Origin of the sequence: Brachybacterium epidermidis, assembly GCF_015209585.1 — a bacterium.
GTDB classification, from domain to species: Bacteria; Actinomycetota; Actinomycetes; order Actinomycetales; family Dermabacteraceae; genus Brachybacterium; species Brachybacterium epidermidis.
This window is the reverse complement of the sequence record NZ_JADEYR010000005.1, coordinates 115,344-171,499: the sequence shown is the minus strand read 5'-3', so window position 1 is coordinate 171,499 and position 56,156 is coordinate 115,344. Positions and strand designations below refer to the sequence as shown.

Below are 56,156 nucleotides of genomic sequence, written 5' to 3'. Positions count from 1 at the left end.
TCCGCCATGAGCTCAACGACTCCCGGTTCGTCGCCGTCGAGGGTGAGGACGTGGTGGGGATGCTGACATACGAGCGCACCGGCGACAGGGTGAGCCTGCTGCACACCGTCACCGATCCGGGCCATCGCAGCGAGGGGATCGCCTCGGCCCTGGTGCGCACGGCCTTCACCGACGCGCGGGCCGCCTCGATGCGCGTGGCCGTGATCTGCCCGTTCGTCGAGAGCTGGCTGGCACGTCACCCCGAGCAGGAAGACATCGTGGTGGATGAGGGCGCCGGGCGGTGACCGCAGCTGACCGGTGGGGACACCGGCCGGGCGCTGACGCCGGCGGGCCGGAGACAACGGCCAGGCTGCCCTTCCTGGCCTGGCTCTCCAGCGTCTCCTGGCTGTCCTAGTTGTCCTCGCGGTCCAGCGATGCGGCGAGATCCTCGGCGGTGCGTCGCAGGAACCCGATCACCACGTCCCTCTCCTGAGCCGTGAGAACGGTTGCGGCCCGCATGCGGCTGGCCTGGGTGCGGCCCATCGTGTCCATCGCGGCCGCGCGGGTGGAGGGGGAGACCGTCAGGGTCTGAGCGCGACGGTCGGAGGGGTGGCGGTGGCGCACCACGTGTCCGTCCGCCTCCAGCTTCGCGATCATCTTCGCGACGGCAGCGGTGGAGATGCCCAGTCGTTCCGCCAGCACCGTGGGCGTGGCCAGGGTGCCGTCGTTCTCGGCCACCATCAGCACGTGGATCGCTCGCATCGCGGTGGCGTTGAGCTTCATGTACTGCTGCGAGGCGTCCATGATCCGACGCTCCACGTCCCGCAGCGCCCCCATCGCCCCGAACAGCTCGCCGATCTGGGCGAGCTCCCCAGGGGAGAGCGCCTCGTGGTCGAACAGCTCTCCATGGGGATCGTTCGACGTCGGTGAGTAGAGGTTCTGGTTCACGTCTCTCTCGTCGTGCAGGATGAGGGCGGCCGCCATGGGGTTGACCGGCGGGTCGAGGCGGACGCAGATGTGTCCGAATCACCCCGCAGGAATCCACAACACTGTAGACCTCTTGCGAGGTGCATGGACTACGATGAACAAGCCGCTAACTAACGACGTTAGCAATCTTCTCCCTCGTGCCGCCCGGGTCACAGGTCCCGGCAGCTGCCACCCCGCACGCAGGCGACAGCCGTGGAAGGTGCCCGATGCCCACTGACTCCCCACCCCCCACGTCCTCCCACCGCGTGGATAACGGCAGCACCCGCGGGGTCGGTGATGGCAATTCCGCCGGACAGGGCGGCGGCAGCACCCGGGGGATCGGCGATGACAAGCCCGCCGGGCACGGCGACGGCAAGCCCCGCGGGACGGGCGACGGCAAGGCCCGCGGGAAGGCACGCCTGCTGCGCGTCGTCGTGCCCGCCGTACTGGTGCTGGTGTGGCTGACCCTCGCGGGCATCGGCGGTCCCTTCTTCGGCCGCATCGGGGAGGTCTCCTCCAACGACCCCACCACCTACCTGCCCTCCAGCGCGGAGTCCACCGCCGTGCAGGAGGCCCAGGCCGGATTCTTCGAGTCCGACGAGATCCCCGCCATCGTGGTCGCGCAGAGCGCCGACGGCAGCGAGCTCACCGAGGAGCAGATCGACGAGTTCACCGAGGTCATCGAATCGGTCACCGCAGATGCGCAGGCCGTGGGCGAGGCGTCCCCGCCCATCCCCTCCGAGGACGGCCAGGCCCTGCAGGTCTTCGTGCCGATCGATGCGGACGTCGAGGCCGGCGAGACCGTCGACTCCCTCCGCGAGGGCCTCAAGGGCACCGTCGACGGGATCGACGTGTACGTCACCGGGCCCGCCGGGTTCTCGGCGGATCTCACCGAGGCCTTCGCCGGCATCGACGGCCTGCTGCTGATCGTGGCCTTCGCCGTGGTGCTGGTGATCCTGCTGATCGTGTACCGCGCGGTGATCCTGCCGCTGCTCGTGCTCACCAGTTCCCTGTTCGCCCTGTGCGTGGCGGTGCTGGTGAACTGGCTGCTGGCCGACGCCGGCCTATTCCTGCTCAACGGCCAGGTGCAGGGCATCCTTTTCATCCTGGTGATCGGGGCCGCCACCGACTACGGGCTGCTGCTGACCGCCCGCTACCGCGAGGAGCTCGAGCGCAGCCGCGACCACGTCACGGCCCTGAAGTCCGCCTGGAAGGGCGCGGTCGAGCCGATTATCGCCTCCGGCGGCACCGTGATCGCCGGCCTGCTGTGCCTGCTGCTGAGCGACCTGGAGTCCAACCGCGCCCTGGGTCCCGTGGCCTCCGTGGGCATCCTCTGTGCGATCCTGGCCGCCCTCACCCTGCTGCCCAGCCTGCTCGCGCTGTTCGGGCGAGTGGCCTACTGGCCCCGCGTCCCCCGCTACGCCGGCGAGGAGGCCCAGGGCGAGCAGGCCGACGCCCGCGCCGACCAGTCCCTGGAGCAGGTGGTCGAGGGCCACGGCGTGTACGGCCGCATCGGCAAGTACACCGTGGGCCATCCCCGCCGGATCTGGGTGGGCGTGACCCTGCTGCTGATCCTGGGCGCGGCGTTCTTCCCGACCCTGAAGGCAGAAGGCGTCGCCCAGAGCGACCTGATCCTCACCGCCTCCGACGCCCGCGACGGCCAGGAGGTGCTCTCCGAGCACTTCCCCGGCGGCTCCGGCACCCCGGCGTACATCCTGGCCCCGGAGGAGGACGCCGAGGAGGTCGCCCAGACCGCCCTGGACCTGGAGGGCGTGGAGTCCGTCTCCCTCACCGCCAACGACGACCCGGCCGGTCAGCTCTCCTTCCAGGACGGCGAGTTCGTCGGCTCCATCCCCGATCCCAACGCTCCGGTCGCCGAGCCGACGGTCTCGGAGGGCAAGGTGCTTCTCCAGGCCACCCTCACCGACGCCTACGACTCCGCCGCCGCCCAGGAGACGGTGCGCGAGCTGCGCGAGGCCTACGGAGATGACGTGCAGGTGGGCGGCAACACCGCCACCGACGTCGACACTGACGACGCCTCCATCCACGACCGCAACCTCATCATCCCGATCGTGCTGGCGGTGATCGCCCTGATCCTGATCGCCCTGATGCGCGCCATCGTGGCGGCGCTGATGCTGGTGATCACGACGGTGCTGAGCTTCGCCGCCGCGATGGGTGTGGCGGCGCTGGTGTTCAACCACGTGCTGGACCTGCCCGGCGCCGATCCGGCCGTGCCGCTGTACGGATTCGTGTTCCTGGTGGCACTGGGCATTGACTACAACATCTTCCTGATGACGCGCGTGCGGGAGGAGAGCGAGCGTCACGGCACCCGCGAGGGCATCATCCGCGGCGTCGCGCTCACCGGCGGCGTGATCACCTCGGCCGGCGTCGTGCTGGCCGCCACGTTCGCCGCGCTCGTGGTGATCCCGATCCTGTTCCTGCTGCAGCTGGCCTTCATCGTGGCCCTCGGCGTACTCGTGGACACCTTCCTGGTGCGCACCCTGCAGGTGCCCGGCATCGCCACCGAGCTGGGCCGCCACCTGTGGTGGCCCCGCAAGCTCGCGGCCGACGGGCACGGCGGCACCGCCGCCGCCCATAAGGTGGTCGAGCACGATCGGGGGGCCGAGGACGGTGCCGATGCCGCGGTCTCCAGTGCGCCCACCTCCGAGCGCGACTCCGTGCGCGATGCCGAACCAGCCACGAATCGGGACACCGAACGCCCCGTGGATCAGGACATCGAGCCCACCACGGAGGAGGAGCCTGCCCACGGTTCACCGGAGGCCATCGAGAAGGCTGCCGAGGAGCTGGGCACCGGTCACGGCCGGCGCCGTAAGGAGACCTGAGGGTCGCCCGGATCGGGCGGCGGGCCCACCGCCCGATCCAGACTCTGCACGGGCCCGGCGGGCCTGCCGGACCCGTGCGGAGAAACGTCGGGGGTGGCGTGACGGTCGACGTGCGAGCAGTTGGCGTTATGGATGCCTCATAGCACCAACTGCTCGCACGTCGACGCGGGGTGGGTCATCCGACGGGGACCGGGGCATGGCCCGGCCGGCGGGCTTGGGGCCAGCGCGCTCCGCGCATGGCCCGGCCGGCGGGCTTGGGGGCCAGCGCGCTCCGCGCATGGCCCGGCCGGCGGGCTTGGGGGCCAGCGCGCTCCGCGCATGGCCCGGCCGGCGGGCTTGGGGGCCAGCGCGCTCCGCGCATGGCCCGGCCGGCGGGCTTGGAGGTCAGCGCACTCCGCGCATAGCCCGGCCCACGGGCTTGGCGATCAGCAGCATCACCACGCCGATCGCGATCGTGATCGCGCCGAGGGCACCGAAGTAGGCGGTCTCGTTGTCGGCGGAGTAGAACTGCGCCAGCGAGCCAGACAGCGAGGTGCCCAGGGCAACCGACAGGTTGTACAGCGCCATCATCATCACCGGGAAGGCGCGCGGGGCCAGCTTGGTGGCCAGGGACAGGCCCACCGGCGACAGCGACAGCTCACCCAGGGTGGCCACCAGCATGATCATCGCGACCCACAGCACGGGAACCGCGGCCACCGAGGCCATCGGCAGGAACAGCAGGAACGCCGCACCCATGAGGATGATGCCGATCGCAAACTTGGTGGGCGTGCCCGGCTGGCGACGACCCAGCTTGGTCCACATCAGGGCGAACAGCGGCGCCAGCACGATGATGTAGAAGGGGTTGAAGGACTGCGCCCAGGAGATCGGCATCTCCCACTCGCCCAGGAACGGCAGCTGCAGGGCGCGGTCCAGGCGGGTGTCCGAGTACAGCGTGATCACGGTGAACTGCTGCTGGAACAGCGCGAAGAACGCCGCGGTGCCGATGAACAGCGGGATGAACGCGATCACGCGGGAGCGCTCGTCGGCGCTGATCTTCGGCGTGGTCAGCAGCAGGGCGAAGATGACGATGGCACCGATCACCGACAGCGCGGTCATGATGGTGGCGAGGTTCGCCGGGTTGACGACGCCGGTGAGCACCAGCACCAGGATCAGCACCAGACCGCCCAGGGCGATGCCGCCCCACAGGGGGTACTTCGAGCGGGGCAGCGGGTCGGGCACCACGTGGACACTGGCGGGCAGGCCCTTGCGGGTGAGCACGTACTGGGTCAGGCCGATGGCCATGCCGATCGCGGCCAGGCCGAAGCCGAAGTGGAAGCCCCACTCCTTCTGCAGCAGGCCGGTCAGCAGCGGGCCAAGCAGGCCGCCGATGTTGATGCCCATGTAGTAGATGGAGAAGCCGGCGTCACGGCGGGGGTCGGAGACGTCGTACAGCGACCCCACCAGGGTGGCGGCAGTGGACTTCAGGCCGCCCGAGCCCACGCCCACCAGCAGCAGGCCCGCCACCAGGCCGGGCACACCCGGGATCAGGGCCAGGGCGATGTGGCCCAGCATGATCATCACCGCGGAGCCGAACAGGGTCTTCTCCGGTCCCAGCAGCCGGTCCGAGATCAGTGCGCCCAGGATGGAGAAGATGTACACGGAGCCGCCGTAGGCACCCACGATGCCCAGGGCCACGTTCTCGTCGATCCCCAGGCCGCCGTCGGTGGCCGCGAAGTACATGTAGATCGCGAGAATGCCCTGCATGCCGTAGAAGCTGAAGCGCTCCCACATCTCGACGCTGAACAGGTTCGCCAACGGGCGGGGCTGGCCCATGAAGGTCTTGCCGGAGGGGTTGTGCTCGGCGTCGTACCCGCCTGGGGCACCCGCGACGCCGGGGGCGTTCGCGGCGCCGGGGGCGTTCGCGGCGCCAGGGCGCAGTGCGCCACCCGAGGGATCGCGAGGGTCGGGGCCGACGGGCGCGGTGGCCGATGGCTGCGGTGCGCCAGCTGGGCTGTCAGGGGAGTGCTGGTCTCGATTCACGAGGATCGATGGTCCTCCTTCGCGCATGGCCATGCAAAGCTGCGGAAGGGATTGTGGTGCATCAGTCGATCCGTGCGGTCGGCGCGCAACACCATCGAGACCATGTCTCATGGCGGGGCGCCGGCGGTGAAGACGGCCTCGAGGCCGCAGAGCAGGACGGACTCACGATGCGACACGGCGCTCCGGTGCCTGCGTCCGGGAGCCGTCGCGCACGATGGCGCACTGGTCCAGCACACCGGTGGGACGAAGCGCCTCCACGATCACCTTCGCCAGCAGCCCGCCCAGCCTTCCCGGTGGAGGGGGCCGGTGGCCCCGTCCCGGTTCCGCTCACCGGCGCCGGCTCTTCTCGGGTGCTCCCCTCGGGCGTGCGCTGCCTCCAGCGGTTCGCCCCGCGCCCCGCCCCGTGCGCCGCCCCCGTACCAGGTCCACGATCGCCCAGATCAGCAGTGCGCCCACCACGGCCAGCAGCACCCACTCCTCGGCGGCCAGTGCGATCGCGACCGTGACGGCCAGCAGGATCAGCTGCGCCACCTCGAGGGCGCGACGGGAGATGCCCAGCAGCGTCCCCGCCCAGCGGGTGCGCAGCAGACGCATCACCAGCAGGCCGACGATCAGGCCCAGGACGAGGTATCTCACGCGGTGACTCCATGACGGTGGGGGAGTTGTCCACCTTACGGCCCACGGCGGTCCCGGGGGCACGGTGGGCTTCCTACACTGGACCGGTGACATCGACTGACGCCTTCGAAGCTGGACCGGACCGCGGCCTGGAGCGCACCCCGCCCCAGGATCTCGCCGCCGAGCGCGGCGTGCTCGGCGGGATGATGCTGTCCAAGGACGCCATCGCCGATGTGGTGGAGAAGGTGCGCGGCATCGATTTCTACCGCCCCGCGCACGAGCTGATCTACGAGGCGATCGTGGACCTGTACGGCCGCGGGGAACCGGCGGATCTGGTCACCGTCTCCGACGAGCTCACCAAGCGCGGCGAGCTGCAGCGCGTGGGCGGCGGCGCCTACCTCGCTGATCTGATCGACATGGTCACCACCGCCGCCAACGCCGGCTTCTACGCCGACATCGTGGTGGAGCGCGCCACCCTGCGCCGCCTGGTGGAGGCCGGCACCCGCATCGTCCAGCTCGGCTACGCCGCCGATGGCGGAGAGATCGAGGAGGTCATCAACGAGGCCCAGGCCCAGGTGTACGCGGTCACCGAGCGCGGCCAGTCCGAGGACTTCGTGGCCCTCGGCGAGGTCATCGACGACACCCTCAACACCATCGAGGCCACCCAGAACCGCGGCGGCCAGGTCACCGGCATCCCCACCGGCTTCGCCGAGTTCGACGAGCTCACCCAGGGCCTGCACGCCGGGCAGATGATCATCTTCGCCGGGCGCCCCGCCATGGGAAAGACGACGCTCGGCATGGACGTGCTGCGCAGCGCCTCGATCCACAACGGGCAGACGGCCGTCATCTTCTCCCTGGAGATGGACAAGACCGAGATCACCATGCGTCTGCTCTCGGCGGAGTCCCAGGTGCCGATGAACCGCATGCGCGACGGCTCGATGGACGACCGCGACTGGCAGGCCATGGCCCGGGCGATGAACCGCATCACCGATGCCCCGCTGTTCATGGACGACAGCGCCAACATGTCGCTGATGGAGATCCGCGCGAAGTGCCGCCGGCTCAAGCAGAAGCACGACCTGAAACTCGTGGTCATCGACTATCTGCAGCTGATGAGCTCCGGCAAGCGCGTGGAGTCCCGCCAGCAGGAGGTCTCGGAGTTCTCCCGCGCGTTGAAGCTGCTGGCCAAGGAGCTGGAGGTGCCGGTGATCGCCATCTCGCAGCTGAACCGCGGCAACGAGCAGCGCCAGGACAAGACCCCGATGATGAGCGACCTGCGCGAGTCCGGCTCGATCGAGCAGGACGCGGACCTCATCGTGCTGATCCACCGGGAGGACTACTACGAGAAGGAGTCCCAGCGCGCCGGCGAGGCTGACCTCATCGTCGCCAAGCACCGCAACGGCGCCACGGCCACCATCCCCGTGGCCTTCCAGGGCCAGTACTCGCGCTTCAAGGACATGGCCAACATGGGCGGCTTCGGGGCCTGATCGGATCGAACTGATCGAAGGTCCTGCAGCGGTGCCCCGCACTGATCGCTGCAAGTCGCCGCGGTGGCCCGTCGGGAGGCCGCCGCGGTGCGTGTCCCGTCGCGCCGCGGCCGGGCCCCGATAATCGAAGCATGCTGCCTCCTGACGACATGCACCCCCTGTGGTTCCAGATCGGCGTCGACGGCTGGGGAGCCCTGGGCGTCGTCATCTCCACCACCGTGCTGTACCTCGTGTACACGCTGGTGATGCAGCTGCTGGGGCCGCGGCTGATGTCGGCCCCCTCGGTGCTGAGCTTCACCCTGGTGGCGCTGTTCGGGGCGATCGCGGCTCGCGCCATGCTGGGCAACTCGCCCACCCTGGTGGGGGCCTTGATCGCGATCGGCACCCTGATGGTGCTCGAGTCGCTGATGGGCCGGATCCATGAGGGCGCGTCGAAGGTGCTGCACCTGAAGGGACCGCAGCCCACGGTGGTGATGGTGAACGGTCAGGTGATCGCTGCGCACCTGAAGCGCCGCCACCTCCAGCCCGAGCACCTGATGGCCATGTTGCGCCGAGCCGGGATCCACCGCGTGGAGGACGCTGAGCTGGTGATCCTGGAGAACCGCGGCAGCCTCACCATCGTGCGGGCCGGCGAGAAGATCGATGCCGCGCTGCTGGCCGATGTGGACGGCCGCCGCCTGGTGCCCGAGGTGCTGATCGGAGACTGACGCCTGCCGGGATCGAGGACGGATTCCCTGGCCGGCCGTGTGTGCTTTCACCCCTCTACCCTTGCTCTCGCCGTTGGCCTCCCCCTGGGGCCACTCCCGTTCGCGGCCTCTCGACCCTCGTCGGACAGGATCCACCGAAAGTCGGGGGCGCGTACGGTCTGCGCGCCGGTACCTTCCCTGCATGGGGAACGGACGGAACCGCAGGGGGGCACGGACGGGGCATGATCGAGGCCGCTACGAGGCGCGAGCTGCCCGCTTGCGCCGCCGGCACCGCACCCGGTCCGTTGACCGACCCACCGCCTCCGGGTCGACCTTTCCACTGACGTACATGCGCACCGGTCCCTTCCCCGGCCGTCCCACCGTCGTGGTGATCCCCGGCGGGCCGGGTCTCGGCACCGCGACGCTGTACGGCGGGCTGCGCAGCTGGGCGCGCCGCAACAGCATCGACCTGCTGATGATCGAGCACCGTGGCGTGGGCCTGTCCCGGCGCGACGCCACCGGCGCCGACCTCACCGCGGACGACATGCGCTTGGGACTCGTGGTCGAGGACATCGCTTCCGTGCTCGACGCGGAGAACATCCAGAGCGCCGCGGTGTACGGAAGCTCCTACGGCACCTATCTCGCTCAGGCCTTCGCCGTTGAGCACCCGGACCGCGTCGCCTGCCTGCTGCTGGACTCGGCGATGCTCACAGCGCAGGACCACCTGGACGTACGAGCTGCCTCCCGGGACCGGCTGCTGCACGGATCCGGGCAGGACACCGCGCGAGCCGCAGGCAAGCTCCGGGCGCTGGTGGCCGACGGCACCGTCCAGCGATCCGAGGCCGATGTCGTGGCTCGCATCGTCTACGAATACTGCGGCCCCGTGGTGCTGGAGTGTCTGCTCGACCAGGTGCGCCGTGGCACCGGGGGCTTCGCGTGGAAGAGCATCGCCGCCCTGGAGCCCATGGACACCGGAGAGCGTCGACCGTTCCGGATGGAGTTCGACCTGGTGGGGGTGATCGCCTTCCGCGAACTGAACTACGCCCCGGAGCCCGACGGGCTGCCCTTCGATCCCGGGGCATCCTTCGCTGATCTCGCGCAACGCTTCCCGCCCTTCGAGGGCGAGCCCTACGACCTGCCGTCGACGATCCGAGGATTCACGATGCCGGTCATCCTCCTCTCCGGGGAGCGGGACCTGCGCACCCCGCGGTCGGTGGCCGAACGGATCACCGAACTCGCTCCGCACAGCCATCTGGTGCCCCTGCGCGGCGCCGGCCACAGCCTGCTGGACTCCCATCCCGCGGCCGCCCGGCGCGTACTCACCCTGGTCAGCACCGAGGGTCCCCAGGCGGTGATGGCTGCAGCAGAGGAGCTGGAGGCGCTGATCGACCGCTCCCGTGCGCTCAACCCGGCCACGCTCGTGCGCTCGCTGATGCGCCTGTCACCCCTCGTCCCGCGCCGCCGAAGTCACGAGCGATGATCGGGTGCGCTGGCCGCGCACCTGCAGGGGCGTACTTGTAGGAGTGCGGCTGGCCGCGTGTGCCCTCACCCCTCCCGCAGGTGCGCCTCCAGCTTCTCCCGGTGCCCGTCGTGCAGATCCTCGGGCAGGGTGTCCATGGCGGCCAGGCGGTGGTCCGACACCTCGATGGATTCGTGCTCGTCGCGAGAGGGCAGGTCCCGCACGGTGCCCTCGAGCAGGATCTCCACCCGCATCCGGTGGCCGGCGCTCATGTCCAGCACCCGAATGCCCTCCACCACACCGCCGCCGATCTCCTCGTGCAGCTCGCGGGTGACGCATTCGGACAGGGACTCGTTCGGCTCGAGGTAACCGGAGGGCATGCCCCACTGCTGTCCCTTCGGCCAGAACGCGTTCCGCACCAGCAGGAACTCATCGTCCTCGGTTCTCAGCAGCGCACACACCGCCACCAGGAAAGTGGGCTGGGTCAGGTGCAGCAGCCGCCACTGCACCCAGGGCATGGAGCGCCAGATGCGGGGAAGCAGGCCGCGGGCCCGTTGGACGAGCATCAGGCCACCCACACGGTGGTGAGGTTGCAGAACTCGCGGATCCCCGCCGCGGACAGCTCACGGCCGTAGCCGGAGCGCTTGATCCCCCCGAAGGGCAGTGCCGGGTTCGAGACCGTCATCCCGTTGACGAACACCCCGCCGGCCTGGACCTCCTGCACGAAGTACTCCTGCTCCTGGGCATCGGTGGTCCACACGGAGGAGGACAGGCCGAAGCTGGTCGCGTTCGCCACCCGCACCGCCTCCCGGGCATCGGCCACCTTGTACAGCGCCGCGACCGGACCGAAGGTCTCCTCGCGCGTCATACGGGCCCGTTCGGGCAGATCGGCGATCACCGTCGGCGGGTAGTAGACCCCCTCGCCGGGCAGGTCCGCGACTGCATCCGGGCCTCCCACCAGCACCGAGGCTCCCGTGGCGACGGCGTCGTCCACCAGCTCCGCGAGATCGTCCACCCCGCCCTGGCTGGCCAGCGGCCCCACGTCCACCTGTGCATCCAGCGGGTCGCCCACCCGCAGCTGTCGCACCTTCTCCGTGAAGCGCTCGGCGAACTGCTCGTACACGTCGGCGTGGATGATGAACCGCTTGGCTGCGATGCAGGACTGGCCGTTGTTCATCATCCGTGCATCCACGGCGGTGTCCACGGCCGCGTCCAGATCCGCGCTGGGCATCACGATGAACGGGTCCGAACCGCCCAGCTCCAGCACCGTCGTCTTGATCTCCTCACCGGCGGTCGCGGCGACGGCCTGACCGGCGGGCTCGGACCCGGTGAGCGTCACGGCCTTCACCCGCACATCGCGGATCACCGCATCGACCTGCTTCGACCCGATCAGCAGGGTGCGGAACACGCCGGCCGGGAAACCTCCACGCTCGAACAGCTCGTCGAGGTACAGGGCCGTCTGCGGCACGTTCGAGGCGTGCTTGAGCACCCCGGTGTTGCCCGCCATCAGCGCCGGTGCCGCGAAGCGGATCACCTGCCACACAGGGAAGTTCCACGGCATCACCGCGAGCACCAGCCCCAGCGGCCGGTACCGCGCATAGGCCCGTGAGGCGCCGACGGCCGACGGGTCCTCCAGCACCTCGTCCGCCAAGAACCCCTCGGCGTGCTCGGCGTAGAACCGCAGTGCGTTCGCGGACTTGGTGATCTCGGCGCGGGACTGCTCGATGGGCTTGCCCATCTCCACCGTGACGATGCGGGCCAGCTCGTCCACGTCGCCCTCCAGCACGTCCGCGGTGGCGCGGGCCCACTGGGCGCGCTGGGCGAAGCTGGTGGCGCGCAGCTCCTCGTGGGCGGCGTGCGCCTGGGCGATGCGGCGCTCCACCTCGGCCTCGTCGTGGGCGGTGAACGTCTTCTCGGTGTCCCCGGTGGCGGGGTTGACGGTGGCAATGGCCATGATGTGCTCCTTCGATGACGTGGATGGGTGAGTGCTCGGAGTCAGGCCTGTGGTGGCCCGGAGGTGGGTCGGGTCGCACGGTCGTGCAGGTCGATCAGGCGCTGCGCGTTCTCCTCGGAGACGAAGGAGGACCCGTTGATCGTCATGTCCCAGGTGGCCCCGCCGCGGAAGGTGACCGTCCCGCGGTGCTGGGCCCAGTACGGGGGGATCGGCTTCATGTCTCGACGGTACTAGCCGGGCGGCCGGGCCGCCCGGGCCGACCGGGCGTTCCGGGGACGTGCAGTCCTTCGCCGTACGATGAACCGATGAGATCCCTTCTGCGCCGCGTACCTGCCACCACCTCCCAGAACCTGACCCGGATCGGGCTGGGAGCGTTCATGACCTTCGCGGGGGTCTCCCACCTGACCTTCGCCCGCGACGAGTTCCGCGCCCAGGTCCCCTCCTGGCAGCCCTTCCCCGAGGACATCGTGGTGCTGGGATCCGGTGTCGTCGAGGTCGCCCTGGGAGCGTCCTTGACCGCACTGCCGCGCTATCGGCGGCTCACGGGGGTCGCGCTGGCCGCGTTCTATGTCGCGGTGTTCCCCGGCAACGTCTCGCAGTACCTGGAGGGGGTGGACGCCTTCGGATTGGACACCGCCGCCAAGCGGCTGGCCCGCCTGTTCGGCCAACCGCTGCTCATCGCGGCCGCACTGTGGGGTGCCGGGATCCCGCAGCGGCGCTCCCACGACTGAGAGGCAACGCAGCCCCGTGCTGCTTCCCAGGTCTTTCGGAAGACTGGATGCGCATGTCAGGCCGGTGCGCTAGGTTCTCCCCACCGCCACGGCGCACCCGTGCCGTGGCCGCCCCGCGGGGCACGATCCGACGAAGGGAATGCACATGAACCTCGGCGACAAGATCAAGAACAAGGCCCAGGAGGCCTCCGGCAAGACCAAGGAAGGCCTCGGCGACGCCACCGACAACCACTCCCTCGAGGCCGAGGGCCGTGGCGACCAGGCCGAGGCGAACGCCCGCCAGGCCGGCGAGAGCGTCAAGGATGCCGCCAAGAACCTGAAGGACGGCTTCTCCAAGTGATCCTTCCGCGGCCCGGCCACCGCTGATCCACCGCCGCGGTTGGAGGAGGGGTCCCGACGTCGGGCTCCCCGCCAGGACACCGCAGCGCACGCCACGGCTGGTCCGCGAGCACGCCCCGACGGCGCGCACAGCTCTTCGGAGCGGTGCGCGCCGTCGGCCCGTGTGGGACCGCGGTCCGGGCTCCAGCGCCCGATCCGGAGCCGCCGCCCACCCCGGCTTCAACGAGCCCATCACCCGTGACCAGGTGATCGAGCGCGCCAGCTCAAGCCCGCCCGAGTACCAGGCCTACCGGTACAACACCATCCTGGACTGACTCCAGGTCACTCCCGCCACCAGGTGTCGTGCACCGTGACCGGCAGGGCGCGCTTGTGGCGGGTGCGCAGGAAGATCGCCTCGAGCTTCTCGGCGGCGGCCTCGTCGATCTCACGACCCTCGAGGTAGTCGTCGATGTCCTCGTAGCGCAGCCCCAGCTCTGCTTCGTCGGTCTGGCCGGGGGTGCCGTCCAGCAGGTCCGCGGTGGGGACCTTCTCCCACAGCCTCTCCGCAGCACCGAGCTCCTGGAGCAGGCTCCGTACCTGGCGCTTGTTCAGGCCCGACAGGGGCAGCAGGTCTGCGCCGCCGTCGCCGAACTTGGTGAAGAACCCGGTGATGTTCTCGGCCGCCTGGTCGGTGCCGAGCACCAACAGGCCCAGGTCGCCGCCGATCGCGTACTGGGCGCTCATCCGCAGCCGGGCCTTGGCGTTGCCCTTGGTGAAGTCGGTGAGCTCCTCGCCCATTCCCGCGGCGTACGCCTCGGACAGGCCGTCCACCCCGCCGGACACGTTGATGGTGACCTCGCGGTCCGCGGCGATGAAGTCGAGGGCCGCCTGGGCGTCGTCCTCGTCGTGCTGGACCCCGTAGGGCAGGCGCACGCCCACGAACAGGGCTTCACCGCCCTGCTCGCGCACGCGCTCCACCGCGAGCTGCGCGAGGCGCCCCGCGGCCGTGGAGTCCACGCCCCCGGAGATACCCAGCACGTAGCCCTTCGCGCGGGTCGCCGCGAGGTAGTCCACCAGGAACTGGATGCGGGACTCGATCTCCGCGGCGGGGTCGATGGTGGGCTTCACGCCGGTCTCGTCGATGATGCGCTGCTGCAGTGGCCTCATGGCCGCGATTCTACGGCGGGGCCGCGGGGCTCGGGGTACTGACCGGTGGCGCGCAGCCCCTGACCGCCCGGCTAGTGTGGGGGGATGAGCCTGAGCACCGCCGCCCCGCCCACCGAGCGTCACGTTGCGATCGCCTTCGCCGGGGCCGACGGTTCCCTCCTCCACAGCCAGGACCCGGACCGCCCCTTCTACGCGGCCAGCACCATCAAGCTCCATGTGCTGATGGCAGTGCTGAACGCAGTCGATGCCGGGCACCTCGACCTGGACCGCACCGAGCCGGCCAGGCGCACCTTCACCGGGGTCGACGGTGCTCCGTTCACTCTGTTCGGCGACCACCTGGACCCCACGCACCCTGCCGACGGGCAGCCGATCACGGTGCGCGAGCTCGCGGTGCGGATGATCGACCGTTCCAGCAACGAGGGCACCGATCACCTCATCGAGCTCGTGGGGCTGCCGGCCGTGGCCACCGCCATCGACGAGCTGGGCCTGACCGCCACCCGCGCGGAGCGACTGATCGGCGACGCGGCCGCCATCGACCAGGGGTTAACCCTCGAGACCACCCCTGCGGACCTGGTGCGCACCGTGCGCGCCATGGTGGGCCCCTCCTCGAACCTGCAGCCCGATCACCGCGTGCTCACCCGCGAAGCGATGTCCGCCCAGCGCATCACCATCATCGCCAGCGCCCTGCGGCCCGAGGTGCCGGTGGGCTCGAAGTCCGGTTGGGTGGACGGCTACCGGCATGACGTGGCATTCATCGGCGACCCCGACGGGCCCGAGGTGCGCTACCTGGCCGTGATGACCTCGGGCATGGTCAAGGCCGAGGCCGACGAGGTGATCCGAGCGCGGGTTCGGGAACTGCTGCCGGACCTCGCCCGCTGACCACCCGCGGGCCTGCACCGCCATCCCGCCAGGAACGCTCGCTGCTGGTAGGACCCGTCCAGCGGCGCGAGGGGATTCAGCCGACGAGGTCGCCGATGATCTCGGCGCTGCGACGCGCGCCGTCCTCACCTCGGTGCTCGCCCGCGACCGCATCGGCCGCACGGCGGATCCCAGGATCCGTCAGCAGCGCCCGCAGAGCCCGATGGAACCGCACGGCGTCCCCACGCAGATCCGACGGCGCCAGGGCGATCGCATTGCCCCGCCTGGCCCATACGTCCACGTTCCACCGCTGCTCCGCACTGAGCCCCATGCCGATGAACGGCACCCCGGTGGCGCAGGCCGTCTGCACCGTCCCCTGACCGCCGTGCAGGACGGCGGCATCCACCAGCCCGCCCATCAGGTGCGCCGGCAGCAGCTCCGTGACGTGGACGTTCGCCGGCGTCGACGCGATCTGAGCGGCATCGAGGTACTGCCTGACCGGAGCGATCACCTGCACCGGAGCCCGGCCCAGGGCCCGCATCGCATCCAGCACCAGGCGAGGGTTCCCGGAGGAGCCGCAGGCCAGGTACACCAGCGGCTGATCCCCGGCTGCCAGCTCGCGCACCTGCTCCGGCACCTCCCCGTCCAGGCGCGCGAAGATCGGACCCACCCGGTGCGACCTGGGCGGCAGGGGATCCGCGCCGATCTCCTCGGCCATCGAGGTCAGCAGGGTGACGTCGGCCCCCAGCAGGTCCATCAGGGAGCGCCCTCGCACGCCGTTCCCGTGCGCCACCGAGCGGAACGACGGCGGCACCAGCGGGGCCGAGCCCATCACCCACGCCGCCGGGCCGCGCAGCACCCGGTTCGCCACGGCGCCCCAGCCCCGCTCGGGCAGCAGTGGGATGCCCCGTCCGGCCGCCAGGTGCGCCGCGCTGAACACGTACGGCACCGGGTAGAACAGCGGTACCTGCTCGGCGCGTGCGGAGATGGGGGAGGTGGGGTTGGTGCCGTGCACCACCGCCACCGCCCCCAGGTCCTGGATCGCGGCCCTCTCGATACGGACCCTCTCGGCGATGACCTGGCGGGTGAAGGGGTGGCGCAGCGCGCGACCCTGGTCGAAGGCCATCAGCTGCCGCGCCTGCTCGGGGGTGAAGGACCGGGCGCCGGGGACGCGTTCGAAGCCGGCTTGGTCCACCAGGTGGTCGAAGCCCTCGTCGTGCACCAGGAACACCGGGCACAGGCGTCCGGGCCCGGGAAGCTGGAGCTCGATCAGGGCGCGCGCCACTTCGATCATGCGCGTCACCTCGGCGAGGTTCAGACCCAGCGGGGTGAACAGCACGACGCGACGGGCAGGGGCGTGATCCTGCCGAACGGGCGAGGGAGCGGGGGCGCCTTCATTAGTGGACCACATGGTCCAAGAATAGGTGTGCGCCCCGCTGGTGTCGAGGCATTGCCTCCGGGGGATCTGGGAGAATCCGGGAACCAGCAGACCGGTGATCGAACGACGGAGGCGAGGATGGCGAGACCACCCAGGCCCATGCCTGCCCGCGGCCGCCAGGCACTGATCGCCGCAGGCGCCGATGCCTTCGTGGCAGGCGGCTACCAGCGAGCCTCGCTCAACGCGATCCTGCGCAGCGCGGGAGTGTCCAAGAGCTCCGCGTACCACCACGTGGGGGACAAGCAGGCACTGTTCGACCTGGTGGCGCGTGAGCACGTGGAGCTGCTGGCCCGCCACGTCACGCTGCCGGACCCGGCATCCCTCACGGTCGATCAGTGGTGGGAGGCGATCGATGACCTCCTGGCCCAGCTCGGTGCAGCGGCGCGCGACGAACCCAGGACCCTGGTGGCAGGGCGCCTGGTGCACCTGCGGGACGCTCCCGCCTCCCCGGCGCTGGAGGAGTTCCGGGGGCAGCTGTCGCAGTGGGGCCAGGCCATGCTCGAGCGGGGCCGAGAGGTGCGCGCCGTGGACGACTCCCTCCCGATCGCACTGCAGGCCGCCCTGGCCACCACCGTGGTGATTGAGGTGGACCGCTGGGCATTGCAGCAGGAGGCGAGCGACCAGGCGCACGCCGCTGCCGGTGGGATGCTGCGCAGGCTTCTGCTGCCCTGAGAGGGGCGCCCCGGGCCGGCATCGACCGGCCCTCAGCTCACTGCTGGATCACCCGCACCGCCCCGGCGTACTCGTCCTTGACGTCGTACCCGCTGAGCGACTCGACAGCGATCGTGCGTGGGGCATTGGGCGCGTGGATGATCAGGTCATCGCCCAGGTACAGGGCCACGTGCCGGATCTCAGGACTGCCGGGCCCCTCGGAGAAGAACACCAGGTCGCCGCGGCGCAGGTCCTCGCGCTCCACCCGGGGGAAGCCGGAGCCGTTCAGCTGCGGGCCGGCGTCGCGGGGGATCGTGATCCCGTGGTGACGGAACACCGAGTGGGTGAAACCCGAGCAGTCGAAGCCCCATGCACTCATGCCCGACCACAGGTACCGCAGTCCCAGGAAGCGCTCGCCGGTGGCGATCACCTCCTCCACCGTCGGGGTGGGGGGCACCTCACCCGGCTCCCGGACCACCACGTCGGCCTCGGGCAGGTACTGGGTACCGCCTCCGGGGACCGCCAGCTCCACCACAGCCCCCGTGTGTCCCAGCACTGGCAGCACGGTCCCGAAGGAGACCTCGATCCCGGGGGATGTCCCCTCGGCGTCCTCCATGAGACGGGAGCGGGAGGCGGTGACCGTCGCTGTCGGGGACGATGCCGCAGCCTGCGCGAAGCCCGGGTCGACACTCAGCTGGGCCAGCGGCACCCACCCCGGGTAGCCGCGGGGGTCACGCGGGGAGAGCTGATCGGTGACGACGATGCGTGCCCACTGCCCGTCGACCTCATCGACGATCACACGAGCGCCCAGCAGGGCCTGGGTCTCCAGGCGGCCGGTCAGCCAGCGCAGCGTCTCGGTCTCGTCCATGGCGGAGTTCCAGGCATCCAGGTCCACCGGTACGGTCAGCGAGGGATCATCGATCCCCGCACGGTCCAGGCCCGGCCGCACCCACACGGTGGCCACGGCGACCTGGACGAATGCTGTATCCCCGGGGCGGGGGACGGATCCCGCGGCGTGGCCCGCGCGGCTGCTGGGGTCAGGGGTGGGATTCGAAGGGTTCATCGGTCTCTCCTCAAGGACGGTGCGGGCCTACCGGGGCGGGTCCTGGTCGGGGCGCAGCAGCTCCATGCCCAGGCCGGGCCCGCCGGTCAGCGCCAGCCAGCCCTCCTGGACCTTGTAGCCGCCGGAAGGGTGGCGGGTGGTGAGCCAGTCGGGGGAGTCCAGGGCCACCATGGTGATAGCCGGGTGCGCCAGCGCCACGTGCGCGGCGCCCGTGATCGTGATGCTCGGCTCCATCATCGCCCCCACCATGCAGGTGAGGCCCGCGTGCTGGGCCACATCGGCGATGGCCATCGCCTCGGGGATTCCGCCGGTCTTGGCCAGTTTGATGTTGAGCATGTCGGCGGCGCCGAGCTCTGCGATGCGGCGGGCATCGGCGGCGGTCCACACGGACTCGTCCGCCATGATCGGAGTGCTGACGGCGCGGCGCACCTGCGCCATGCCCTCCAGGTCGGCGGCCGCGACGGGCTGCTCCACGAGGTCCACGGGGAGCCCGTCGGCCTCGAAGGCGCCGATGATCTCGATGGCCTGCTGCACGCTCCAGCCCTGGTTGGCGTCCAATCGCAGGCGGGCCCCGGGGACCGCTTCGAGCACGGCATCCAAGCGCCGACGGTCCTCCTCCACGTCCCTGCCCAGCTTGATCTTCAGCACCCGGTAGCCCTCAGCAGCGGCCGCGCGGGCGTGCTGGGCCATCACCTCCGGCTCCTCGAGGGAGACGGTCATGTCCGACTCGATGCGGGTGTGCACCGCACCACCCAGCAGTTCCACCAGGGGGCGGCCTGCGGCCTTGCCCCAGGCGTCGTGCAGAGCCACGTCCACCGCGGCGCGCGCACTGCTGGCTCTCTGGACCGATTGCGCCAGCAGGGCGCTCAGCTCGGCGATGGTGCCACGGGCCCCGGTGAGGGCGGCGGTGATCGGTCCCTCCACCGCAGTGGTGATCGAGGCCAGGTCCTCCCCGGTGACGGGCTTGGTGTCGGCCGCGGTTCCCTGCCCGATCACTCCGGCGCGCAGCTCCACCTCGATGGCCAGGTACTCCACGGCCTCGGTGCGCCGAGCGGCGGTGACGAAGGGACGCAGCAGGGGAGCGGCGTGGCGATGCATGCGCACTGCCGCCACCTCCAGCTCCAGCGCCACGGCGCTGACGGGCAAGGCGGGCTCAGGCGTGCCGCCGGGGGTGCGGGGAGCGGGGCGGCCGGTCACAGCATGCTCATCAGCTGAGCGGCACCCAGGCCGATCCACGTGCCCGCGAAGGAGCCGATCAGCGCGAACAGCACGCCCACCGGCACGAGCTGACGATTGAACGCACTGGCCACTACGGGTGCGGAAGCGATACCGCCGATGTTCGCGGTGGAGGCCACGGCCAGCGAGAACAGCTCGGTGCGGGTGAGCTTCGCGTAGATAACCATGATCACGGCGTGCACCAGCAGCACCAGGAAGCCGATCAGCAGGTACAGCGGTGCCTGGGTGAGGGCGGAGAAGTCGGAGCCGGAGGCGATCTGGCCGATCACGATGAACAGCATAAGGGTGCCCACCTCCATCGAGCCGGCCACCTTGCCCAGCGGTGTGTGCGCCACGATCAGGCCCAGCAACGACACGATGAGGATGGTCCAGGCGGTGCCGTTGACCACGTCGCCCAGCTCGGGCAGCTGACCACCGATCCAGATCGCCACGGTGGAGACGAAGATCGAGCCGAAGGCCACGATCGCCAGGGAGGTCACGGTGATCTCCCGCTTCTCCTCAGCGAGGTCGGCGCCGGCGTGGGAGTCCAGATAGGAGGTGTTGGCCTTGGTGAAGCGGTTGAAGCGATCGGAGACCGCCGCCGAGGAAAACATCGCCATCAGCCACACCGAGTACACGATGGTGTCGGTGATCAGGGCGTAGCCGAAGATGTTCTCCGGTGCCTGGAGGATGTCCTGCACCGCGACCATGTTGGCGCTGCCGCCGGTCCAGGAGGCCAGCAGGGCGCCCAGGGCCTTCCAGGACTCCTCGTGCAGGGCGCTCTGGAACACGGCGTACACCGCCACCATGCCCACGGCGAGTGAGGCGGCGGCCACGAACATGGTCAGCAGCAGCTTCGGGCCCAGCTTGATGATCTTGCGGACGTCGCAGCTGAACAGGAACAGGAAGATCATCGCCGGCAGGGCGACGTCCTTCACCGCGGCTATGGGGGCGCGGGTCTCCTCGGCGTCGCCGAACATGCCCAGGGAGTTCAGGGTGGCGCAGAGCAGGTACATCAGCACCATGCCCGGCACGAACGTGAAGAACTTCCAGCCCGTGGTGCGTTCCAGCACGATGAGCAGGCATGAGAGGCCCAGCAGGACGCCGAGCATGAGCAGGCCGTCGGTGATCAACGGTTCTCCTTCGGGAAGGGCCGACACCCCGCTGACCGGGCAAAGAGAAATCGGAAGCGCACCGGACCTGCCGCGGGGCGGCGCGGGCATCGCGGACGGCCGCCCTCCTGGGGCGCGGCGACCAGCGCGGCCGCCGACGGCGACACGCCTCGCGCCTGCCCACGAGGGCGGCGCGTCGATGCCCTGTCCGGGCGCTTCCGACGGGATCCGGTGCGGTCAGGTACCGGGCTGACGGCGAGCGACAGGGTTATGCAGTTGTACCGGCAGAGCCGTCGACCAGGTCGCGGTACTTCGCAGCGGCGCTCCGCACGGCGGCGGTCATGGCCCGCTGAGAGGACCCGTGGTACCGATCGATGATGGTCTCCACCAGCGCGTCCTCCTCCAGCAGACTCCTGCCCTCGAGCAGCCCGCGCACGAACTCCACGGTGAGAGCGAGCGCCGCGGTGCAGTCGGCGCGGAGGATGGCGTGGGTCTCAGTGTCGACCACGAGGCCCACGAAGAACAACCCGTACTGGGAGGTGATCGGATTGTTGCTCGGCGACTTCGCCTCCCCGGTCACGTAGATCGTCCTGGCCATGGGACGACAGTACGCGGTGGCGGGGCGGTTCCCGGCGACCGCAGCGTGCCGCCCGCTTCCAGATCCTGGAACGTACCCACCCGTAACCGCCGGATGGGGCAGGCGGCCGAGCAGGGCGGGCGGCCGAGCAGGGTGGGCGGCCGAGCAGGGCGGGCGGCCGAGCAGGGTGGGCGGTCGAGCAGGGCGGGCGGCTCGGTGATGTGTGCCCTCACATGTGGAGACACCGGCCGGTGGGGTGTAGAAGGGAGCGGTGACCGATACCCCTGCGCCCCGGCCTGAGCCCCCGGTACGGCTCGAGGACCCCGCCCGGCCAGAGCACATGCCCAGCGCTGAGCACCCGCCCCGGCCCGAGCACATGCCCAGGGCTGAGCGCCCGCGTCGGCTGATGCGCACGCGTCGGTCCGAGCGGCGGGGCGGCCCCGCTGCCGGAGCACCCGCCATCGGTGCCGTGCTGGCCGTGATCGCGGTGGCCACCGTGTCGCTGAACCTGCGGCCCGGTGCCACGTCCCTGGGCCCGCTGCTGGAGGACGTGGTGGCCTTCCACGGCCAAGGCGGGCTCGCCATGGGCCTGCTGACCGCGCTGCCGTGCCTGGCCTTCGGGGTGCTGGGTGCGCTGGCGGTGCCGATCTCCAAGCGGGTGGGTCTGACCGGCACCGTGGTGGCCTCCCTCGTGCTGGCGGTGGCCGGCCTGCTGCTGCGCCCCCAGGCGAGCACCTTCGTGATGTTCACGCTGCTGTCGCTGCTGGCCCTGGTGGGACCGGCGCTGGGCAACGTGATCGTCCCGGCGTGGATCAAGCAGTACGGCGGGCGCCGCACCGTGGCGCTGATGACCCTGTACTCGACCCTGCTGGGGGTGGGCGGCGCCAGCGGTTCCGCCTTCGCCGTCCCCCTGATCACGGACGAAGCACTGGGCTGGCAGGACTCCCTGCGGTTCTGGGGCCTGCTGGCCGTGGTGCCGGTGGTGGTGTGGACGATCGTGCTGGCCCGCACCGGCCACGACTTCCCTCCCGACGCCGCCCAGGGCGAGCTGCGAACCTCCGTCCTGCGCTCGCCCACCGCGGTGGCGCTCACCGCGATGTTCGGCCTGCAGTCCATGAACGCCTACACGCAGTTCGGCCTGCTGCCCCAGATCCTCACCCAGGGCGGCATGAGCGCGGCCGATGCCGGCCTCGTGACCGGATCCGTCGCGGCCTGGGGCATCCTGGGCGGGCTCGTCATGCCCACGGTGATCGAGCGCTCCCACCACCTGCCGCTGATCGCCCTGGGCATGGGCCTGCTGACCGCCGCCGGGTACATCGGACTGATCCTGGCCCCCGCCGCAGGCGCACTGCTGTGGGCGTCCGTGCTGGGCGTCGGCGGCTTCGCCTTCCCCACCGCGATCGCGCTCATCCCCGCCCGTAGCCGCGACCCGCTGGTGACCGCGAGGCTGTCCGGGATGGTGCAGCCGGTGGGGTACCTGATCGCCGCCGCCGGCTCGATCACCGCGGGAGTGGTGCTGGACGCCACCGGCTCCGCGCGCACCATGCTCACGATGATGGCCGTGACCGGACTCGCCCTGGGTGTGGTCGGCTTCCGCGCCGCCAGGCCCGCCTTCGTCGACGACGAGATGGGGTGCGCGGCGCGCTCATAGCCTTGCTCAGCGCTGCGAGCACTGATGAGGGCCGACGGCGCTGACGGCGCTGACGGCGCTGACGCCGCCGATCAGCGCCTGGCAGCCGCCGCGGCGATGTCCTCGAGGTCCTGCTCCATCGCCTTGCGGGTGGCCTTCAATCCGACCTTCGCCATCACACCCGTCAGCTTCCCCTTCAGGCCGCCGCGGGACTGCGGGACGGCGGTGAACACCATCGTCAACTGGGTCGCATCCGGCGAGCCGGAGATCGGGGAGAGGATGAACTCCGTGCGGTAGTCGGCACCGCCGGCCTCGGCCACCACGACGGTGCGGCGGGGTGCATCGGCCTCGACCACCTGCATCTCCTGGCTGCCCTCGAAGCCGAACATCTTCCGCGTCTCGATCCAGCGGGTGCCCACGCCGTAGGGACCCTGGGTCTGCAGGTCCACCGCGAGCACGTCGCGGAGGGTGTGGGGCGCGGCTTCGATGTCGGCGATCACCGCCCACACCTGCTCGGCGGTGGCGGGGATCTGGCGGCTGAGGCGGAGCTGGTGAGTGGCCATGGCTGATGGTAGTTCCGTCCGGGCGCGGCGGCGGCGGACATGGGAGGATGCAGGGCATGAGCATCGTGCGCGCGCTTAGCCATCTGTGGGCCCAGGGACCGTCCAAGCCGGCTCGCGACCTCGTGGACCGCCGCCTGGTGGAGCGCCGACGGCACCACCACGTGCCCACCACCTGGATCGACCCGGATCGCGCGGGTGGCGCGGGTGGCGCGGCCATCGTGCACCTGCACGGCGGTGCCTTCCTGCGCGGTGCGGACCAGAAGACCTGGGAGTGGCTGGAGGACGTGCGGCGACGCTCCGACGTGGCCGCCGCAATGGTGCACTACCGCGTGCCTCCGCGCCACCCCTTCCCGCACGCCTTCGACGACGCCCTCCAGGCGGTCCTGTCCCTGACCCGCAAGGCCGAGGTGCGGCCGGGCCACTGGGTGCTCTCCGGCGACGGTGCCGGCGGCGGCCTCGCGCTCGCCGTGGCCCAGGCGCTACGCGAGCACGGGGGCGCCCAGCCCGCCCTGCTGATGCTCACCACCCCCTGGCTGGACCTCACCGAGGAGCGGCTGCTGCGGCCCGAGCTGCGTGAGGCCGCCGAGCTGTACGCCGACGGCGCTGATCGCGACGACCCGCGCCTGAACCCGCTGCGCGGCCCCATGGAGGGGCTGCCGCCCGTGCACCTGAGCGTCGGCGGCAGCGACCCGCTGCTGGCCGATTCACGGAGGCTCAGTGAGAAGCTGCGCGCCGCCGGGGTGGAGCTCGAGATCCACGAGGCCGTCGAGGGCGGGCACAGCTACCCCCTGCAGCAGGTGGGCCCGGTGGCCCAGGCCGCCCGCCGCTCCCAGATCAGCGCGGTGCGCCGAGCCCTCGACCTCGAGCGGGCCATACCCCGCGCCTGAGCGCCCCGGCGCTCACCCGTCACTCCGTGGAGCGCGCGCGCGAGATCACCCGCACATCGATCCTCTCCTCGCGCGCCAAGATCCTGACCGGCACCGTCACGGACGCCGAGCTGCTGCTGAGCGGCTCCTCCGTGCTCCCGGGCGAGCTCAGCGGGATCTGAGCGCCAGCTCCCGGGTCATGCGCTCCAGGGACTCGCGCAGCACAGGGCGCGGCATCGCGGCGATCAGCCGGATGTGGTCGCGCCCCACCTCCCCGCAGGAAGCGCCGTCCGTGGGCAGCAGGCGAGCGGCCTGCTGGAGGTGTGCGGAGGCCGGGGCGGGCACCTCGAGGGCGCTCAGGTCGATCCAGCACACGTAGGTCGCCTGGGGCCTGCTCATCCGCGCGGCCGGTGCGCTCTGGGTCAGGGCATCGGCCACCATCGCGGTGCAGTCCTCGATGTACGCGGTGACCTCCTCGATCCACCCCGAGCGATCGCGGTAGGCGGCGATGGTGCCCACCATGCCCAACGGGGCGACCCGGTGCCAGCTCGGCGGCTGGATCCGCGCCCACGCCTCCCGATCCCTGTCGCTGCTCAGCACCGCCTGGGCGCACTTGAGGCCGGGGATGTTCCAGCCCTTCGACGCGGACACGGCCGTGATCGTGTGCGCGGCAGTGCGGGGGCTCAGGGAGGCGTAGGGGAGGTGGGTGTGGCCCGAGAACACCAGGGGCGCCCAGATCTCGTCGGCGAACACCCGGGCACCGGTCTGCTCGATCACCTCGGAGAGCTCCGCGAGCTCCTGGCGCGTGAAGACCCGCCCGGTGGGGTTGTGGGGGTTGCACAGCGTCACCAGCTGCGCCCCGCTGCCGGTGATGGCCGCCCGGATGGCGGGCAGGTCCATGCGGAACAGGCCCTGTTCGTCGAGCACCATGGGCACCTCGATGACCTCGCGGCCCAGGCCCCGGATGGTGTTGAAGAAGTTCATGTAGGCCGGGGTCGGGACCACCACCGGCGTGCCCGGGTCCGTGGTCAGCGCGATCGCCTTCTCGAGCACCGAGATCACGTCCGGGACGGGGTGGACGTCCTCGGGTGCCACCTCCCAGCCGTGCGCGCCGGCGAGCCGTCGGGCGGTGGCCTCCTGGAGCTCCTGGGCCAGTTCCGGGGTGGGGTAGCCGAAGCACCCCACCTGCACCGCCTGTTCCAGGGCGGCCACGATCGCCGGCGAGGTGCCGTAGTCCATCTCCGCCACGAAGGCGCCGGTGACCTCATCGGGCAGGCTCCACTTGAGCGCCCCGGTCGAGCGCAGGTGATCCACGGTGATCGCATCCAAGCTCTGAGCCAGGGGCACGGCTGTCTCCTTCGAGGGCGGGGCGCGCGGTGCGCGGCGGTGAACGGACTTCTCATCATGACAGGAAGCGCGCAGCACCGCTCCTGCGAAACCGTGATCACCGATGAAGTGCGCTCTTATGGCCTAGGACCTGCGTGTATAAGCAGAACTTTGCGACACGAACAATGCATAACCAGAAGCCCAACGACTACTACCACGTCCTGGTGCACGACCAGGAGGCGCTCACCCACCGCACGGCCCTGTACGACGAGCTGCGAACCCACCGACTGAGACATCGGATGGCCAGCTACCATGTGCCCGTGACCAGCCAGGAACCTGCCCCCGGACAGTACGTGCTGTGGCAGGGCCGCACCGCCGCTCCGGGGCGGCTGCGGGACGTGCTCGGCCCCTGCGCCCCCAGCGGCGTGCTGCGCCTGGTGGTGCAGAGGATCGCCCTGCACGACCAGGGCCGGCCCGCCGGTGAGCACGAGGTGATCTCCTCCGTGGCGGACGTCGACGGGAACCTGGTGGCGGTGCCGCTGCGTCAGGCGGTCCGCGCCGATCAGGGCCGGGCCGCCGCGCTCGACGAGGCCTTCGCGATGCTGCGACGGGACCTCGCGGAGGACGGCCTGCCCGATGTCGACGCCATCGAGGTGGTGCTGGACGCCGATGGCACCGACCGGGTGGGCATCGCCCTCGCGCTCGACGTGTCCCCGCGAGAGGTGCAGGGAGAGGACGTGCACGACGCGGTCCACGACGGCGACCACCACATCGCCCGCCACGCCCCCGCGCTCGAGGACCTGCGCGACCGCCTCGCTGAGGAGACCGTCGGCCCGCTGCAGCGCGGATGGGACGCGCTCATGGATCTGCTGCGCCGGATCCGCTGACCGGGGTCTCAGGCCTCGGCGAGTGCGGCCGGGCGCATCCCGGAGGCCGTCGCCGCGGGAAGGACGAGCCCCATCGACTCCGCCAGGGTCACGCCCAGATCGGCCCAGCCGCCCTCCACCCTCGTGCCGGGCAGGCCCGGACCGCTCCCCAGCACCGTGGTGGACGCGGTGGGATCGGCCACGGCACGCGGCCCCGCGTAGTACGGGTCATCGCCCTCGACCAGGGGGCGGTGCGTGGGGGACAGGCCGAACACGGTGCCCGGGGTCCCCTCCAGCACCGCGATCACGTCGGTCTGAGCGGTGGCCCCCACCCCGTCGTCGACCGGCCGCAGCCTCAGCCGGTAATGCGCGGCGACCTCGGCGAGGGCCTCCATCGCCGCGCGGCCGACGGAGGGACTCTCGCCGCGCCGCACGTGGAGCGCGCCGCGCGGGCCGTCGGGCCACACCAGTGCCCGGAAGCCGGCCAGCCGCGGGCCGTCGGTGCGCACCAGGCCGTGGCGCTCCAGCACGGCATTGGGGTGGACCAGCAGCTCCACGGGCACCAGGGGACGCCCCGGCACCAGCACGATCCGATCCTCCTCGGTGGCGGCGAACGCGACCACCAGGCGGTCCAGGGCCTCCACCGTGACCGCCAGGGCCCGCCTCGCGGCGGAGGAGGTGCACCCCTCGCGGCGCCGTGCCCGACCCAGCCCGGTGAGCCGGACCATCGCCAGGTCCACCCGGCCGCCGGACAGAGCCTCCTCACTCACCTGCCCCACCAGGGAGTCGGGCTCGATCTGGGACAGGTGCAGCCCGGCCTCCCGCCGGTGCCGCAGGTGCTCGGCCACCATCCGCGGGGAGCTGGTCTGCTCGGCCATGCTCCAGCGGTCGCGATAGCGGCGCAGGTCCTCCACCAGGGGCAGGCACAGGTCAACCCCGCTCCCGGCTGTGGCCGGCCACTGGAGCGCGCAGGTCACCGCCCCCCGGGACCGCGCCACCTCCAGCAGGGTGGGGATCCGCAGGTCGTCGTGGTACCACACGCCCCCCACGGCCGGCTCGGCCGGATCGAAGGCGAGCTCCATCGCCACACCGGTGTGCCCCACCGAGGCGCCGGTCATCAGGCTCACCAGGGCCGGTGAGGGCTCGGAGGGACCGCCGGTTCGGATCTCCAGAGGAACGGCGTGGCGGAGCAGGGCGTCGCGCAGCGGCGATCCCGGATCGGTGAGCGGCCCGTCGGCCAGGTCGGCGGCATCGAGCCCATCGACAGCGATCACAAGGGTGCGGCCCTGGTCCACGGTGCACCCCCCTCCTCGTCCCGCGCCGGCAGCAGCATGAACGTACGAGGACAGGATTTCCCACGTGGAATCCCGCGGTGACCGGGCGGCCACGGCCAGGTGAACAGCCGACGAAGTCCGGTCGGGGTGCGCGTCCCCGTCGCCGAACCGGGAGGCTCAGTCGCAGAACAGGACGGTCTCCCGATCGCCCTGCCGGGCATCCTCGGAGCCGCTGTCCAGTGCGGTGCGCGGTACCCGTGGGGAGGCGATCACCTGGTCCATGGTGGCGCTCTGCACGTCCTGATGCGCGCGAGCGGTGCTGATGGCCGGTACGTGACGGCCGCCGGCCTCCCCGGTGGCGCACAGGTCGAGACCGTGCAGGGTCACCTGGTGCATGCCGCGCACCGCCTCCCCCTGAGCCCCGAGGTCCACCCGCATGGCGAAGCGCTGGACGACCACCCCCACCTCGCGCGAGCTCGTGTCGATCACCGTGTGGGCGAAGGTACCGGTGGTCATCAGCTGCGGGACCGAGCCCTCCTCGGCCCGGTACCAGTTCGCGGCGATCCGCGGTGCCCCCACCGGTGCGAAGGGATCGGCCAGGGCGAAGGCGTAGAAGTGGCGGTTCCCGTCGTCCCAGGCCTCGGCGAGATCGTCCTTCCAGAAGTCCGGGGTCACCTCGTCGACCCGGGAGCGGGTCTCGGCATCGGAGAGCCCGCGAAGCTCGACGGGCTCAGGTAGACGGCGCCCAGGAAGTCCACCAGCTGCTGCCGCGTCGGGGCGACGGAGGAGTCGTCCAGGCCCGCCTCCTCCCAGCTCGCGAAGTCGGCGAGGTCGCCCTCGATCGGCAGGCCCGTGAGCGCGCCCGCCTCACGGGCGTCCCAGGCGGACTGATCGACGGTGGCCAGGGGATCTCGCGCCAGCTCGGGGTCGGTGGCCACGGGCTGGGCGCCGGGGGAGCAGGCGGCGGGAGCCAGCAGGCCGATCCCCAGCACCGTCGCGGTGAGACGGCGCCGGGGCAGGAGCGCGCGTGCGGCGCGCCCGGCCGGAAGCGACCCCGTGGGCGGCGTCCCGGGCCGGGGAGGCCCCGGTGTCATCGCAGCTCGGGCTCGGAGGTGTCGGCCCGGCCCGCATCGGCGTCCATGCGGCGCGAGATGGTGCGGGCCCGGTCGTGGTCGCGGTCCACGGCGCGGTCCACCAGCTCCTTGGTGTCGTGATCGGGCTCCTCGGGCTGGATCACCAGCCACACCACGAAGGCGATGGTCAGCACCGCGGTGCCGGCCAGCAGGATCCCGAACAGCGACCAGTTCGCCTTCACCGGATCCCAGAAGGAGTCGTCCCCCAGAGGGGCGGCGATCAGCAGCTCCGGAGCGATCACGGGTCCCCCCTTCGTGCTCTGCGGCCCGTCCCCGATACCGTCAGCATAACTGCCGGTCCCCATCGCGGATATGCTGGCCGGGCTATGGCAGACGTGATCGTCGGGCGCTTCGCGCTGATAGACCTGATCGCCAAGGGGGGATCCGGGTCCGTCTGGCGCGCCTGGGATCAGAAGACGCAGGAGATCTGCGCGGCCAAGGTGCTGCGCCAGCGCGACTCCGCGGACCTCATGCGGTTCGTGCGGGAGAAGGGCGTCAGCTTCGACCACCCCCACCTGCTGACCCCCTACGGCTGGGGTGCCGAGGACGAGCACGTGGTGATCGCGATGCCGCTGGTCTCCGGCGGCACCCTCGAGTCGGTGGTCAAGAAGCAGGGCAAGCTCGCCGAGCCCGCCGTGGTGGTGGTGCTGGAGCAGCTGCTGGACGGCCTGGCCCACATCCACTCCGAGGGCTGGATCCATCGCGACGTCAAGCCCGCCAACATCATGTTCGAGCCCAGAGGCCGGGCCTGGCCGCATTCGCGCCTGGCCGACTTCGGCATCGCCGTGCACGAGACCGATGTGCGCTTCACCCATGTGGGCATGGTCAACGGGACCCCCGGCTACATGGCCCCGGAGCTGTTCGCAATGGCCGAGCCCACGCCCTCCCACGACCTGTACGCCGCGGGCGTGGTGGCGCTGGTGGCGCTGAACGGCCCCATCAAGCTGCACGACGGCGCCTTCCGGCCCGATGAGCTCAACCAGTACCTGCGCGGAGTTACACCGAAGCTGTCGGCCGTGATCCGCAAGCTGCTCGCGGCCCAGCCCGAGGAGCGCTACCAGGACGCCCAGAGCGTGCGCCGGGATCTGCCGCGCGTACCGCGGGGCTACCCCCTCACCCTGGCCGACGGCACCCCGCTGGAGTTCACCGACACGCTGCCGCCGCTGCCTCCGAACGCTCCGGGTGCGCGCAGGCCTGAGCGCCCCGCTCCCGGGGTCTCCGCCTCCTCGATGGAGGCGATCCGTTCAGGGCGCGTCCAGCAGGGGTTCTCCGCCGGATCCGCCTCCCCGCAGACGGGCCCGCAGTGGGCCGGCGGTCTGACGGGCGGTCCCGGCGGGCGTGCCACCGGTGGTCACGGCGGCGGGCCGCAGGGCACCGCGCCGGGCGGCCACGGCCCGCAGGGCTCCTCGCGCGTGGGCACCCCCACTGCAGCCGGCACCCGCACGAGCACGCAGCAGGGCACCCGCTCCCAGGGCATCACCGGCACCATCACCAGCACGCTCACCGGCACCGGACCCGATGCCGGCCGCAACCGCAGCACGTTGATGGCGGTGGCGCTGGGGGCGATCGCCGCAGTGGTCCTGGGGATCATCGTGGCGGTGGTGCTGGTGATGATCTTCGACAGCTCCGGCAGCGCCGGGGCCACCAGCAGCATCGACTCGGCGTACGCCCTGGTCACCGTGGGCCAGGAATGCGTCCCGGAGGACGTGGGCGTGATCGGGCTGACCGAGGACGGCCATTACCTCTCCTGCGCGCCCACCGCCGACGGCCCCGCCTTCGGCTGAGGACCCGCCCTCAGGCGCGCGGCACCGCCACGGTGTCCAGTCCCTGGACCAGGGCCTCGCGCCGCGGGTCCATCTGCAGGTCGATCCGCAGATCCTTCGCCCCGTCCCCACCGTCACGTGCACCGTCCGCTGATCCGTGCTTGGCCTGGTCGCCAGGAGCGCCCGGCCGACGCGGAGCCTGGGTGGGCTCGGACGACTCCTCCTCCTGCTGCGCGCCGGGAACGGTCCAGCGCAGGTGGGTCTGGCTGAGAGGCACGGCGCCCTCGGGGGTGAGGGAGCCCAGCGCGCCCAGCTCCAGGCCCGCCTGCTCGAGGGCCTGCTCCAGGCGGCGTCGCCGCTCGGCGCGGGGGATGTCCAGGTCCATGTTGTCGGCGAACCAGGTGTCGGCCAGCGCGTCGCCCGCTCCTCGCAGCCAGTCCAGGGCCGCACCGGCAGCCTGCAGGGTGCGCGGGGCCGGGGTGGGGATGCGGTCGGCCAGCAGCCGCGGCTCGTGCTTCGCGAGGATCTGCAGTGCCTGCACCGACAGCACTCCCAGCGGTGCGTACTTGCTGTTGGCCAGCGCCACCACACCTACACCGGAGTCGCGGTGCCACTGCATGAACGCCCCGTACCCCGGGTATCCACCGGAGTGGGAGACCAGCTCCCCGAGGTCCGGCAGCACGTCCACCGCCAGGCCGTAGCCGTAGCCGCGGATGCGGTCGAATCCGGGGGAGGTGCCGTCCGTGCCTGCGGGCAGGGGCGGCAGCACATGGTGACGGTGGATCTGCTGCATCTCGCGCCGTGATCCGGTGGACAGCAGGTCCTGGGAGCGGCCAGCGGCATCAGGAGCATCGGCCGCGGCGAGGAACCGCACCCAGGTGGCGATGTCGTCCACGGTGGAGTACAGGCCCGCCATCGCCCCGTACACACCGGGCTGGTCGAAGGGCACCGCCTCGAAGCGCGTGGCGTCGCTGCGCTCGTTGAGGCGGTGGCCCGTGGCCAGGCGCGCGAGGTCCAGGCCGGAGGTCTCGAAGGCGGTGTCCACCATGCCCAGCGGGTCCAGGAAGCGCTCGTGGATCTCGACGGTGTAGTCCCGACCGGTGATCTCGTCGATCACTCGGCCCAGCATCGCGAAGCCGGTGTTGGAGTACTCGTAGCGGGTGCCGGGGGTGTTCGAGCGGCCCAGGCCGCCCTGCAGCAGCTGGGCGAAGGCCTCGCGGGTCATCGACTCCTGGCGGTCGCCCCACGGGTTGTCGGTGACCAGGCCGGAGTTCATCGACAGCAGGTCGCGCAGGGTGACGGGGCGGGCATCGGCGGGGGAGTCGAAGGCGCCAGCGGCCTCCGGCAGGTGCTGCTCGACGGGATCGTCCAGGCGCAGCCTGCCCTCGTCGCGCAGCGCCAGGATGGTCGCGGCGGTGAAGGACTTGGTCAGCGAGGCGATGCGGGAGATGCTGCCGCGCCCCATCGGTGTGGAGCCCGGGGTGGGCTCGCCGTCCTCCAGCTCGCGGTGCCCGGCCGCACCGTGTGCCAGCACCGCCTCGTCGTGACCGTGACCCCCGACGATCGCCCAGGTCACGCCGGCGATCTGATGGTCGGTGATGGTCTTCTCGTACAGTGCGGCGATCTCGTCGATGGCCTGCTGGGGAACGGCGGGGGCGGAGCGGCGGGGCCGGGTGCTGTGTGCTGCATGCCTGTTACCGTATCGGGTGGACCAGGAGTCGGCATGGCCGCAATCGCGGCGGGGCGGCGGGTGCACAGCACAGCCGTGGGCTGCGAGCCGGCGGGAGGGTGTTGCCCGCAGTAAACGACGACCGCCGCCAGTGCGCGGTCGACGACTGTTTTCTCGGGAACTACGCGCGGCCGTCCGGATGGGTGTCGCCGTCCGGATGGGTGTCGACGTCCCCGGGTGATCCGTCCCGGTAGAACGTTGCGATCACCGCGGCGACGTGCTCGCCCATCACCTCGGCCACCAGGGCGGGATCCGCTCGTCGGGGGTCGAAGCCGGGGAGCGGCGGGCAGGACCTGCGTCGCCCGAACCAGCGGGAGCGGCGGCGTCGCCCGAACCGTCGGGGGCAGCGGCGTCGCCCGAACCGTCGGGGGCAGCGGCGTCGCCCGAGCCGGGCCCGTCGGATTCCGGTGCCGATGCGTCGTCAGCCGGGACCGGACCCGTGTTCACGGGGGCCACCAGGTCCTCGATGCGCAGTCCGCGCAGGGTGAGCAGCAGCAGCGGCTTCTCGTCCACCGCCTCGACCAGCACGTACGCCAGCGCCGCGACGTGACGGCAGGGCCCGGGCCAGTCCAGGCAGGAGCAGTCGTGGGACAGCTCGGAGGGGCCGCGCGGCAGCAGGGACACCTCATGCGCGGACAGCTCCTTCTCCACCAGCTGCGGGTACTCCCCGGCGGCCATGGTGGCCGGCAACCCGGGGTGGGCGCGAGCCACGACCAGGAACGCCTCTGTGTCCGCAGCGGAGAACGCCGGCAGGTCCAGCTGCGGGCGGTACAGCTCCCCGTCGGAGTCCTGCACCGCGCCGCGGGCCGTGCCGGTGGTGACATCGATCCAGGCCACGCGGCCCGAGCGGGCATCCGCCCGACCGCCCGAGGCCCTGCCCACCCCGAGGATGGTCTCCATGGCATTGCGCAGGGCGACCGCGTGCCAGCCCTTTCCGATCGGCCCGCGCCGGGACCGCAGCTGGATGTTCACCCCGGACCACCGCCCTTCTCCTCCTCCGACAGCGACAGCAGCTCCAGCAGGGAGTCGTCGTCCAGCTGGGCGAGCCAGTCCTCACCGGGGGCGATGGTGAGATCGGCCAGGGACTGCTTGTCCAGCAGCACGGTGTCGATGCGCTCCTCGATGGTGCCTGCGCTGACCAGCTTGTGCACCTGCACGTCCCGCCGCTGCCCGATGCGGAACGCCCGGTCGGTGGCCTGGTTCTCCACCGCCGGGTTCCACCAGCGGTCCAGGTGCACGACGTGGTTGGCGGCAGTGAGGGTCAGACCCGTGCCGCCGGCGCGCAGGCTCAGCAGCATCAGCCCGGGCTGGTCCCGCTGCGCCTGGAACTGTGCCACCATCTGGTCGCGGTCCTTCTTCGCCACCCCGCCGTGCAGGAACGGCACCGGCAGCCCGAAGCGCTCGGTCCAGTACGGCACCAGCAGGTGCCCGAAGGTGGTGAACTGCGTGAACAGCAGCACCTTCTCGCCGTCGGCGAAGGCCGTCTCCAGCAGGTCGTCCACCAGCTCGAGCTTCCCGGAGCGGTGGTGCCCCTCCCGCAGCATCGGGGAGCCGTCCCCCAGGTAGTGCGCGGGATGGTTGCACACCTGCTTCAGCCGGGTCAGGGTCGAGACCACCACCGAGCGCCGCTGCTTCTGGGTGGCGGTGTCCAGCTGGTCCTTCAGATCCTCCACCAGTGCCTGGTACAGGCCGGCCTGCTCGGGGGTGAGGGTGACGGTGCGGGTCAGCTCCCGCTTCTCCGGCAGGTCCGCGATGATCGACCGGTCCGTCTTCACGCGGCGCAGCACGAACGGGGAGGTCACCAGCTTCAGCCGGGCCAGCGCCCCGGGATCGGCCTCCTTGGAGATCGGGGAGGCCACGTGCTCGCTGAAATCGGCGGCCTTGCCCAGCAGTCCCGGCTCCACCACTTCCATCAACGAGTGGAGGTCCTCCAGACGGTTCTCCACCGGGGTGCCGGTCAGGGCCAGGCGGTGCGGGGGCCGCAGCCTCCGTGCCGCCTGGCTCACCTGCGTGTGGGCGTTCTTCAAGTGCTGCGCCTCGTCGTACACCACGCGGTGCCAGTCCACCCGCTGCAGCACGGGCAGGTCCCGCGCCAGCAGGGCGTAGGTGGTGATCACCAGGTCCATGTCGGCCGCGCCGGCGGCGAAGGACTCATCGCGGATGCGATCCCCGCCGTGGTGCACGTGCACCGCCAGGTGAGGGGCGAAGGCCCGCGCCTCCCGCTGCCAGGCGCCCACCACCGACATCGGGCACACCAGCAGGGTGGGGCCGACGGGGCGGACCTCACCGCGGCTCGTGCGCCCGCTGCGCCCCGGCTCCTGCTCTCGCTCGCGGCACAGCAGGGCGAGGACCTGCATGGTCTTGCCCAGGCCCATGTCGTCGGCGAGGATCCCGCCCAGGCCCAGCTGGTGCAGCTCCCACATCCAGTCCAGTCCCGCCTGCTGGTAGGGCCGCAGGGTGGCCTGCAGGGTCGCCGGCTGCGGGAGGGTGCGGGGTCCGGGCCCGCCGGGCAGCAGGCGCGCGATGCCGGCCCTGTCGGCATCCTGCAGAGCCGCTGCCCCCAGGTGCAGCTCCGCGGCGTGCGGGGACAGCACCAGGGAGAACAGTTCGGCCCACGGCAGCACCCCGCTCAGTGATCCGGGCACCGTGTCCGGCACCGGGAACAGGGACGTGAGCACCGGCATCGGGCGATCGTCAGCGGCCGACGCACCGGCCTTCCCGGTCGCGGGTGCGCCGGGGGCATGGGGGCCCTCGGCGGCCGCGCCCCCCTCCGGCTCCGGAAGGCCCGCGAGGCGAGCCGCCCGCTCGGCCGCCAGGCGCCGGAAGCGCTTGGCGCGATCGGTGAACTCGTCCAGGAACCGTTCTGCGGCGCGCAGGGTGGTCGCATCCAGTCGCACCCACCGGCCGCGCAGCTGCACCAGCTCCGACTGTGCGGCCAGGATCTCGGACATCTCCTCGTCGGTCAGGTCCGTCTCACCCACGGCCATCCGCCATCGGAACTGGGTCACCTGTCCCAGACCCACGGAGGACTCGCGCTCCCCAGCGGGCGCCTCGGTGACCTGGGGCCGCAGGGTGGCCGCCTGCTTGGTCCAGTCGCGCGGCAGCAGCACCGTCACACCCGCCTGCTCCAGCCCCGGGGCGTCGTGGGCCAGGAACGTGCCAGCCTCGGCGGTGGTCAGCAGCCAGTCCACGCCGGTGTCGTCCATCGCGGCCTGCCGCACCGTGGGAGCCAGGCGCATCCCCTCGGCGGTGGCCTCCGCCGCCCCGGCCGCGGGCACGTCGCCCACCGCGCGCAGATCGGCCACCGGGAGCACGGTGCCGTCGCTCTGCCGCAGGCACGTCTGCAGCGGCCAGGCCGTGCCCACCGGGGGTTCGTGCAGGCGCACCACCAGCTCGCTGTCGGTGGAGGTCAGCTGCACCCCGATGCGGCCCGAGTCGCGGTACGCCGCGAACGCGCTCACGATCGCTCGCTGCTCGGGCACCTCGGCCTCCAGCTCCGTCTCCCCGGCTAGCGCTGCCAGCACGCCGTACCGGTCCGCGCCGGGGGCTGCAGGGGTGGGCGAGCACTGCGCGAGGTGCGCGGCGAAGGCCTGCCGGGCATGGGCGTCGACCAGGGCGTGCAGCAGACTCGGGCGACGCTCGGTGGGAGCCTGCCACCGCAGCAGCGCCCGCCCGTGATGCCACTGCACATCGACCCGCAGGTCCCGCGCCGCCACCAGCGCGCGCGCCTCGACGTCCAGCACTGTCGCGGCCAGCAGATCCGGCATCACGGTGAGCTCGGAGGCCGGGCCCACGGAGGCCAGCCGCACCGCTGCACCCTCGGTGACCAGCCGTGACAGCTGTTCGACGGCATCGGTGCCGAAGCGCTCGCCCAAGCCCTCCCTCACTGCCGCGACCAGGTCGATCAGCGCCGGCCCGTCCAGGGGCAGGGCCGGGACGCGGCGATCAGGGGTGCCGGGGGCCCCGGGGATCCGCACCCGGTGCCGCAGTGTGGCCGGGGCCGCCGCGAGCACCTCGGCGAGAGCGTGCGGGGAGTGTGCGTGCACGGGTGCGAGCTCGCTGAGAGCGCGCGAGCGCCCCGGAGCGACCTGCTCCCGTACCCACAGCGCGGGGCCGAGGTCGTCATCGACGACGAGGTGCAGGCGGCGGGTGGGCATCTGCTCAGACTAGATCGCGGCACCGACATCGGGCGGCCTCCCGCCGTCGCTGTGGACGATGCGCGGCATGGCCGCACACGTGCAGCGCGGGTGCTCACATGCCGTCGATGATCAGGGCGGTGGCGTCCAGCCATGCCTCCTTGGTGGCGGAGGAGACACGGTTCCAGTCCAGGTGGGAGCCGTCCACGAACTGGTGCTCGTAGGGCACCTCGGTGACCGCGCGGGTGTGCGCACCGAAGTGGTTCATCAGGCGGGTGCGCAGCACCGGGTCGAACTTCCCCTTCGAGGAGTGGGAGAGGATCGTCACGGCGTGCTCCACCTGCGTCTGCAGGCCGGTGGCCCGCAGCTCGTCGATCATCCAGGCGGCGGCGTTGAAGGTGTCCTCGCGCACGGTGGAGATGATCACCAGCTGGTCGGCGCTGCGCACCGCAGCCATCCAGTTCGACGCCCGCACGTTGTTGCCGGTGTCGATCACCTTGATCCGGTAGAAGCGGGAGAGGGTGTCGTTCAGCTCGGTGAACGCCTCGGCGTCGATCGAGGCAGCCGATCCCGGGTCCTCGTCGGAGGCCAGGATGTCGAAGCGCATCGCTCCCTGCGGCCGCATGAACGGATCCAGGTCCGTGGCGCTGGCCTGCGGGGCCTTCATGCGGTCAAGGTCGTGCAGCAGGTCCACGGCGGTGCGGGTGTGATCGGTGGGGATGCCCCGCCAGCCCAGGGTGCCGCGGGTCTCGTTGTTGTCCCAGGCCAGCACGTTGCCGCCGCGGGTCACGCCTAGCGTGGCCGCGATCATCAGTGAGGCGGTGGTCTTGTGGGCGCCGCCCTTGAGGTTCACCACCACGATGTTGCGCGGGCCGTCCAGGGGGCGGCGGATCCGCTCCAGGCGGTCGATCTCGTACTGCTCACGCCTGCCGGGGCGCGGGGAGATCACGCCGCCGGTGGCGCGGGTGAGGAAGCCCTGCCAGCCCTTGGCGGCCTTCGCCTTGGGCTTGCGGGCCGTGGTGGCCTGCAGGTCCTTCAGGGTGGGGCGGCCGTCGTCGTCGGGTCGCTGCCGCACCGGCTCGCTCGTGCGGGGCCCGGCCGTTCCGGCCTCGGCGGCATCGTCGTCGGCCGTGCGGGCACGCCACGTCTCCCCGGCGCTCGACGGCGCGGAAGGAGCCGACGGAGCCGACGGGGGCGAGCCCGGGGTGGAGCTCGGCGCGGGCGCGGCGGAGGCGGCCGAGACCGCGGAGGTCGCCGAGCTCGCGGACGGCGCGGAGGCGACCGACGCTGCGGAGTGCGCCGAGGCGTGGGTGCCGTGCGCACGACGGCGGCCCGCGCGATGCGTGCGTGCCACCGGCAGCTCCCCGGTGTACGTGGGCGCCGAGGACGGGGCGTCCCAGGGGGAGGCCGTGGGGTCACCGGGCCGACCGGAGGGCGCGGCGGCCGCGCCCCCGGAGGGCTGCAGGGAGGAGGAGGGGCGCTCGCCGGTGGGGAGCGCAGGCAGGTCCTCGTCCTCCGGGCCCGCCTCGCGCGGGGAGATCTGCCCGTTGGGCTCCACCCGCAGGAAGTGACGCGCCCCGGGCTCGAGGATCACCACGTCCAGGGCGGAGCCCTCGATCTGCGCGGCGGTGATGAACACCTGCTTCACGTTCGCCCGCAGCTCGGACAGATCGGCTCCCTCGACCTCCACCACCTCGTTGTCGAGGTGCACGCTCGCACGGGTGTCGGAGGTGATGCGCGCCTGCGCGATCATCGATCGGTCCCTTCCACGACTGCGGCCCGCGTGGGCCCGGATCCGTCCCCGATGCGGTGTGCTCGGTGACCGCACCACTCTACGGTCGACCTGCGGCATTCGTGCACCTACAGTGGCAGCGTGCGCGCTCATCTGCTCACCGACGAGGCCCTCCCGGGCGCCGACGAGGACGCCGCCGGTGTGCTGGGCGAGGTCGCCGTGGTGCTCGACGGGGCCGGGGTCCCGCAGCGGTTCCGTGCCGGCTGCCACCACTCGGTGGCCTGGTACTCCCACACCCTGGCCGCTCACCTGCTGCTGCGCGCCAGCGATCCCGCACGCACCCTGCGCGAGGCCCTCGCCGATGCCATCACCGCGGTGCGGGACCTGCACGCCGATCAGTGCGATCTGGACGCCGGGTCGCCGTCGGCCACCGTGGTGGCCGTGCGCCGGTGCGAGGACCGGCTCGAGCACCTGGTGCTGTGCGACTCCTCCGTGCTGCTGCACCACCGCGACGGCACCGTGCGCCGCATCACCGACGACCGGGTCGACCATCTGGTCCTCGCCGACCACTCCGCGCCCTCCGTCGAGGCGATGCGCAACGCCCCCGGCGGCTTCTGGCTGGCCCGGCACGAGCCGGAGGCCGCCGACGAGGCCCTGACCGGCAGCGTGCCCCTCGCGGACCTGCGGGCCGTGCACCTGGTCAGCGATGGCATCACGCGTGCGATCGACCGGCTGGGCCTGCACACGCCCGCCTCTCTCAGCGAGACCCTGCTCACCGCGCCGGAGGAACTGCTCGAGCAGCTGCGGGCCGCTGAGCGCGCTCTCGATCCCGCGCGGCGTCCCCGCAAGATCCACGACGACGCGACCGCGCTCACCCTGCGCTGGTGAGGCACGGCACCGCCGGTGAGCAAAGAGATGGCGCCCCCGCTGACCTCTACCCGGGGGATATGGCGGCGCGGTGGGGAAGGCGCGCCGTGCTTGGCGGAGAATTGACCATCCCTTGCCGCGCTCGAGACCCCGGTGGAGGATCGTCAGCCCCGCTTCTACCTGCGGGAACAATCGTCCCGTGAGCGTTTACAGCCGGGGCCCTGCGGTCTAGACTCGACCGTGTGCGCAGTGCTCGCACGATCCTCGCGCGATCTGTGGCTGCGGCTGAGGAACGGGTGCGCACCGCATGCATGAGAGCCGGATCCAGAGGTGTGGTGGGGTAGACAGTGCTTGAAGGCGAAACTTCCCGGTGGGCCTGATAGTGTCCCCGTCGTGCTCCTGAAACCGCGGGTTTCATGCACCTGACAACTTCATAGATGTGCCGCTTCTCGAGACCCCCCTCACGGGGAGCGGCCGGACGGGCACTACGCCAGGTTCCCCCCACCTTTGGCAGCCCGTCCAGCCTGTTCGCCCGCACCCACCCCTGACGGACGACAGGCATGACGAGCGGTCCGTGAGCCCCCGACACTGTCGGCGCAGAGCTCCGGGCCGCTCGTCCCGTTCCAGGGGGATGCGCCGCGCCTGAGACGAGGCGGTTGCGCCTGAGACCATGGCGGGGTGAACGTCTCCCTGAGCCCCGAGGCCGGTCGGGTCGACGCCGTGCGTCGGCTGTCCCGCGGACCAGCGCTGCTCCTGCTGCTGATCGGCGCGTTCTTCGCCTTCGCCGCGCTGTACATCGGCTGGTTCGGCACCCGCTGGGGCCTGCTTCTGCTGATCCCCGCCGTGGTCCTGGCCGCCGGGACGCGGGCACTGTGGTCCCGCCCCCGCCGCGGCCAGAAGGCGCTGCGATCAGGCGACCCGCACCTGCGCCTGGACCACACCGGGGCCACCGCGGCCGACGGGCCCACGATCCCCTGGCAGCAGATCGACCGCATCGACCTGCTGCGTGCGGCGGAGACCCCGCTGGACGCCCTGCCCGAGGGATCGCGCGCCACCGTGATGAACGTCGGGGGCACCCGCGGGCGGTGGAGCATCACCCTGCGGGACGGCAGCGAGCGCACCGGCCTCTTCGACTTCGTACCCACCGAGGAGTACCACCGCTTCCTCATCACCGGCCGTGACCTGGCGCGCGTCGGGGGCGCGGTGCTGCTGGACGGCCAGGACGGCCCCTGAGCAGGAGAGCCGCTGAGCAGGGGCGCTCCTGAGCCTCAGCCCAGGATGGCCACGTCGCTGCCCGGGTCCAGGCGGTACCCGGTACCGCGCACGGTGGAGACCAGCTTGCGGTAGCGGCCCAGCTTGGTGCGCAGCCGCCGTACGTGCACGTCCACGGTGCGCTCACCGGTCTCGGCGGGGGCGTCGGACCACACGGTGGTCATGAGCTCCTCGCGGGAGACGGTTCGACGGGCATTGCGCGCCAGGTGGGCCAGCAGCTCGAACTCCTTGTAGGTGAGGTCCACGTCCTGGCCGTCGATCCGCACGCGCCTGCCGTACAGGTCCAGCACCAGGGCGCTGTCCCCCGGGGCGGAGGGGCTCGAGGGGCTGACGGCGGTCGCCGCGAAGGCGCGTCGGCGTGCGTTCTCCGCATCCCGACGGGCCGGGGAGGTGGGGGGACGGTGCCGGTGCGGCGCGGGCGCAGCGGGCTGATCGCGGCCTGCTGACGAGTGGGAGGCAGCGCCTTCTCGCTGGGGCGCGGCCACGAAGGGGCGCGGGCTGGTCACCGTCACCGTGGTGAGCCCGCGGCGGGCCGAGGTGAGGCGGGTGGCCTGAGCGCGCAGGTTGTCGGCCAGCAGGGCGGCCTCGACGTCACCGGTGCCGGAGGGCAGGGTGACCGAGACGGTGATGGTCACGCCGTTCTCGCCGGAGGGCAGGGCCCGGGCGTGGGCGGGCGCCGGGGAGGGCCGGCCGCCGCGGTCGGTGCGCGGGGAAGAGGGGGTCGACAGGCGCAGGTCGTGGGAGGCGGTCGCCCCACGGGTGGGCAGGGGGTGAGAGGTGGTGCGGTCCAGTGCGATGGTCATGATGCAAGTTCTCCGGGGTGCGGCGCGGTGGGCGCGGCGGATGGTGGACCCGGGATCCCGGTGATCGACGCACGGTGGCGGATCTGCGGGGTGTGCTCCCGGTGGCACCTGGAACCCGCGCCTTCCGGCCGGCTCCTGTCAGCCGACCCCGGAGGTGTCTCGAGCGCTCAGAGGCTCGGCTGACGCTGCATCATCTGCATCATCATCATCATCATCGAGCGCATCATGGCGGAGGCCACCCGGATGGCGGCCTCGACGCGAACGGCGATCGATGTCATGCGGCGATCATGCACCCGGGACGCTTGAAGGGCAAGACAGTGTTCACACTGTGAAACGGAGACGGTGCGAAACGGAGGCAGGGCGAATCGGAGCCCGGGCGGATCAGCTGCAGCGGCGCAGCACCAGGCGCCCGCCCGGCGCGACACCGCCGGCGGCGCGGCGCAGGATCGCGGAGCGGGACAGGGGCTGGGTCCGAGCGGGGGTGTCAGTCGACCACGCCGAAGAGGCGGTCGCCTGCATCGCCCAGACCGGGGACGATGTAGCCCTTCTCGTTGAGCTTCTCGTCGATCGCGGCGGTGACGATGGTGAGGTCGATGGACGGATCCACCGCTTCCTGCATGGCCTTCAGCCCCTCCGGGGCGGCCAGCAGGGTCACGCACGTGATGTCCCGGGCGCCCCGCTCGTGGATGTACTCGCACGCGGCGATCAGGGTGTGGCCGGTGGCCAGCATCGGGTCCAGCACGAAGCACTGGCGGCCGGAGAGGTCCTCGGGCAGGCGGTTGGCGTAGGTGGTGACCTCGAGGGTCTGCTCGTTGCGCACCATGCCCAGGAAGCCCACCTCGGCGGTGGGCAGCAGGCGGGTGAGCCCGTCCAGCATGCCCAGGCCCGCGCGCAGGATCGGCACCACCATGGGCTTGGGACGGGACAGCTTGGTGCCGGTCATCTCGGTCACCGGGGTCTCGATCTGCACCGGGGCCACGGCCACGTTGCGGGTGGCCTCGTAGGCCAGCAGCGTCACCAGTTCGTCGGCGAGCTGGCGGAACACGGAGGAGTGCGTGGAGCGGTCGCGCAGCACCGTCAGTTTGTGGGCGACGAGCGGGTGGTCGATCTCGAGGACGCGCATGGCCCCGAATCTACCGGAGGCCCGGGGGATGCGAGGACGCGGAGGGTCCTCAAGCGGCAGCGGATCCGAGGTACCGGTGACATATGTGAGGGGACAGTGGTGACAGAGCGCTCTGCCCGGACGGCCGCAGTCGCGGAAGAGTGATTCCCGTACGGACGAACGACGCCCCCTGAGAGGAAGGGAAGACGATGACCACCCCCACCACGAAGACCGCCCCGAGCGCCCGCCCTGCCCCCGCCTTCGACGGCCTGCGCACCGCCGGTCTGCTGACCACGATCGTGCTGGCCGCGCTGATCATGGCCGCCACCGCCGTCGATGCCGTTCGCTCCGGCATGCTGCAGCTCGGTGAGGGGCCCGTGACCGATGCGATCCCGGCCTCCTTCTACGGTGCGGCCGTGCTTCCGGATCTGCTCGTCCACAACGTCGGCTGGGTGATCGCCCTGGGCGTGCTGATGATCCTCGGTGCCGGAGCGGCGCTGACCCGCTCGATCCGCAGCTGATCGGGACCGACGGTCGCTGGCGGTGCGGGGCTCCTGCAGACGGCGGGGTCTCGCGCCGCGCTGTTGAGCGATCAGACACCACCGTCGGACCTACCGAGAACCCGCCGCGGGTATGTTGATTGAGTGATCATCTACAACACCATCATGGCCATCGCCGCGGGCGCCGGCCTGCTCACTCTGGTCCTCTTCCTGCGGGAACTGCTGGGCATGCGCAGGCCCGCGGCCGACGGCGCCCTCCGCCCCGTCGCCTACGACGGCTGGGCCCTCAGCTTCGGCGTGCTGGCCGCCGTGCTCATCACCACCGGCCTGCACATGACCCTGGTGTGGCCGCTGGAGGAGCTCCCCTTCGACAACATCATCTTCGGCGAGCCCGCCCTGGCCTTCGGCCTGCTGATGGCCGCACTGGCCTTCTTCCTGTGGCGCCGCCGCGACGAGCTGCGCGCCTCCACCAACCCCCTGCGGGACTTCTTCGAGACACTGCGCCCGCTCACCCCGTTCATCGTGGGCATGGGCCTGGCCTGCATCGCCATCCTGTTCGCGGGTAACATCTACACCCTGTTCGCCGCCCCCGAGTGGGAGCCGATCTCCGGCTACTTCGCCAAGTGGCCCTGGTTCGAGGCCGCGATCATCTCCGGCCTGTACGGGATCATCGGCATCGCCGCGGCGCTGTTCCCCTTCGCCATGCACGGCGTGGTCGACGCCAATGCGCACCGCTACCCCCATGTGGTGACCCAGGCCTCCTCCACGGGCAAGCGCGCCGCCGGTGCCCATGCGACCGACGCCGACGGCGCTGCGGATCGTGAGTCCGACGCCGAGGCCGCGCGTGCCGCGGCTGCGACCGAGCAGGCCGTCGTGCCGGGCCTGGCCAAGCTCGTGGTGGCTCTCCTTGTAACGGCGGGCCTGTTCCTGCTGCTGTTCGGTGCGCTGAACTACTACACCCATGTGGGAATGATCGTGAACGAGCTCGAGTTGGGCATGCGCCCCTGACCTGCTGTGCCCTTCCTGCTGCGGTGCCCCATCGGATGCGTCCGGTGGGGCACCGCCCTTCGTCGCCCAGTTCCCGCGGGTGTGCATTCCGCAGTTGACCAGATCGGTTGACCAGGGTGGTTCGAGCTTTTAGCCTTGGAGGATGAGGGTCCAGGGTGGGGCAGTGCAGAAGGGGGCAACGGAGAGTTCCGGTGCCACGGCAGATCACGATGCCCCTCGCGTGGTGAAGGTGCAGGACGCGAAGACGCAGCTGTCTGCACTGCTGCGGGAGGTGGAGAGCGGTGCCGAGGTGACGATCGCCCGGGGGGACCGGCAGGTCGCCCGCCTGGCACCGCTGCGCTCTGATCTGGAGGCCCGTCCCTTCGGGTTCATCTCCTACACACTCCCCGAGAGCTTCTTCGACGAGCTGCCGGAGGATGAGCTCACGGCGTGGGAGGCGTGAGTGGAGCTGCTGGTCGATACCCATGTGCTGATTTGGGGGTTGTCGCAGCCGGAGCGACTCTCCTCCGCGGCCACGGAGGTTCTTGCCGACCCCGATGTCGTCGTCCTGGTCAGCGCGGCAACGGCGTGGGAGCTGGCCACGAAGGTGCGCATTGGCAAGCTGCCCGGCGGTGAGCACCTCGTCCTGGACTACGTCCGCAACCTCGAACGGTGGTTGGCGCGAGAGCTTCCCGTGAGCAGTGCAGACTCCCTCCTGGCAGGCACCATGGCGTGGGCGCACCGTGATCCGTTCGACCGCATGCTCGCGTCTCAAGCGCTGCGCAGGGGATGCCCTCTGGTCAGCTCGGACCGCATGTTCGACCAGGTCAGCGGACTGCGACGGATCTGGTGAGTGCCCTGGTCGCTGTGCGCGATGCGGGTTAGCAGCGACAGTGCGCTCCACGAACCGGGACAATGAGCCCGTGACCGACGACGACCTGATGGGCCTGGCGATCGACGAGGCCCGCGCCGCTGCCGCACGCGAGCCCGCCGACGTCCCCATCGGCGCGCTCGTGCTGGGACCGGGCGGTGAGGTGCTGGCCGCAGCCGGCAACCGCCGGGAGGCCGATGAGGACCCGACGGCTCACGCCGAGATCCTGGCCCTGCGGGAGGCCGCCCGGGCGACCGGGCGATGGAACCTCACCGGCTGCACACTCGTGGTCACCCTCGAGCCGTGCACCATGTGTGCGGGTGCGATCGTGCTCGCCCGTATCCAGCGCGTGGTCATCGGGGCGATGGACCCGAAGGCCGGGGCCGCCGGATCCCTCTACGACCTGCTGCGCGAGCCCCGGCTGAACCACCGCGCCGAGGTCACCGTGGGCGTGCGAGGGCAGGAGTGCGGTGACCTGCTGCGGGATTTCTTCCGCGCGCGGCGCAAGCGCTGACTGCGGGCACGCGCACGCCGATGACGGTCAGGAGCACAGCGCACCCGCCGGAATCGCGTATGCCGTCGGCATCGCGAACGCCGGTGGCGAGGGGACCGTCCTCGTTCATGGCCGCTCCTGGTGGATGGGCGCGACTGGTCGGGCCGGCGGAGCCAGCGTGAGCCCCTGGCGTCCGCTGGTCAAGGGGTGCACACTTCCTCCATGGACATCATCCTGCTGCCCGGGCTGTGGCTCGACGGCTCCGTCTGGGAGCCCGTGCTGGGACCGCTGCGCGAAGCCCTGCACCGGCCCTTCCCCCTCACCCTGCCCGGCCAGGGTGCCGCCACACCCGGCGCGGCCCCCGCGGCGGCAGCCGCCGGCCTCGACGACCAGCTCGAGGCTGCCCTCGCCCCGATCGACGCCGCCGACGACCGGGTGCTGGTAGTGGGGCACTCCGCGGCCTCCACCCTCGCCTGGATGGTGGCGGACCGCCGTGTGGACGACGTCGCCGCGGTGGTGATGATCGGCGGCATGCCCGCTCCCGAAGGAGAGGCCTACGCGGGCTTCGCCCCGGTCTCGGACGGCGTCAGCGTCTTCCCCGGCTGGGAGGCATTCGCGGGGCCGGACAGCGACGACCTCGACGCCGGGGCCCGCGCCTGGCTCGAGGCCCGCATGCACCCTGTGCCCGAGTCCGTCACCCGCGCCCCCGTGCACTACACCGACCCGCGTCGACACGAGGTGCCGGTGGCGATGGTGTGCCCCGAGTACTCGCCCGAGGATGCCCGTCAGTGGCTGGCCGCCGGCGATCTGCCCGAGCTCGAGCCAGTGCGGGACCTGCGCTTCGTGGATCTCGACAGCGGGCACTGGCCGATGGCGAGCGCACCCCGGCAGCTGGCCGGGGTCATCGCCGGGGTCGCCGCTGACCTCGGATGATGGGCCTGCTCAGCCCCGCGCCGGGCCGAGGCCGACGCGCTCGCGGCAGGCCTGAGCGGGGGCGGCGAGCCGCCCGCGCAGAAGCGGTCGATCCCGGACATCCGGCACGGATCGCAACGGCCGGTCGTTATCCTGCGGCAATGACCGACCGTGACCCCCGCGACCTCCTGGACCTCTCGACCTTCCCCGCTGCCGAGCCGATCCCGCCGTCCTCCGACTACGTGGATCAGCTCGAGGCGCAGACCCGCACGGCGATGCGCACCCGTCGTCACGCGGGCTCCGAGCACACCGGCGCCCCCGCCCAGCTGCACGACGCGCTCGAGGCAGAGGTCGAGGCCGTCCACGGCGAACTGGTCGAGCTGATGCTGGACCTGTACGAGCACCCCGAGGTCGCCTTCGCGGAGGTGCGGTCCAGCAGGGCCATCGTCGAGGTGCTGCGCAAGCACGGCATCGAGGCCGAGCTGGGCGCCCACGGCGTCGAGACCGCCATCCGCGCCGAGATCCGCGGGGCCGCCGCGTCCGATGCGGAAGGCGCCACCGGGGCCGAGAGTGACGCGGCTGCCGCGCCCGGCGCCCCCACCCTCGCGGTGCTCTCCGAGTACGACGCCCTGCCGGTCGTCGGCCACGGCTGCGGCCACAACGTGATCGCCGTGATGGGGCTGGGGGCGTTCCTGGCCCTCGCGGCGCTGGCGAAGAAGGACCCGTCGGCCGTGCCCGGTCGCATCGTCTACCTGGGCACCCCCGCTGAGGAGGGCCACTCCGGCAAGGAGGTCATGGCCGCCGGCGGCGCGTGGGACGACATCGACATGGCCGTGATGGCCCACCCCTTCAGCCACGACGTGGCCGACACCGCCTGGCTGGGCCGCCGCACCCTCACCGTCGAGTTCCACGGCCGCACCGCCCACGCCTCCGCCCAGCCCTTCATGGGCCGCAACGCGCTGGACGCCGCGAGCCTGATGTACCAGGGGATCGGACTACTTCGCCAGCAGATCCCGCCGTCGGACCGCGTGCACGCCGTGATCCGCGAGGGCGGCGACCGGGCCAGCGTGATTCCCGACCTGGCCCGACTGGACCTGTACGTGCGGTCCCTGGCCCCCGAGACGCTGCGCGACCTGTCCCGGCGCATCGAGGACGTGGCCCGCGGCGCCGCCCTGATGACCAGCTGCGGCGTCACCGTCACCTGGGACAAGCAGCCCCCGTCCCTGCCGGTGCGCACCAACACCACCCTCACCGGGCGCTGGGTGGAGGCCCAGCGGCGCCGCGGCCGCGACCCGCTGCCCCGCGGCGTGGTCTCCGAGACCCTCGCCGCCTCCACCGACTTCGGCAACGTCAGCTTCCGCCTGCCCGGCATCCACCCGATGATCCGCATCGCCGACCCCGACACGGCCCTGCACACCCGCGAGTTCGCGAAGGCCGCCACCTCGGACCTGGCCCGCAGCGCCGCGGCCGACGGTGCCTACGGCCTGGCCGCGACCCTGCTGGACGTGCTGCACGACCCCGCTCTCTCGAAGGCCGTCACCGAGGAGTTCGAGGAGGCCGGCGGCGCGATCGACGTGCCCGGCTACTTCGACTGAACACACCCGGCCGGTGCCGCCGGCGTCGTACCATTCCCTGCCGGCCCACCCCGGGCCGACGGTTCCCCCCATCCCCGACCCATCCCATCCCCCAGGAGAACCTATGAGCACGGCGACCACCCAGCCGTCCGGCCCCCGCGGGCTCGGCGACCGGCTCCTCAACGGTGTCGAGAGGCTCGGCAACAAGCTGCCCGAGCCCTTCATGCTGTTCCTCGTGCTGTTCCTGATCACGGGCCTGGTGTCCACCGGCATGGCGCTCGCCGACGTCTCGGTCACCGTGCCCGGCACGGATGAGCCTACGGTCATCAAGGGCCTGTTCACCGGGGAGGGCATGACCTGGCTCACCTCGAGCCTGGGGGAGAACTACGTCGGGTTCCCGCCGCTGAAGACCGTGCTGCCGATCCTGCTGGCGATCGGCATCGCCGAGCACTCCGGCATGCTCTCGGCCGCGGTGCGCAAGCTGTTCGGCTCCTCCCCGGCCTGGCTGCTGCCGTACGTGGTGGGCCTGGTGGGCGTTGTCAGCTCGATCATGGCCGACTCCGCCTTCGTGGTGGTGCCCCCGCTGGCCGCGCTGGTGTTCAAGGCAGCCGGCCGTCATCCCGTGGCCGGCCTGCTGGGCGGCTTCGCCGCAGCCGGTGCGGGCTACTCCACCAACCTGTTCCCCACCAGCTTGGACGCGCTGTTCGCCGGCATCACCACCTCCGTGATGGGCGCCCTGCCCGGCTACGAGTTCGATCCGGTGAACCCGGTCTCGAACTGGTGGTTCAACATCGCCTCCTCGATCGTGCTGGGCATCGTGGCCGGCTTCATCATCGACCGCATCCTGGAGCCGCGCATCGTCCGTGAGGGCATCCCGCGCGACGAGATCGCCACCGACTCCGACGCCACCGATCGTGCCGACGCCGAGCAGATGCGCGCCGAGCTCGACCCGAAGGAGAACAGGGGCCTGCTGATCGCGGTGCTGGCGGCCGTGGTGCTCACCGCGGTGCTGCTGGTGGCGGTGCTGCCCTCCGGCTCGCCGTGGCGCAACGAGGAGGGCGGCTTCCTGCCGAAGTCCCCGCTGCTGGACTCCATCGTGTTCATCGTGTTCATCTACTTCGTGGTGGTCGGCGCGATCTACGGCTGGGTGGTGGGCACCCTGCGCACCACCAAGGATGCCGTCGCGATGATGACCAACGCGCTGAAGGACATGCTCCCGTTCCTCGTGCTGGCGTTCATCCTGGGCCAGTTCATCGCCCTGTTCAACTGGTCCGGCATCGGCTCCTGGATCGCCGTCACCGGCGCCGCGGGCCTGGAGAGCGCGAACCTGACCGGCTTCCCCGCGATCGTCGGCTTCATGCTGCTGGCGAGCTTCCTGAACCTGTTCATCATCTCGGGCTCCTCGATGTGGGCGATCATGGCCGCGGTGTTCGTGCCGATGTTCGCGCTGATCGGCTACGAGCCCGCCTTCACCCAGGCCGCGTTCCGCGTGGGCGACTCCGCCACCCAGGTGATCACCCCGATGAACCCGTACATGATTGTGCTGCTGGGCATGCTGCGCCGCTACCAGCCCGATGCCGGCTTCGGCACCCTGATGGCCCGCATGCTGCCCTTCGTGGTGCCGTTCTGGATCTTCTGGGCCGCGATCCTGGCGGTCTTCTTCTACCTGGACATTCCTCTGGGGCCGGGCAACGGCATCTTCATCGGCTGATCCCGCAGGCGGGACGCGGCTGATCCCGCAGGCGGCACGCGGCTGATCCCGCAGGCGGGGAGGCCGCCGGTCGCCCCGCCCCCGGCGCTCAGATCCAGCCGTGCCTGCGGGCGATGGCCACGGCCTCGTGCCGGTTCGACGCCTGCAGCTTCGCCTGCGCGTTGGAGAGGTAGTTGCGCACCGTGCCCTCGGCCAGATGCGCACGCCGGGCGATCTGGTCGATGCTGGCGCCGTCGGCCGCGTACTCCAGCACGTCCGATTCACGCGGCGTGAGCGGGGAGTCGCCGGAGGAGATGGTCTCCGCGGCCAGCTCCGGATCGATAGCCCGCCTGCCCGCGGCGACCGCCCGCACCGCCTCCGCCAGCTGGGGCGCCGAGGTGGTCTTGGGCAGGAACCCCAGGATCCCCTGCTCGAGGGCCCGCTTGAGGTAGCCGGGGCGGGCGTGGGAGGTGAGGATCATGCACCGTGTGGCGGGGGAGTGCTCCGCGATGGCCGCGCAGATCTCCAGGCCGTCCCCGTCGGGCAGCTGCAGGTCCACCACGGCGACGTCCGGGGTGTGCTCCGAGGTGGCGCGGACGCCCTCGGCGGCCGAGGACGCCTGGGCGACGGCGTCGATGTCCTCCTCCAGGCTCAGCATGGTGGCCAGCGCCGAGCGGATCAGGTTCTCGTCGTCGATCAGCATCACGCGCAGCGGGCTGCCGGGGGTGGTCGGGGTGCTGGGAGTCATCGGGGTCCTCCATCGGACGGGGTGGGTGCGGTCTCGCCCGGGTCGATGGGGCCGGGCGTCGATGCGGTGCCGGTCCCGGGCGCGAAGTGCAGGGCCAGCGTGAAGGACTCGCCCTCCCGACGCGCGCTGAGGGCACGCGCGGGGCCGATGCGCTCACGCAGGCCGCGCAGACCGGTGCCCTCGGTGACGGGCCGGGCATTCTCCGTGACGGGGCGGGGGCTCTCCGTGACGGGCTGGGCACCTTCCGTGACGGGCTGGCCCCCATCGGCCGCAACGGCCAAAGCGCCGTCGTTGGTGACGGTCAGCCCGCCGGCCCCCAGTTCGATGGTGACCGCGGTGGCGTCGGCATGGCGCAGCAGGTTGGTGCCGGCCTCCCGCAGCACCCAGGTGGCGGCCTCCGCATGCTCGGCGGGGACGTCCTGCACCTCGCCGCGCAGATGGGTGCGGATCCCCGCCGAGCGCAGCAGCGACAGGGTGCCCTGCAGCTCAGAGGCGAGGTCCACGTCGCGGTAGCCGCGCACCAGGGCGCGCACGTCGGCCAGGGAGGAGCGGGCCATCGCGGAGATGGACCTGGCGTGCTCGGCGGCACGCGGGTCACCGCGCTCGGCCAGCTGGGTGACCAGCTCCGCGGTCACCGCGATCGAGGAGAGGTCCCTGCCCATCACGTCGTGCAGGTCGCGGCTGAAGCGCAGGCGCTCCTCGGCCAGTGCGAGCAGGCCCTCCATCTGCCGGGCGCGGTCGATGCCGTCCACCAGCTCCAGCAGCCACAGGGAGCTGCGCAGACCGATGACGATCGCCAGCATGAACGATCCGATCGGGGCGGCGACGGGCAAGGGGAGCCCGGCCAGCACGGCGATGCCGGTCAGGGCTGCAGCGGAGAGGATCGCGGTCCACCAGCGCAGCACCATGTGCACGGTGACCAGACCCGACAGAACGGTGATCAGGTTGATCATCACCATGGGGTCCTGCTCGTCGGGCGCCGCGGGAGAGATCGCGCGCGCCAGCAGCATCACCGGGGCCACCACTGCGGGCGCGGCCGCGGCCACATGCGCCCGCCGGGGCAGCGGCCGATCGCGCAGACCGTCCCGCCAGCGCACCAGCCACCACGCAGCCGCGGCGGTGGAGAGGGCCGTCTGCAGCACGAAAAGGGCGGCGGACAAGGGGTGGTCAGGCAGATCGGGGGGCTCCACCCAGCTGACGAACAGCGCGAACACCGGCATGCCTGCGACCAGGACCAGCGCCGAGGTCGCGGTGTACCAGAAGAACACCGAAGACGGGCGGGAGGCGGTGGTCATGGGTCGATCCTTCCATGGCGGTGACGGCGTGCGTCGTGGGGGAGCGGGTCGGCGAGGTTCGTTTGTCATACCCCCTCCGTAGCGTGGTTCACATCGATCGACGTCGACGTCGGAAGGGAGGGGAGCGCAGTGCCAGTGCATCGCTGGGAGAACGGCCGACTGGTCGAGGAGCCGCGCCGCGCTCCACGTGGGCGTCGGGTCCGCGGCGTCCCCGATGAGCCCCGGGCCCCGCGCGCGAGGGTGACAGCGCGCCAGCCCCTGACCACCGACTCCCTGGCCGACAGGCTCGGCATCGACCCTGATTCGGCGCAGGCATCGGCGGCGGGCCGCCTGATCGCGCAGGAGCGCCGGAGGTCCGTCGAGCACGCCCGGCTGCTGCGCGAGATCGCGCCGATGTGGACGGAGCCGGAGCCGGGCGAGCCACCGGGGGAGCGCGAGGAAGCAGGCCTCCTGGTGGGGATCGCCCTGCGCACCACCACGGACAAGGCCAGTTCCCTGCTGCGCGCCGCCCGCACCGCGGTCGATCAGCTGCCCCGGCTGCTCGCTCGTCTGGAGAGCGGCGATCTCCCGGTGGAATGGTTCGATCGGATACTGCGCACCGTCCGGGACTTCACACCCCAGCAGAAGGCGCAGGTCGACGCGCGGGTCTCTGAATGGGACCTCGCCTCCATCCCCGTCGCACGGTTCCGTCGCGAGCTGCGACTGCTGGCTGCATGGCTGGTCCGCGAGGGCGAGGGGGTCGCCCGCCCTCAGGATCTGCGGGATGTCGCCCTGGAGCGGTCCCCCATCGACGATGGCACCGCCTGCCTGCGCATCACCGGCCCGGTCCCGGAGATCCTCGCGCTCGCGCGCCGCCTGGACAACGGCGCCCGCGCCGTGCAGAACGCACAGCGGAAGGCCCTGGCCGCCGGCGCACCGATCCCCTTCGACATCGATGGCGCCGCCGACGAATCCGGCAGCCCCCTGAGCCTGGCACAGCTGCGCTACGCGATCCTCACCCGCAGCGTGCTGGACACCGGCGGGGTCGAGGTCCCCGCGCCGCGATTCCGGATGCAGGTGACCGTCCCGTTCCTGACACTGCTCGGCCTCTCCGACACCCCGGCAGTGCTGGACGGCCTCACCCCGATCCCGGCGGAGATGGCCAGGCGGCTGGCTGCGGGCGAGCCCGTCTGGCACCGCATCCTCACCGATCCGGTCGACGGCCGGTACCTGCCCATCGAGGCGACCACGTACCGTCCCGCCACGGGAATGCTCGAACACCTGCGCCTGCAGCACCCGGTGTGCGCCGTTCCCGGCTGCACCCGCCCCACGCTCGATGCCAGCGAGGCCGACCACATCCAGGAGTACGACCACGCCGATCCTGAGAACGGCGGGGCCACCTGCGTGGAGAACCTGCACCTGCTGTGCTTCACCCATCATCGCCTCAAGACGGAAGGCCTGATCGACCCGGTTCGCGGTCCCGACGGCACCACCCACTGGGAACTGCGCGGCAGCGGCCTGCGGGTGTCGATCTGCCCGAATCGGGATCTGCTCACCCCGGTGATGGCCCAGGCGCTCCAGGAGTCCTGGGAGGCGTACCGCACCGATCTGCAGATGGCGGCCGCCCTCCGCAGCGGGCTGCTGGATGAACCCGAGGAGGACTGCGGGCCGGACTACACCGATCCGCACGAGGGCACAGGGATGAGGTCCTGCGCGCCGCCGCCCTTCTGAGCGGCGGGTGCGCACCGGCCGCATCCTCGTGCCGCCGTGCACCCGGAGGTCAGCCACGGGGCTCCCAGCGGAAGTGGCTGCGCACGAACAGGATTCCGAGGACCAGCCACACCAGCAGGATCCCGGTCTGCTGGGTGGTCTGCGTCCACACCTCGGCGGTGCTCAGCGCAGCGCCCTCGGCATCGATGCCCAGCCAGCCCAGGCGCACCAACGCGGTGATCGGGGCCGAGGGCACCAGCGCGACCAGTCGGCCGAACCAGTCCGGCATCATCTGCAGCGGGATCGCGGCCCCCGCCCCGATCACCAGCACCGCCATCAGGGGCAGGCAGGTCACCTGGGCGGCCTCCACGGTGCGCGTCATGTTCGCCGTGGCCAGCGCCAGCGGCACCATCACCGCCGCCCCCAGCACCAGGCCGATCGCAAGCACCCCGGGACGAGAGGGAAGGGGCAGGTCCAGCAGCGGAGCGGCGATCGCACCCATCACACCGATCATCACGAAGGCGATCAGCAGGGCCGGCACCGCCGTGGCGATCAGCACCGTCGCATCGGAGGCCTCACCGGTGCGCAGGCGATTCAGGACCAGGTCCTGCCGGCGGGCCACGTACGAGCTGAGCAGGTTGTAGTAGACGACGAACAGCAGCGCCACCACGAACATGGTGCCCAGGCCCGAGGCCATCGCCTCTCGGGTGCCGCCCTGGCGCGCCAGCGGCAGGTAGAGGAACGGCACCGACAGGGGCAGCAGCAGCGCGGTGACCAGCTGCATGCGATTGCGCAGCAGCAGCGTCAGCTCCGCGCGGGCCAGGCCCAGCAGGCGGGGGGGCGGCGGGGGCTTGTCGCTCGGGACCGGGCGGTGGCGGCCTGCTGGGCCGTCGGCGTGGACGGGGTGGTCGCGGGGTCGAGGGTGGGGGTGCTCATGGGGACTGTTCCTTCTGGAGGTGGGACCGCCTGCGGGTGCGCTGACCGCACAGGCGTGGGGGCGGCGGGATGTCAGGCGGCCGGGGTCTCGCCGGGTTCCAAGCCGGATCCGGCGATCTCGAGGAACACGGACTCCAGGCTCGCGGCGCGGGCGTCGAGACCGGACAGCTCCACGCCCTGCTCGCGGCTCCAGCTGAGCAGGGCCAGCAGGTCATCCTCGAGACGGTCGGTGGTGATCTCCAGCCGGCCCTTGCGGTCGCGGGTGCTGGAGCCATGGATCGCGGGCAGAGCGGGGACGTCGGCCGGGGCGTCGATCGGCAGGGTCGCGCGGATGGTCGCAGGGTGGCCGGCCACCACCTCCTCGACGGTGCCGCGTCGCACGATACGTCCGCGATGCATGATCGCCAGCTCGTCGGCGAGGGTCTCGGCCTCATCGAGGTAGTGCGTGGTCAGCACGATCGTGGTGCCGTTCTCCTTGAGTGCCCGGATCAGCTCCCAGGCGCGGGCGCGTGACTCGGGGTCCAGCCCGGTGGTGGGCTCGTCCAGGAACAGCAGCTCGGGTTCGCCGGCGATGGCGCAGGCCAGGTCCAGGCGGCGCACCTCCCCTCCGGAGAGGGCGGAGATGCGGGTCCAGGCGCGGTCGGCGAGGTCCACCTGCGCCAGCACCTCGCTCACCGGGCGCGGGGCCGACAGCGTGGAGGTCCACATCCGCAGTGCCTCCGCCGTGGTGAGATCGGTGGGGAACCCGCCGGTCTGCAGCATCAGGCCCTGGCGGGGGCGCACATGGCGGCGGTCCCGGTACGGGTCCAGGCCGAACACGCTCACGGTGCCGCCGGTGGGCCGGGCCAGGCCCTCCAGCACCTCGAGGGTCGAGGTCTTGCCGGCGCCGTTGGTGCCCAGCAGGGCGAACAGCTCGCCGCGGCGGATCTCGAGATCGATCCCGGCCACGGCCAGATGGCTGTCGCGGCCCCGGCCGTAGCGGCGCTCGAGGCCCTCGACGCGGATCACCGTCTCCCGCGGTGCGGCGGTGCCCGAGGTCGAGCCATGGATGCCATGGACAGTGGCGTCCTGCGCGGTGGTGAGGTCCCGTGCGGTCGTCGTGGCAGTCATGTCAGCGCCCTCCCTTCAGCTGCTCGGCGTAACCCTCGGTGGCGAAGCCGGCCGCGAGGCGCGCCGCCAGGATCACGGCCACGATCACTCCACCCACGATGCAGGCCAGCGCGGGGGGCTGCACGGCGATGGCGACGGCCAGCACGATCACGATGTTGATCGCGATCGCGAACACTTCGCGGCCCAGCGTCGCCGAGGGGCGGAAGCCCATCACATCGCCCAGCACGCCGCGATCGGCGGTGGGACTGGTGCGTGCGGGGCGAGCGGACTCCCGGGCGGTCGGTGTGGTGGTCGAAGTGGGCGGTGTGGGGGTCGAGGTGGCCGGTGTGCAGCCGGAACCGCCCGCCCGGGTCGAGGTGGTCAGGCTCATCTTCGTCGTGTTCATGGCCCCTACTCTTCCGAGCCGCGCACCTCTCCAGTAGGGCGCTGTTTCACCAGCTCATGTGCGTTTCTCACGGCCCGGCGATGAGAGATGTCATGGGTGGGCGCGGCTGCTGTGCCGCATTGGTCCCCACCCCGTCTGTCCGGTTATTGGGATATTTGTCCACAGACTGGTCAGGTGCGGTCAGGGGCGTTTCCCGGATCTACAGTGGGGCGATCGACCCGCCCCGGTCATCCTCCCGATCATCCCGTCACGACCTGCCGAGGAGTCCCGATGGCAGCCGCTCCGTCGCCCACCGACGACCCCCGCGCCGGCCGGGACTCCGACACGGACCGCCAGGCCGATGCCGCCCGGGCCACCGTCGTCGCCGAGGACGTCTCCAAGGTCTTCTTCTCCGGCTCCGACCCGGTGTGGGCGCTCGAGGACTTCTCCCTCACCCTGGAGCCGGGCTCCTTCACCTGCATCGTGGGCCCTTCCGGCTGCGGCAAGTCCACCTTCCTGCGGATCGTGGGCGGGCTCGAGGAGCGCACCGTCGGCACCGTGGAGGTCACCGGAGCCGAGCACCCCATCCCCTCGGCTTTCGTGTTCCAGGAGCACGGCGTGTTCCCCTGGATGACGGTGCGGGAGAACGTCACCTTCGGCCTGCGCATGATGGGCACGTCCCGCGCCGAGCGCGACCGGATCGCGGAGGACTGGCTGCGGCGTGTGCGCCTGCAGGACTTCGCCCGCTCCTACCCCCACCAGCTCTCCGGCGGCATGCGCCAGCGCGTGG

56 protein-coding genes (2 of these 56 cut by a window edge) are annotated in these 56,156 nt (G+C 71.5%); 27 read left to right on the top strand and 29 right to left on the bottom strand.

The genetic code is table 11. The features are described from left to right. A protein-coding gene (locus IOE58_RS07180; RefSeq protein WP_193865715.1) for a GNAT family N-acetyltransferase crosses the window boundary here: on the top strand, nt 1-284 show its 3' portion. 49 nt of this gene lie to the left of the window's left edge; the window shows 284 of its 333 coding nt (coding positions 50-333); its start codon lies off the left edge, out of view; the stop codon is at nt 282-284. A gap of 106 nt (nt 285-390) precedes the next feature. Here IOE58_RS07180 and IOE58_RS07175 read toward each other — a convergent pair whose 3' ends face one another. Further along, the gene (locus IOE58_RS07175; RefSeq protein WP_193865714.1) at nt 391-963 is read right to left on the bottom strand and encodes a MarR family winged helix-turn-helix transcriptional regulator; all 573 of its coding nucleotides are present in this window, start codon (nt 961-963) and stop codon (nt 391-393) included. Nucleotides 964-1,172: 209 nt separating this feature from the next. Between IOE58_RS07175 and IOE58_RS07170 the strand changes: the two genes are divergently transcribed. Beyond that, entirely contained in the window at nt 1,173-3,788 is a 2,616-nt protein-coding gene (locus IOE58_RS07170; RefSeq protein ID WP_193865713.1) for an MMPL family transporter, read from the top strand. Nucleotides 3,789-4,172: 384 nt separating this feature from the next. Here the strand turns inward: IOE58_RS07170 and IOE58_RS07165 are convergent, their stop codons facing one another. Together IOE58_RS07165 and IOE58_RS07160 are read right to left on the bottom strand one after the other, a co-directional pair. Beyond that, complete coding sequence (locus IOE58_RS07165) at nt 4,173-5,600, bottom strand: peptide MFS transporter (protein WP_193865745.1); 1,428 nt, start codon at nt 5,598-5,600, stop codon at nt 4,173-4,175. A gap of 534 nt (nt 5,601-6,134) precedes the next feature. Further along, on the bottom strand, nt 6,135-6,443 hold the full coding sequence (locus IOE58_RS07160; protein ID WP_193865712.1) for a hypothetical protein: 309 nt from the start codon (nt 6,441-6,443) through the stop codon (nt 6,135-6,137). 86 nt (nt 6,444-6,529) lie between these two features. Between IOE58_RS07160 and dnaB the strand changes: the two genes are divergently transcribed. The 3 genes from dnaB (at nt 6,530) to IOE58_RS07145 (ending at nt 10,072) form a co-directional block, all read left to right on the top strand. Beyond that, nucleotides 6,530-7,906 carry a replicative DNA helicase gene (gene dnaB / locus IOE58_RS07155; protein ID WP_193865711.1) on the top strand — a complete coding sequence of 459 codons (1,377 nt, stop codon included), beginning with the start codon at nt 6,530-6,532 and terminating at the stop codon, nt 7,904-7,906. 131 nt (nt 7,907-8,037) lie between these two features. Further along, the gene (locus IOE58_RS07150; RefSeq protein WP_193865710.1) at nt 8,038-8,613 is read left to right on the top strand and encodes a DUF421 domain-containing protein; all 576 of its coding nucleotides are present in this window, start codon (nt 8,038-8,040) and stop codon (nt 8,611-8,613) included. Between the two features lie 328 nt (nt 8,614-8,941). Continuing rightward, on the top strand, nt 8,942-10,072 hold the full coding sequence (locus tag IOE58_RS07145) for an alpha/beta fold hydrolase (RefSeq protein ID WP_193865709.1): 1,131 nt from the start codon (nt 8,942-8,944) through the stop codon (nt 10,070-10,072). A gap of 65 nt (nt 10,073-10,137) precedes the next feature. On the opposite strand, the gene IOE58_RS07140 is transcribed toward IOE58_RS07145, so the two are convergent. From IOE58_RS07140 to IOE58_RS07130, 3 genes are read right to left on the bottom strand one after another with little or no spacing between them, the layout of a single operon-like run. Next, nucleotides 10,138-10,617, bottom strand: coding sequence for an NUDIX hydrolase (locus IOE58_RS07140; protein ID WP_193865708.1), 480 nt, complete (start codon nt 10,615-10,617; stop codon nt 10,138-10,140). After that, complete coding sequence (locus IOE58_RS07135) at nt 10,617-12,005, bottom strand: NADP-dependent succinic semialdehyde dehydrogenase (protein ID WP_193865707.1); 1,389 nt, start codon at nt 12,003-12,005, stop codon at nt 10,617-10,619. Before IOE58_RS07135 ends, IOE58_RS07140 begins: the two co-directional genes overlap by 1 nt. 41 nt (nt 12,006-12,046) lie before the next feature. Beyond that, nucleotides 12,047-12,223 carry a hypothetical protein gene (locus IOE58_RS07130; protein ID WP_193865706.1) on the bottom strand — a complete coding sequence of 59 codons (177 nt, stop codon included), beginning with the start codon at nt 12,221-12,223 and terminating at the stop codon, nt 12,047-12,049. Nucleotides 12,224-12,310: 87 nt separating this feature from the next. On the opposite strand from IOE58_RS07130, the gene IOE58_RS07125 reads away from it, so the two are divergent. From IOE58_RS07125 to IOE58_RS07115, 3 genes are all read left to right on the top strand, one after another. Beyond that, nucleotides 12,311-12,736, top strand: coding sequence for a DoxX family protein (locus IOE58_RS07125; RefSeq protein WP_193865705.1), 426 nt, complete (start codon nt 12,311-12,313; stop codon nt 12,734-12,736). Between the two features lie 145 nt (nt 12,737-12,881). Beyond that, nucleotides 12,882-13,076: a CsbD family protein gene (locus tag IOE58_RS07120; protein WP_193865704.1), complete on the top strand. Its 195-nt coding sequence runs from the start codon at nt 12,882-12,884 to the stop codon at nt 13,074-13,076. A gap of 160 nt (nt 13,077-13,236) precedes the next feature. Next, nucleotides 13,237-13,389, top strand: coding sequence for a hypothetical protein (locus IOE58_RS07115; protein ID WP_193865703.1), 153 nt, complete (start codon nt 13,237-13,239; stop codon nt 13,387-13,389). A gap of 7 nt (nt 13,390-13,396) precedes the next feature. Here IOE58_RS07115 and nadE read toward each other — a convergent pair whose 3' ends face one another. Beyond that, nucleotides 13,397-14,221, bottom strand: a complete 825-nt coding sequence (nadE, locus tag IOE58_RS07110) for an NAD(+) synthase (RefSeq protein ID WP_193865702.1) — start codon at nt 14,219-14,221, stop codon at nt 13,397-13,399. A gap of 84 nt (nt 14,222-14,305) precedes the next feature. Here nadE and IOE58_RS07105 point away from each other — a divergent pair, with 84 nt between their 5' ends. Continuing rightward, nucleotides 14,306-15,100 carry a serine hydrolase gene (locus tag IOE58_RS07105; protein ID WP_193865701.1) on the top strand — a complete coding sequence of 265 codons (795 nt, stop codon included), beginning with the start codon at nt 14,306-14,308 and terminating at the stop codon, nt 15,098-15,100. Between the two features lie 76 nt (nt 15,101-15,176). On the opposite strand, the gene IOE58_RS07100 is transcribed toward IOE58_RS07105, so the two are convergent. Beyond that, nucleotides 15,177-16,490, bottom strand: coding sequence for a glycosyltransferase (locus tag IOE58_RS07100; RefSeq protein ID WP_193865700.1), 1,314 nt, complete (start codon nt 16,488-16,490; stop codon nt 15,177-15,179). Nucleotides 16,491-16,595: 105 nt separating this feature from the next. Here IOE58_RS07100 and IOE58_RS07095 point away from each other — a divergent pair, with 105 nt between their 5' ends. Next, the gene (locus tag IOE58_RS07095; protein ID WP_193865699.1) at nt 16,596-17,189 is read left to right on the top strand and encodes a TetR/AcrR family transcriptional regulator; all 594 of its coding nucleotides are present in this window, start codon (nt 16,596-16,598) and stop codon (nt 17,187-17,189) included. Nucleotides 17,190-17,226: 37 nt separating this feature from the next. Here IOE58_RS07095 and IOE58_RS07090 read toward each other — a convergent pair whose 3' ends face one another. The 4 genes from IOE58_RS07090 to IOE58_RS07075 all read right to left on the bottom strand — a co-directional run bounded on the left by IOE58_RS07090 (nt 17,227) and on the right by IOE58_RS07075 (nt 21,156). Beyond that, nucleotides 17,227-18,231, bottom strand: coding sequence for a C40 family peptidase (locus IOE58_RS07090; protein ID WP_193865698.1), 1,005 nt, complete (start codon nt 18,229-18,231; stop codon nt 17,227-17,229). A 27-nt stretch (nt 18,232-18,258) separates the two neighbouring features. After that, entirely contained in the window at nt 18,259-19,428 is a 1,170-nt protein-coding gene (locus tag IOE58_RS07085) for an enolase C-terminal domain-like protein (protein WP_193865697.1), read from the bottom strand. Then, entirely contained in the window at nt 19,425-20,579 is a 1,155-nt protein-coding gene (locus IOE58_RS07080) for a DUF819 family protein (RefSeq protein ID WP_193865696.1), read from the bottom strand. Before IOE58_RS07080 ends, IOE58_RS07085 begins: the two co-directional genes overlap by 4 nt. A gap of 247 nt (nt 20,580-20,826) precedes the next feature. After that, nucleotides 20,827-21,156, bottom strand: a complete 330-nt coding sequence (locus tag IOE58_RS07075; protein ID WP_193865695.1) for a DUF3870 domain-containing protein — start codon at nt 21,154-21,156, stop codon at nt 20,827-20,829. A 250-nt stretch (nt 21,157-21,406) separates the two neighbouring features. Between IOE58_RS07075 and IOE58_RS07070 the strand changes: the two genes are divergently transcribed. Beyond that, on the top strand, nt 21,407-22,786 hold the full coding sequence (locus IOE58_RS07070; protein WP_348981914.1) for an MFS transporter: 1,380 nt from the start codon (nt 21,407-21,409) through the stop codon (nt 22,784-22,786). Between the two features lie 71 nt (nt 22,787-22,857). On the opposite strand, the gene IOE58_RS07065 is transcribed toward IOE58_RS07070, so the two are convergent. Next, complete coding sequence (locus IOE58_RS07065) at nt 22,858-23,328, bottom strand: SRPBCC family protein (protein WP_193865694.1); 471 nt, start codon at nt 23,326-23,328, stop codon at nt 22,858-22,860. A gap of 56 nt (nt 23,329-23,384) precedes the next feature. Here IOE58_RS07065 and IOE58_RS07060 point away from each other — a divergent pair, with 56 nt between their 5' ends. Both IOE58_RS07060 and IOE58_RS14640 read left to right on the top strand, forming a co-directional pair. Next, nucleotides 23,385-24,215 (top strand): alpha/beta hydrolase fold domain-containing protein, encoded by an 831-nt coding sequence (locus IOE58_RS07060; RefSeq protein ID WP_193865693.1) that lies wholly within the window; start codon nt 23,385-23,387, stop codon nt 24,213-24,215. 26 nt (nt 24,216-24,241) lie between these two features. Then, complete coding sequence (locus tag IOE58_RS14640; protein ID WP_259789984.1) at nt 24,242-24,376, top strand: hypothetical protein; 135 nt, start codon at nt 24,242-24,244, stop codon at nt 24,374-24,376. Here IOE58_RS14640 and IOE58_RS07055 read toward each other — a convergent pair. Further along, nucleotides 24,363-25,541 carry an aminotransferase class I/II-fold pyridoxal phosphate-dependent enzyme gene (locus tag IOE58_RS07055; RefSeq protein ID WP_193865692.1) on the bottom strand — a complete coding sequence of 393 codons (1,179 nt, stop codon included), beginning with the start codon at nt 25,539-25,541 and terminating at the stop codon, nt 24,363-24,365. The genes IOE58_RS14640 and IOE58_RS07055 overlap by 14 nt on opposite strands. A 164-nt stretch (nt 25,542-25,705) precedes the next feature. Here IOE58_RS07055 and IOE58_RS07050 point away from each other — a divergent pair, with 164 nt between their 5' ends. Next, nucleotides 25,706-26,407, top strand: a complete 702-nt coding sequence (locus IOE58_RS07050; protein WP_193865691.1) for a hypothetical protein — start codon at nt 25,706-25,708, stop codon at nt 26,405-26,407. Between the two features lie 8 nt (nt 26,408-26,415). On the opposite strand, the gene IOE58_RS07045 is transcribed toward IOE58_RS07050, so the two are convergent. The 4 genes from IOE58_RS07045 to IOE58_RS07030 all read right to left on the bottom strand — a co-directional run bounded on the left by IOE58_RS07045 (nt 26,416) and on the right by IOE58_RS07030 (nt 29,035). Further along, nucleotides 26,416-27,681, bottom strand: coding sequence for an alkaline phosphatase family protein (locus tag IOE58_RS07045; protein WP_193865690.1), 1,266 nt, complete (start codon nt 27,679-27,681; stop codon nt 26,416-26,418). Between the two features lie 156 nt (nt 27,682-27,837). Then, nucleotides 27,838-28,335 (bottom strand): hypothetical protein, encoded by a 498-nt coding sequence (locus IOE58_RS07040; protein WP_193865689.1) that lies wholly within the window; start codon nt 28,333-28,335, stop codon nt 27,838-27,840. Further along, a complete protein-coding gene (locus IOE58_RS07035; RefSeq protein WP_228019176.1) occupies nt 28,332-28,754 on the bottom strand; it encodes a hypothetical protein in 423 nt (140 codons plus the stop codon). Before IOE58_RS07035 ends, IOE58_RS07040 begins: the two co-directional genes overlap by 4 nt. Beyond that, complete coding sequence (locus IOE58_RS07030) at nt 28,751-29,035, bottom strand: hypothetical protein (RefSeq protein ID WP_193865687.1); 285 nt, start codon at nt 29,033-29,035, stop codon at nt 28,751-28,753. Before IOE58_RS07030 ends, IOE58_RS07035 begins: the two co-directional genes overlap by 4 nt. Before the next feature lie 84 nt (nt 29,036-29,119). Between IOE58_RS07030 and IOE58_RS07025 the strand changes: the two genes are divergently transcribed. After that, nucleotides 29,120-30,577, top strand: coding sequence for a serine/threonine protein kinase (locus tag IOE58_RS07025; protein WP_193865686.1), 1,458 nt, complete (start codon nt 29,120-29,122; stop codon nt 30,575-30,577). Between the two features lie 10 nt (nt 30,578-30,587). Here the strand turns inward: IOE58_RS07025 and IOE58_RS07020 are convergent, their stop codons facing one another. The 4 genes from IOE58_RS07020 to IOE58_RS07005 all read right to left on the bottom strand — a co-directional run bounded on the left by IOE58_RS07020 (nt 30,588) and on the right by IOE58_RS07005 (nt 38,174). After that, nucleotides 30,588-32,312, bottom strand: a complete 1,725-nt coding sequence (locus tag IOE58_RS07020) for a serine hydrolase domain-containing protein (RefSeq protein WP_348981913.1) — start codon at nt 32,310-32,312, stop codon at nt 30,588-30,590. 201 nt (nt 32,313-32,513) lie between these two features. Then, complete coding sequence (locus tag IOE58_RS07015) at nt 32,514-33,257, bottom strand: SWIM zinc finger family protein (RefSeq protein WP_348981912.1); 744 nt, start codon at nt 33,255-33,257, stop codon at nt 32,514-32,516. Beyond that, nucleotides 33,254-36,442, bottom strand: a complete 3,189-nt coding sequence (locus IOE58_RS07010; protein ID WP_193865685.1) for a DEAD/DEAH box helicase — start codon at nt 36,440-36,442, stop codon at nt 33,254-33,256. Before IOE58_RS07010 ends, IOE58_RS07015 begins: the two co-directional genes overlap by 4 nt. 94 nt (nt 36,443-36,536) lie before the next feature. Further along, nucleotides 36,537-38,174: a MinD/ParA family ATP-binding protein gene (locus tag IOE58_RS07005; RefSeq protein WP_193865684.1), complete on the bottom strand. Its 1,638-nt coding sequence runs from the start codon at nt 38,172-38,174 to the stop codon at nt 36,537-36,539. Between the two features lie 120 nt (nt 38,175-38,294). Between IOE58_RS07005 and IOE58_RS07000 the strand changes: the two genes are divergently transcribed. Continuing rightward, nucleotides 38,295-39,041 carry a protein phosphatase 2C domain-containing protein gene (locus IOE58_RS07000; protein ID WP_193865683.1) on the top strand — a complete coding sequence of 249 codons (747 nt, stop codon included), beginning with the start codon at nt 38,295-38,297 and terminating at the stop codon, nt 39,039-39,041. 657 nt (nt 39,042-39,698) lie between these two features. Beyond that, the gene (locus IOE58_RS06995; RefSeq protein ID WP_193865682.1) at nt 39,699-40,253 is read left to right on the top strand and encodes a hypothetical protein; all 555 of its coding nucleotides are present in this window, start codon (nt 39,699-39,701) and stop codon (nt 40,251-40,253) included. A 35-nt stretch (nt 40,254-40,288) separates the two neighbouring features. Here the strand turns inward: IOE58_RS06995 and IOE58_RS06990 are convergent, their stop codons facing one another. Next, complete coding sequence (locus tag IOE58_RS06990; protein WP_228019175.1) at nt 40,289-41,095, bottom strand: winged helix-turn-helix domain-containing protein; 807 nt, start codon at nt 41,093-41,095, stop codon at nt 40,289-40,291. A gap of 484 nt (nt 41,096-41,579) precedes the next feature. Further along, nucleotides 41,580-42,218, bottom strand: a complete 639-nt coding sequence (gene upp, locus IOE58_RS06985; RefSeq protein ID WP_193865681.1) for a uracil phosphoribosyltransferase — start codon at nt 42,216-42,218, stop codon at nt 41,580-41,582. 188 nt (nt 42,219-42,406) lie between these two features. Between upp and IOE58_RS06980 the strand changes: the two genes are divergently transcribed. The 8 genes from IOE58_RS06980 to IOE58_RS06945 all read left to right on the top strand — a co-directional run bounded on the left by IOE58_RS06980 (nt 42,407) and on the right by IOE58_RS06945 (nt 49,245). Then, nucleotides 42,407-42,718: a hypothetical protein gene (locus IOE58_RS06980; protein WP_193865680.1), complete on the top strand. Its 312-nt coding sequence runs from the start codon at nt 42,407-42,409 to the stop codon at nt 42,716-42,718. 123 nt (nt 42,719-42,841) lie between these two features. Beyond that, entirely contained in the window at nt 42,842-43,705 is an 864-nt protein-coding gene (locus IOE58_RS06975; protein WP_193865679.1) for a DUF981 family protein, read from the top strand. A 223-nt stretch (nt 43,706-43,928) separates the two neighbouring features. Beyond that, nucleotides 43,929-44,147 carry a type II toxin-antitoxin system Phd/YefM family antitoxin gene (locus IOE58_RS06970; RefSeq protein WP_348981911.1) on the top strand — a complete coding sequence of 73 codons (219 nt, stop codon included), beginning with the start codon at nt 43,929-43,931 and terminating at the stop codon, nt 44,145-44,147. After that, nucleotides 44,148-44,537: a type II toxin-antitoxin system VapC family toxin gene (locus tag IOE58_RS06965; RefSeq protein ID WP_193865677.1), complete on the top strand. Its 390-nt coding sequence runs from the start codon at nt 44,148-44,150 to the stop codon at nt 44,535-44,537. A gap of 70 nt (nt 44,538-44,607) precedes the next feature. After that, nucleotides 44,608-45,069: a nucleoside deaminase gene (locus IOE58_RS06960; RefSeq protein ID WP_348981910.1), complete on the top strand. Its 462-nt coding sequence runs from the start codon at nt 44,608-44,610 to the stop codon at nt 45,067-45,069. 201 nt (nt 45,070-45,270) lie between these two features. Next, the gene (locus IOE58_RS06955; protein WP_193865676.1) at nt 45,271-45,981 is read left to right on the top strand and encodes an alpha/beta fold hydrolase; all 711 of its coding nucleotides are present in this window, start codon (nt 45,271-45,273) and stop codon (nt 45,979-45,981) included. A 140-nt stretch (nt 45,982-46,121) separates the two neighbouring features. Then, nucleotides 46,122-47,555, top strand: a complete 1,434-nt coding sequence (locus IOE58_RS06950) for a M20 family metallopeptidase (RefSeq protein ID WP_193865675.1) — start codon at nt 46,122-46,124, stop codon at nt 47,553-47,555. Between the two features lie 103 nt (nt 47,556-47,658). After that, nucleotides 47,659-49,245, top strand: a complete 1,587-nt coding sequence (locus IOE58_RS06945) for an AbgT family transporter (RefSeq protein ID WP_193865674.1) — start codon at nt 47,659-47,661, stop codon at nt 49,243-49,245. 88 nt (nt 49,246-49,333) lie between these two features. Here IOE58_RS06945 and IOE58_RS06940 read toward each other — a convergent pair whose 3' ends face one another. Both IOE58_RS06940 and IOE58_RS06935 read right to left on the bottom strand, forming a co-directional pair. Next, nucleotides 49,334-49,972: a response regulator transcription factor gene (locus IOE58_RS06940; RefSeq protein WP_193865673.1), complete on the bottom strand. Its 639-nt coding sequence runs from the start codon at nt 49,970-49,972 to the stop codon at nt 49,334-49,336. Continuing rightward, on the bottom strand, nt 49,969-51,267 hold the full coding sequence (locus IOE58_RS06935) for a sensor histidine kinase (RefSeq protein ID WP_193865672.1): 1,299 nt from the start codon (nt 51,265-51,267) through the stop codon (nt 49,969-49,971). Before IOE58_RS06935 ends, IOE58_RS06940 begins: the two co-directional genes overlap by 4 nt. A 129-nt stretch (nt 51,268-51,396) precedes the next feature. Between IOE58_RS06935 and IOE58_RS06930 the strand changes: the two genes are divergently transcribed. Beyond that, nucleotides 51,397-52,977, top strand: a complete 1,581-nt coding sequence (locus IOE58_RS06930) for an HNH endonuclease signature motif containing protein (protein ID WP_193865671.1) — start codon at nt 51,397-51,399, stop codon at nt 52,975-52,977. A 49-nt stretch (nt 52,978-53,026) separates the two neighbouring features. Here the strand turns inward: IOE58_RS06930 and IOE58_RS06925 are convergent, their stop codons facing one another. From IOE58_RS06925 to IOE58_RS06915, 3 genes are all read right to left on the bottom strand, one after another. Beyond that, a complete protein-coding gene (locus IOE58_RS06925) occupies nt 53,027-53,779 on the bottom strand; it encodes an ABC transporter permease (protein ID WP_284690639.1) in 753 nt (250 codons plus the stop codon). Between the two features lie 185 nt (nt 53,780-53,964). Next, on the bottom strand, nt 53,965-55,002 hold the full coding sequence (locus tag IOE58_RS06920; protein WP_193865669.1) for an ABC transporter ATP-binding protein: 1,038 nt from the start codon (nt 55,000-55,002) through the stop codon (nt 53,965-53,967). 1 nt (nt 55,003) lies between these two features. Beyond that, nucleotides 55,004-55,387, bottom strand: coding sequence for a hypothetical protein (locus tag IOE58_RS06915; RefSeq protein WP_193865668.1), 384 nt, complete (start codon nt 55,385-55,387; stop codon nt 55,004-55,006). A 270-nt stretch (nt 55,388-55,657) separates the two neighbouring features. On the opposite strand from IOE58_RS06915, the gene IOE58_RS06910 reads away from it, so the two are divergent. Next, on the top strand, nt 55,658-56,156 hold the 5' portion of the coding sequence (locus IOE58_RS06910; protein WP_193865667.1) for an ABC transporter ATP-binding protein. Its footprint extends 365 nt past the window's final position; 499 of the gene's 864 nt are visible here — the first part of the coding sequence; it begins with the start codon at nt 55,658-55,660; the stop codon falls past the right edge of the window.

Coding starts and splice junctions, on each gene's coding strand:
- IOE58_RS07175 (WP_193865714.1), bottom strand. CDS start 963: ATGGCGGCCGCCCTCATCCTGCACGACGAGAGAGACGTGAACCAGAAC.
- IOE58_RS07170 (WP_193865713.1), top strand. CDS start 1,173: ATGCCCACTGACTCCCCACCCCCCACGTCCTCCCACCGCGTGGATAAC.
- IOE58_RS07165 (WP_193865745.1), bottom strand. CDS start 5,600: ATGGGCCAGCCCCGCCCGTTGGCGAACCTGTTCAGCGTCGAGATGTGG.
- IOE58_RS07150 (WP_193865710.1), top strand. CDS start 8,038: ATGCTGCCTCCTGACGACATGCACCCCCTGTGGTTCCAGATCGGCGTC.
- IOE58_RS07145 (WP_193865709.1), top strand. CDS start 8,942: ATGCGCACCGGTCCCTTCCCCGGCCGTCCCACCGTCGTGGTGATCCCC.
- IOE58_RS07140 (WP_193865708.1), bottom strand. CDS start 10,617: ATGCTCGTCCAACGGGCCCGCGGCCTGCTTCCCCGCATCTGGCGCTCC.
- IOE58_RS07135 (WP_193865707.1), bottom strand. CDS start 12,005: ATGGCCATTGCCACCGTCAACCCCGCCACCGGGGACACCGAGAAGACG.
- IOE58_RS07130 (WP_193865706.1), bottom strand. CDS start 12,223: ATGAAGCCGATCCCCCCGTACTGGGCCCAGCACCGCGGGACGGTCACC.
- IOE58_RS07125 (WP_193865705.1), top strand. CDS start 12,311: ATGAGATCCCTTCTGCGCCGCGTACCTGCCACCACCTCCCAGAACCTG.
- IOE58_RS07120 (WP_193865704.1), top strand. CDS start 12,882: ATGAACCTCGGCGACAAGATCAAGAACAAGGCCCAGGAGGCCTCCGGC.
- nadE (WP_193865702.1), bottom strand. CDS start 14,221: ATGAGGCCACTGCAGCAGCGCATCATCGACGAGACCGGCGTGAAGCCC.
- IOE58_RS07105 (WP_193865701.1), top strand. CDS start 14,306: ATGAGCCTGAGCACCGCCGCCCCGCCCACCGAGCGTCACGTTGCGATC.
- IOE58_RS07100 (WP_193865700.1), bottom strand. CDS start 16,490: ATGTGGTCCACTAATGAAGGCGCCCCCGCTCCCTCGCCCGTTCGGCAG.
- IOE58_RS07095 (WP_193865699.1), top strand. CDS start 16,596: ATGGCGAGACCACCCAGGCCCATGCCTGCCCGCGGCCGCCAGGCACTG.
- IOE58_RS07090 (WP_193865698.1), bottom strand. CDS start 18,231: ATGAACCCTTCGAATCCCACCCCTGACCCCAGCAGCCGCGCGGGCCAC.
- IOE58_RS07075 (WP_193865695.1), bottom strand. CDS start 21,156: ATGGCCAGGACGATCTACGTGACCGGGGAGGCGAAGTCGCCGAGCAAC.
- IOE58_RS07065 (WP_193865694.1), bottom strand. CDS start 23,328: ATGGCCACTCACCAGCTCCGCCTCAGCCGCCAGATCCCCGCCACCGCC.
- IOE58_RS07060 (WP_193865693.1), top strand. CDS start 23,385: ATGAGCATCGTGCGCGCGCTTAGCCATCTGTGGGCCCAGGGACCGTCC.
- IOE58_RS07050 (WP_193865691.1), top strand. CDS start 25,706: ATGCATAACCAGAAGCCCAACGACTACTACCACGTCCTGGTGCACGAC.
- IOE58_RS07035 (WP_228019176.1), bottom strand. CDS start 28,754: ATGACACCGGGGCCTCCCCGGCCCGGGACGCCGCCCACGGGGTCGCTT.
- IOE58_RS07025 (WP_193865686.1), top strand. CDS start 29,120: ATGGCAGACGTGATCGTCGGGCGCTTCGCGCTGATAGACCTGATCGCC.
- IOE58_RS07010 (WP_193865685.1), bottom strand. CDS start 36,442: ATGCCCACCCGCCGCCTGCACCTCGTCGTCGATGACGACCTCGGCCCC.
- IOE58_RS07005 (WP_193865684.1), bottom strand. CDS start 38,174: ATGATCGCGCAGGCGCGCATCACCTCCGACACCCGTGCGAGCGTGCAC.
- IOE58_RS06990 (WP_228019175.1), bottom strand. CDS start 41,095: ATGACCATCGCACTGGACCGCACCACCTCTCACCCCCTGCCCACCCGT.
- upp (WP_193865681.1), bottom strand. CDS start 42,218: ATGCGCGTCCTCGAGATCGACCACCCGCTCGTCGCCCACAAACTGACG.
- IOE58_RS06980 (WP_193865680.1), top strand. CDS start 42,407: ATGACCACCCCCACCACGAAGACCGCCCCGAGCGCCCGCCCTGCCCCC.
- IOE58_RS06955 (WP_193865676.1), top strand. CDS start 45,271: ATGGACATCATCCTGCTGCCCGGGCTGTGGCTCGACGGCTCCGTCTGG.
- IOE58_RS06950 (WP_193865675.1), top strand. CDS start 46,122: ATGACCGACCGTGACCCCCGCGACCTCCTGGACCTCTCGACCTTCCCC.
- IOE58_RS06945 (WP_193865674.1), top strand. CDS start 47,659: ATGAGCACGGCGACCACCCAGCCGTCCGGCCCCCGCGGGCTCGGCGAC.
- IOE58_RS06940 (WP_193865673.1), bottom strand. CDS start 49,972: ATGACTCCCAGCACCCCGACCACCCCCGGCAGCCCGCTGCGCGTGATG.
- IOE58_RS06935 (WP_193865672.1), bottom strand. CDS start 51,267: ATGACCACCGCCTCCCGCCCGTCTTCGGTGTTCTTCTGGTACACCGCG.
- IOE58_RS06920 (WP_193865669.1), bottom strand. CDS start 55,002: ATGACTGCCACGACGACCGCACGGGACCTCACCACCGCGCAGGACGCC.
- IOE58_RS06915 (WP_193865668.1), bottom strand. CDS start 55,387: ATGAACACGACGAAGATGAGCCTGACCACCTCGACCCGGGCGGGCGGT.